Source organism: Dokdonia ponticola, from assembly GCF_042653865.1.
Lineage (GTDB): Bacteria > Bacteroidota > Bacteroidia > Flavobacteriales > Flavobacteriaceae > Dokdonia > Dokdonia ponticola.
Genome location: NZ_JBHSFV010000008.1, coordinates 1 through 57,671, shown reverse-complemented (window position 1 = coordinate 57,671; position 57,671 = coordinate 1). Strand labels below are relative to the sequence as shown.

Genomic DNA, 57,671 nt, shown 5'->3' with positions numbered 1-57,671 from the left:
TTTGCCTTTTTCTGATACGCCACAAATAACTTCTCTTATTAACACTTAACACTTAACACTTAACACTTTCCACTTCCCACTTTACACTTTCATTTCACTTTAAGTATCACTTTCAGTGTACTCATACTTAAAATCTTCTTTGTCTTTAGTGACCTCTTTTTCTTCTAGGATTTCGATGCCTTTTTGCATGATAAGCGATGTAGGGATGGTGACATTTTTACCTTCATCTGTTCGCATAAAAAGGAAAAACCCGCTAATATCTTTGATGATGCCCGTGTAGTCATAATCCTTATCAATGATTCTTATTCTATCACCTATCCGGATAGGGTGATTAAAAAAGAGAATGGCACTAGAGGTCAGGTTAGACAGGATCGACCATTGGGCAAAAAAACCAACACCTAGGACTGCAAGAATGGAAGAAAGTCCCAAAAGAATATCTTTAAAATCAAAGCCCCAAATCACCGCCAACGCCGATCCAGCTAATAAATAAATAAAGAAATAACTCAGGTAATAAATCACCTTTCTTCGGTTGACCTCGATGGCGCGCACAAAACTAAATTTTCGGATAGCTTTCTTTGTTAGAAAAATAATCACAATCACCACTACAATTAAAATGGCAGAATAGATGAGTTGTTGTTTTTGTACCATGGATTTTAGAGTGCTTTTTTACTACATCTAAGATACAATGAAAATTGGGTTTTATTTTTTTAAAACAACAAAAACTAATCCATTAATATAGTTAGATTCTTACATGCATATGTAGACCAAAACAATCTTATTTCCGAAATTCTGAGTTAACCTAACGAATTTGTAACCTTGATAATTCTAAAATCCAGTGGCAAGTGAAGCGAAAGTCGTAAACCTCCTATTTCCATAATAAAAAACCTACAAATCAAGCCACTGTCTAAACAAAGCAGCCTTGTTTTTACCAATGACAATATCCACTTCTGAAACGGGATTCGTTTGAATTTTTAAGGCATTATTTCCAAATTTTGTAATCTTTGAAATCGCCTCAATACTTACAATAATTTGTCTGTTGGCTCTAAAGAAAACCTTGCTGTCTAAAGATGCATAGATTTGATCTAGACTTTCATTTGATGTTGAGCGTCTGCCGTCTTTGCATACCAAATAGGTGATTTTATGCTCTACATAGATGTAGGCAATGTCTTCTATGTTTACAGGTACTAACTCATTACGAACGTAGGTGAGAAGTCGCTGTTTAGAGACCTCCGTAGGTTTTTCTTCGGTGACTGATACAGTGTTTGTTTCATTTTTAAGCTCTAAGAGATTCTTTTGATACTTTTCAAGAGACATATTCAGTTTATTCAGGTTGAGTACACTGTCTTCTATTTTTGTAGATTTAATAGCAATTTGAGCTTCATAATAACTACTTAGCACTCTTGTCGTCATCAATAAAGATAGTAATGACAATAACCCCGTGATGAAAAAAATAGTATACGTTTGACTCTTATAGGCCGTCATAGATGCTTCTAGGTCACTTACATTCAGATGCGCAGCAATAATCATATCAGATTCTGGGATCAGTTCTAAGTGAATGATATTAGATGAGGACAACGCTGTATTTTCTTTTGTAGCGTGTATATACTTGTATAGTTTACTTCCTGTAATAACATTGTCAATAGTAGATGTCAAAGATTCATCCTCATTGATTCGAGTACCTATTAGCGTAGCATCTGGATGGGCTAGAATTTTTCCTGACCAGTCTATTAGAGAATTAAAAACAGTCTGATCATAAGAGTTGACAATGCCTTTCTGGATTCCTGTAATTACTTTTTCTTTATTACCATCATTACTCATAAATTCACCTCCTAACATCCCAAGTTCTTTAGTGTCTTGTTGAGCAGAGCGTATCTGATTGTCAAGGAAATCTATCGTTTGATTTTTAACCACAATAGGGGTGGCAATAAAAGTGATCACTATAAAAAATAGAATAACACTTACAGTAATGTACAGATAGAATCTAAATTTTTTCATTAACTTAATTTTTATTAAAAATAAGATTTTATAGGGCTTTAATAGGATTTATCAGCGTCTCCGATTCCTTTTTAACCCCAGAAATTCCGTTTGAGCAATATATGGCAGTATAAAAAGTGAATAACACATTTGAAATATTATTTTTGTGACTAAGATATAATTATATGGCATAGTTTAAACAGTATGAGTAAAAGCGGAATTTTTAAAATAATACTATTAGGATGCTCAGCACTCTTATTTATATATGCTATATTCAGATATTTAGAAACACCTGAAGATACTCATAATGTCAAAACGCAAGTGAGCCTGAGTTCTAATGAACTTATTTCTTTAATGTCAAACAAGGTAGATAGTAGCTTCTATCAATATGTAGATAAGGCAATAGAAATTGAAAGTGTAATTAAAGAAATAAACAAAAAAGAAGGAGTGTATACCTTATTACTGAGTGGAGACGATAAAGACACGCTTATTATTTGTGAAATGCAAAAAAATCAGAACGTACATATTCAAAAGCTAACTATTGGGGACCCTATTGTCGTAAAAGGAGTATTTAAAGGGTTTCTAAAAGATGCTGTTTTATTAAATTGTATCATTATGCCATAAGTCATTATGAATAAACTACTACTTTTTTTTATTTTCATACAATCCGTTGCTATTTGTCAAAATGGCACCGACAAGCAGATAGCGAGACAAGGGCAAGTCACATTCTTTTCATATACCTCAGCAGAGAATATTGAAGCTGTAAACAATCAGGCATATAGTATTTTAGATACAGAGACCAATGAGATTGCAGTAGATATTCTTATGAAGGCTTTTGTATTTAAAAAGAAACTGATGCGAGAGCATTTTAATGAGAGTTATATAGAATCAGATCTCTATCCAAAGGCCAAGTTTAGGGGAAAAATAGTAGGTTTTGATCCTTCTCAGGAGGGTTCTCAAACACGTATGATAGAAGGGATGTTTACCCTAAAAGACACGACGGTGCCTTTGGCATTTAAGGTTACTATTGAACGAAAGAGTACCTCGTATAAAATCATAGGCGACGCAGAAGTTCTTTTAGAAAATTATGATATTAAAATCCCAAAATTACTTTCGCCTAATATTGCAAAAAACATACAAGTCTCGTTTAATTTTGAATTCAAACCCTATGAGAAATAAGTTCGGTATCGTCGTTTTTATGTGGATGAGTCTGGTGCAATTATCTCAAGCGCAAGACCTTGGAGATCTTCTTGAAAAGGAAGATATGACAACGCAATCAGCATATGTGATGTCTACGTTCAAAGCAACACGTATCTCTATAGGGCACTCTGTAGAAACGCGTAAAAAAGGAGCTCTTGAAATATCTTTTATGAGTAGGTACTGGGATATCCCACAAGAGCGCAGTAATTCCTTTATTGCCGATAGGATGAGTGCAAGATTTGGCGTTGACTATGCGTTTACAGATAGATTTACCGTGGGGATTGGTGGTGCTGCACCTAGCGGTATATTCGATGCTTTTTTTAAATACAGACTTTTTCAACAAGAGACAAATGGCAATGGGAGTCCCTTTGGCGTAACATTCGTACAAATCGGGACCTACAGGAGTAGACAATTTACTGGGGTAGAAGTCAGAAATGATTTTTTTGATAAAACCGCTTTTACTACACAATTGCTCGTGGCTCGCAAGCTAACCGCTAATCTGTCGCTTCAGGTAGCACCTACTTTTATACATCGCAGCTCGACCAGCGATCCTATTGACGATGCTAATCATTTTGCGATTGGCTTTGGAGGTCGCTATAAAGTGACAAATCATGTATCTGTTGTCTCGGAGTACTATTATTTGGCTAATGAACTAGAATCCAGAGATACTTTTGGGGCATTTTCTTTAGGCGCCAATTGGGAGGTAGGAAGTGTCATGCTTCAATTTAAAATGACTAATAACCCTTTCTTTACAGAGGATTCCTTTATCACTCAAACACGTAGTAACTTTAATTTTAGAGATGGGAATTTCTTCTTTGGATTCCAAGGCACCTATTACATTCAGTTATAATAGGCACGATTTGATGGGATGTTTTATACTTTTTGATAACGATACATTTCATTCTTCTTCACTGAGTTTTTAAGGTTTTATATGCTTTCGCGAAAGCGGTGCATGAACCTTTCACATTCTCTTTCCCTTTCTTCTTAAAATAAACGAACCTACATCCCCAATATGGGATCTGTTGTGCCACTTTAATGTGCCCAGAAACACAATCTTCTTAATTAAAAAGTCATCACCTACCATCAAATAAGATTTATACTCCCACGAAAAAGAAGATCAAAACGTATAACGTAAATATGTTTTCATCTGAATCCTGTTTTGATAGTTCTTTCCTAGAAAAAAAGTAGAAATACGTTTTTATAAAGACGTATTTCACACAAGGGGAACTTTTATCTAATAATTTATTGATGGGTGTATGACTGAAATGTCAATTTCCTCTCATTTCTCGATTTCTTCAGGGGCTAAATATTCCTTTTTAGCCTTAAAACATCCCGTTCATGTAGGTTTTTAGGGTGCTAGCGACATGTTTGTCATTCTTTTGTGGTGTACTAAAACAAGAAGGAAAATACCTTTTAAAAGTAATCACCTTCATAAAAATAGATCATTATGAACACTGTAAAAAGAATGCCAATCAAAGAAATCTTGATTTTCCTAGTATGGATAGGAGGTATCATTTTCGCGATTTCTTACGCTTAATCTAATTAATAATTAAAGTTATGGAAACACGTCTAGCACGAATTTTTGTTCAAAATAAATTCTGTACGCATTGTGTCGATCAAGTGAAAACAAAGATGATGGAAGTTCAGAACATAAGTAATGTAATTGTATATCCTCAAGACGCATTGGTTGTATTTAATTTTAAAAGAGCCAACCAAGTATCTGAAGCACTGAATACACTTATTGCTTTAGGATACCCTCCACTAGGAGACACTATGGAAAAAAATAATTGTCAAACTCCCGTATGTGCATGTGCTGCCTAGCACACGTCATATGCAATACTATATGAATACTAAAACTACATGGATGCACAGGAGTTTGCATCTCTGAAAAAAAACAATTTTTGGCAAAAGCCAACAAACAAATTAATCTTTAAAAACAAAACAAAATGAAAAACGTATTTTTTTTACCAATAGCCTTTTTGATGTTATTAAGTTGTAGCGATGATGATTACGGAGGTTCAGATGATGTAACACCCCCACTCGCAGTGAATAATAATGTGAGGATAAACAATAATGCTACTTTTGGGAATGTAATGACCGATGCAGATGGGTTTACCTTGTATTTCTTTGCATTAGATAGCAAGGGAACTTCAAACTGTAATGGTGGTTGTGCAGATGTATGGCCTGCTTTTTTTGCAGATGAACTTACGCTGGATAATACGCTTAATGCAAATGATTTTGGAACGATAACCCGTGAAGACGGATCGCAACAAACCACGTATAGAGGATGGCCTTTGTACACATTTTCTAACGATACTAACGCTGGTGACACTAATGGAGATGGTGCAGGTGATACTTGGTATGTTGGAAAACCTGATTACAGTATTATGATTGCAAAAGCCCAATTAGTAGGAAGAGATGCCTCTGGAAATGAAACGAATCTGACCAGTAATTATACACCAGGAGACGAAGAGACTTTTTATATGACAAGCGGATCTGGGAGAACCATCTACCGCTTTAGTAATGATGAGGCAAATACTAATAATTTTACAGCTTCCGATTTTTCTAATGATGGCGTATGGCCCATTGTAGAGATCAACGTAACCAATGTGCCTAGCATCTTCAATACGGCTGGATTTGGAACTATTGATGTATTTGGGCGTCAGCAAGTCACGTATAAAGGATGGCCACTTTATTACTTTGGTCAAGATCAAGAAAGAGGGGATAACTTTGGAGTTGGCTTCCCAGCAGCAGGCGTATGGCCTATCGTCAATCAAGATACTGAACTTGCACCAGCACCAGAAGAAACAGTGGCAGCAACGTATGATGTCACAAACCAAGGAGCTACAGCCTATATTTTTAATAATGAAAATCTAAATAATGTAGCAAACCCAGATTTTACCTTACAAAGAGGACAGACTTATGAGTTTGTGGTCAATACACCAGGACATCCATTTCTTATAAAATCTGTTCAAGGAACAGGAACAGATAATACCTATGACCAAGGCGTCACTAATAACGGAGCTTCACAGGCAACGATCACCTTTACAGTTCCTGATACCGCCCCAGATACATTGTTTTATAATTGTGAGTTTCACGGTGCTATGACCGGAGTCTTCACAATAATTGATTGAAAAAGAAGAATTAGTTTTTAGTTGATTTGTTAAGGGCCTAGGGTCATGGGGCACCCTAGGTTCTTTTAATCCTCATTATACACGAGAACTCTGTAATGAGGTAACTACGGTCATAAAACGACCTCGAAAACAAGACTACAACTTCTTTTAGAAATCATCAAAGAATAATAAAATGAAATGTTATATGCATTCAGTTGTCCCCCTTAAATCTCATATTAGATCATCTCCATTAGACCACAATGCTTCAATGACAAGAGATTTATTACAACTAAAAAACAACAAATAATTAAAATTCAAAGTCATGAATACACGCTGGAAAAGTAAAAAAACGATAAAAATACTCCTTGGATGTTTTCTCATAGGGATAGTAGCAACTACAACCACAAGTTGCGAAAGCAATGAATTATCCGAACTATTAGAAACCGAAACCATTACAGACGATGGTGACACAGGAGATGGAGATACAGATGGGGGTGATACCGATGGAGATACGACAAACCTTGTTACATATCAAAACACTGCAAAAGCAATTCTTGACAACGCTTGTGTACAGTGTCATAATGCAACCACTGCAAACGGTGGTGTACGATTACACAACTATGCAAATGCTTCTGCTGTCGCAAATAGCGGACGTATGGTTGCTCGTATGACCAATACAGGGAATCCAATGCCTCCTAGCGGCAATTTACCTAATGGGATTATACAAGATATTATCGATTGGATAGACGACGGAACTTTAGAAAACTAAAAAGATAAAAAAAACAAAAACAATGAAAACACTACTCTTACTTATAGGTATACTCTTTTGTACCCAAGGATATGCACAAAAATATTATACAAAAACAGGACAGATTGACTTTGAAGCATCCGTACCTGCTTTTGAACCTGTAAAAGCGAGTCATAAGACCGTAACTGCTTTGCTAGATGCTAACTCAGGAGAGATTGCAATTTTGTCATTAATGAAAGGTTTTCGATTCAGAAATGCGCTTATGGAAGAGCATTTTAATGAAAATTATATGGAAAGTGATACCTATCCCAAAGCTGTTTTTAAAGGAACAGTCATTGACTTTTCAAAAGAAGGCTTGGATAATAACAAATCCTTTACCGTAAAAGGCACGCTCACATTACATGGTAAAACAAAGGATGTAGAAGCAGTGCTAGATGTGAAAATGGTTGCCAATACCTTGGTCCTAAAAACCACCTTTTCGGTAGCACCAGAGGAGTTTGATATTGAAATTCCGGGGGTGGTGAGTGAGAAAATATCGGATAAGATTTTAATTACCGCAGACTTCACGCTTGTAGAAAAATAAAACACCATGAAATCAAAAAAATCACTCATTATTGTATTAGGTGTGGCTGCACTATTAGTTGTTGCGCTTGTGTACAATTATGTATATCAAGACCACAGAGATATCGGATCTGAGGCGCCTGCCTTTACCGTATCTGCTTCAGAACTTTCACAGGCTTTTCAACAGGATGAAACAACCGCCACACAAACCTATTTGAACAAAACTATTCTTGTAAAAGGCACAGTAAGTACGATGGACAAAGAGACGGCCATGATGGAGCCTAGTATTTTTTTCGCTTTAAGCGAAAATCAAAACACATCAGAAATAGCTGGATCACCAACTGTATTTCAAATAAAAGGGCGCTGCATAGGATATGACAGTATTCTGGAAGAAATCAAATTTGATCAAGCGATCATTATCAACTAACTAAAAAATCAAACGTATGAATATTTTTAAACGAGCAGTCTTGCTACTGTTGTTTTTGCCGTGTACATTAATAGCACAAGACAGTTTATTAGACGAATTAGAGAGCGAAACGCCTGTGGCAGACGAAGCTGTAAGTTCTGTTTTTAAAGGGGTGAAGCTAGTCAATTTTGAATCTACAAAACTCATAGGTAAAAATCAGCTCTATTTTGTAATCGCACATCGCTTCGGAAGTTTAAAAGACGGGGTAGATAACTTTTTTGGGTTAGATGATGCTTCGGTACGTATTCAATTTATCTATGCTCCTAATTCATGGCTCAATATAGGCGCTTCGCGATCAGGTTTTAATAAAACCTATGACGTGTCCTTAAAATATCGACTTTTACGCCAAAAAAAGGATGGATTTCCTGTAACTGTGGTAGGCTATAATTTATGGAATGTCAATACAAATTTAGACAAGGATTTATTCCCAGGGCTCACCTTCACAGATCGCCTTGGTTATGCCAATCAATTATTGATCTCTAGAAAATTTAATAATTGGTTATCCTTGGAGTTTGCACCTACCTATTTTCATGACAATGCCGTTTTTGAAGACGGCCAAGACAATGCACAGTTTGTGTTAGGTTTTGGAGGTCGTTTTAAATTTACCAAACGCATGGCATTAATCGCCGATTATGGGTATCACTTAAATAGAGTAGATGGTTCTGTATTTAATAACGCTGCCGCCTTGGGATTAGAAATTGAAACGGGTGGTCACGTATTTCAAATACATGTGTCTAACAGTCAGGCGATGTTTGAAAATGGATTTTTAGGGCAAGCCAGAGGAGATTTTAGTGACGGAAGCGTATTCTTAGGCTTTAATATATCCAGAGCGTTTAGTTTGAAAAAGAAATAAAAAATTGTTAGCTTTTAAAGCTCCAATAATCTAATAAATAGGTTATTGGGGTTTAGCTTTTTATAGTTGGGCGGATTACCTTCGCTGGGTCTTAGTGCTTCGGTTAGAAGGATGTAATCGTATATTCTTTACGTATAGCTATCTTAAAAGGAATAAATTAGTAGTAAGACTGTTGATTTTAGCTTTATGTGCAGTTGTTGAGGTGTTTAACTCAAGAGATGTACTACGAAAAGAGTATGGTTTAGTTTGCTTTCGCGAAAGCGGACGTATCCTCATACTCATCTTCCAAAAATAGCTTACACCTCTTAGTACAGGCTGTTGTGCCAGAAGTGGTAATCAATGTGAAGTTATAGCATACTTAATGTAAGCCTTTGGTATAGTAACATTACATATTAGATCAATGACGTGAATCATAGACTTATCAAGCAAAGAATAAAATAACAAGAGTAATTACAAGGTTACATAAAGATGGGTCTACTTGTGAAAAGTAAACCCAAATAAAAAGTTAATTTTTATTTATTAACATTGCATTCCAACATTTTCAGGGCAGATGTCACCTCCACCTCCACCTCCATTGGGAATACATTCTCCCCAGAGATTACAAGCCATGCCAGATGGACATTCGTATGCAGAGCATCCCTCATCTCCAGGTCTTGTAAAAGTTTCTCCAAAACCTGCGGTAATTTTTTTCAATTCAGCATTGTTTAAACTTCTTCCAATCTTTAATAAATTTTTCATAATTTTTAGTTTTATGATTTAAGTTGTCTTGAGCATTTATAGACATTCAAGGATATGTCTGTCATGCATCGCATAGTGCTTTGTTGTATGACGCTCAAATGTCATTTTTTTTAATGTATGTCACAAGGAAGACTTGTCACGATTCACGGAATTGAATCATAAAAAAACATCACTAATATATTGGTTTTTAGTTATTTGTTTCGCTTTCTTTTTTGAAAATATAAGAGGTCTAAATTGACGTGACTATCCCTGTTTAATACTAGTAATTTGATTATTTTAGAAGTCGAAAATAATACCTCCTAAAATTGAAGACATGTTTGCGTTTACGTAGAAAAACTCATTGTATATTTTGGTTCTTGTTGTGTGTAAGTAACATTACCCACGGGCAAGATGAAGTTTGGAAAATACCAGATACCTTAAAAGGGAAAACATACACGTATCTTTATAATGAATACAAAAAGCATATTTCTGATACAATACATGCAAAACTATATCTCAATACCTTTCTTGCCAAAGCAACTATAGAGGATGATAAAATAAACAAGGCGACAGTATTAAATGAACTTTCTTATTATGCAAATACAAAAAAAGATAAGTTACAGCTTATACGCAGATCATTATTTGAAAGTAACCGTTTAGACTCTTTATTGTCTATTCCTGCTTATAATAATTTGGGGTTATTTTATATGACCCATTATGATTATGAAAATGCGCTTGAACAACATCTTAAAGTTTTAAAACTTGCAAAAAAAGGAAACGATACAATATATGAAGGAATAGCTTTAAATAATATTGCTGAACTTAAAACAGAGATTGGAAATCATGAGGAAGCATTAGTACTCTACAAAAGAGGATTTAATCTTGAAAATAAACAAAATAATATATCTGAAGAAGCTTTTGTAATGTCATCTATAGCATTAGCAGAATCGTATAGGTATAACGAAAAACATGATTCAGCCTCCTATTATTATCATTCGGTAATAGAAGTTGTTGAAAAAGAGTACCCATATGTTTTAAGCATAGCTAAAATTAACGAAGGGATTAATGAATTTTATAAAAATAATTTTAAACAAGCTAAACTATTATTAGAAGAAGGCACACCTCTTATAAACGTAAATTCTTTGTATTATTTGAAGTATTATATTCTCGCCCAATTTTATCTTGGAAAAATAAATGAATCGATAGACAAAGATCTTGCAATATACTATTATCAAAAAACAGACTCTCTACTAACCAAAGTAGATATTGTGATCCCAGAAGTTAGAGAAACGTATGAATATTTAAAGGTTGTATACGAAGAAAACAATAATTACTCAGGACAACTTTATGCCATAAATAAGTTATTGAAATTTGATAGTATTACTTCTGTCAGAAAGATAAATACCTCATACAAATTAAATTCAGAATTTGACACCCCAGAATTACTTAGGAATAAAGAATTGTTAATAGAAAAATTAGAGAGTAAGAATCATATTCTTAATATGAAATTTATTTTTCTATTGATTATAATTAGTATTACGATTGTCGTTATAATAATTCAATTTAGGAGGCATAAAGTATACAAAAAGCGTTTTAAAAATTTATTGTACGAGTTAGATAATAAGTCTGAAGAACCTCTGAAAACAGAGATAGGAAAAACACCTAAAGACTTGAATGTTGATCCAGAAATAGTTACTTCAATTTTAGATAAACTGCGCATATTCGAATCTAAAAAAGGATTCCTAAAAAAAACAATTACAATAACATCGTTAGCCAAGAAGCTATCTACAAATACAAAGTACTTATCTAAAATCATTAATATTTACAAGAAGAAAACATTTATTCAATATATAAATGACTTACGTGTTGGATATATTTTGAGTGAATTAAAGCTAAACCCTAAGTTACTTCAGTATACCATCTTGAGTATTGCTAAAGAAGCTGGATTTAATTCAATAGGTTCATTTACAGCAGCTTTTAAGAAAAAAACAGGTATTACGCCTTCTTATTATATCAAGAGTTTAAAGAATAAACAAAAGGAATAAGTATCGATATACAACCAAATGGATAAGAAATGTAGTTTTTGTATATTGATTTCTGAATACTAAAAATAACGAACCATGAAAAAAAAAGCTTTAAAAAAATTATCATTCAATAAACTACCTATTTCAAGGCTTACATTTTCTAATCATATTATGGGAGGATCTGGTGATGTATTGTGTAGACCTAGCAGAAGTGAACCTCTTAATAATTGTCCGCCACCCCAAACATGTTTACGAACAGTTTGTGATTCTTGTTTGTCAAACCAAGCAAACGGTTGTTAGGATATAAAATAGGGTTTGTCTTTTTAAAACTTGTTAGCAAGATATGAAGACTTACACCGTGGCCCCAATGAATTTTTTTTCCAAAAAAAGGAATTAAAAAGTCCTCCTTTGCTTTGCTAAAAAAAAAGCTACATAGAACTTAAGTTGGATCGACATTCACCGTAGCTCGCCTTACTAAATAAGGTGTTCTTCGTGTTGTATAAAAAAACTCGCCGTCGCTTCAAAAAAACGAAGCTTTGGCGGGCGAAGGTGGAGTCGGGCGGATTACCTTCGGTGGGCCTTGGTCTCCAGTACTGCAAGTATAACTGCCTGTCCTTTCAGTCCAGATGTCTTAAAACAAGAAAACCCAATCAAGTAAACTTGTTGGGTTTTTTATTTTAATCCATAACGCAGTTATGAATGATCGTGGAGTCGGGCGGACTCGAACCGCCGTCCAAACAAGTAACGAAACAGCTTTCTACACGCTTAGTTTCTAATTAGTTTTCGTGCAATCACCGGTCAGAAACTACCAAGGATTACCTTATTCTCAATTAAGTTTCGCGATTGTATCAAGATCCTACAAAAGCTAGGTTTACTTTTACGAAGTCACTATATCGATAGCCGTAAACCAAGGCTCTCGAGTGACTTCCTGCTTGTCTACCTTGTAGACCGAGGCATTATCCTACTATGATTCGGATTATGCAGCTAGGGCGTAGTTATTCTCGCCGTTTAAAAAGTGTGAAATATGAGATTTACGAGCTATATCCCAGCGCTCGACGTGCTTACTATTTGGTTAATCTCGCTGTCAAAACCAAATCGACCCCATTTATGAGATGGTAAATCTCTGATTTACGTAGTTAAATTGGATCCCGCATGTTCTGGGGATAAAATCTTTAACGCTATCTACAATGTACATCATCGAATTGAATCCCGCACTTGTTTCGGGAACCTATCAATATCTCATCTATTTTCAATGAACAAATTTTCAAATCTCAAAAATAAAATTTGAATCTTACTGTTTTTGCTTTCGCGAAAGCGGAAACAAAACAAGTCCGCAAATATAGGACTTAAACCCATATCTTTGTGTTATAATTACGTCAAAAGATGTACCAAAGTACCCACCTGACAAATCAACAGAAATTAAAACAGAAATCAATGAAGTTTGCCATTATAAAAGAACGTAAAAATCCACCAGACCGTAGAGTGGTGTTTTCACCACAAATGCTTGCAGAAGCACGGTCAAAATTCCCAGACGCCTCTTTTGTAGTTGAATCCTCCGATATTCGGATCTTTCCAGATGAAGCCTATCAAAAAGAAGGTTTTGAAGTCACTCAAGATATATCTGATGCCGACGTAATGTTGGGTGTAAAGGAAGTACCTATTGATGCACTCATCCCTAATAAAAAATATTTCTTTTTTAGTCATACCATCAAAAAGCAGCCATATAACAGAAAACTATTGTGCGCCATGCTCGATAAGCACATCGACATGTATGACCATGAGACGATCGTTAAAAAGAATGGTGCGCGATTGATAGGTTTTGGACGCTATGCAGGATTGGTAGGCGCTTACAACGGTTTTCGATTATTAGGTATCCGCGACGGACTTTTTGAGTTGCCTAAAGTGGAGACCTTAAAGGATCTAGACGATGTCAAAAAAGAGTTAGACAAGATCACCCTTCCCAATATAAAAATTACATTGTCGGGCACGGGTAAAGTAGCTAATGGTGCCAAAGAAATTCTAGACCATCTTAAGATTAAGGAGGTGACGGATGAGGCCTACTTATCTCAAGAGTTTGATGAACCTGTCTACTGTCTTATAGACGTAACCGAATACAACAAGCGTACTGATGGAAAACCTATGGATAAATTTGCGTTCTATAAAGACCCTTCAGGTTATGAAAGTGATTTTATGAAATACGCCAAAGTAACAGATTATTTCATTGCTGGCCATTTTTATGGTGATGGCGCTCCGTATTTATTTACGCGAGAAGATGCCAAGCATCCTGATTTTAAAATTAACTTAGTGGCAGATATTTCTTGTGACATAGACGGTCCAGTAGCCAGTACGCTACGTGCTTCTACAATTGCAGACCCTTTTTATGGCTATGATCCTCAAACAGAAACCGAAGTTGAATTTACAGCACCAGGTGCTATAGCAGTCATGGCAGTAGATAATCTTCCCTGTGAATTGCCAAAGGATGCCAGTGAAGGGTTTGGAGAAATGTTTATAAAACATGTGATTCCTTCCTTTTTTAATGGAGATGCTAATGGCATTCTAGAACGTGCGCTGATGACTCATAAAGGACAATTAACGCCTCGTTATGCCTATTTGCAAGACTACGTAGATCAGGATGGTATAGATGGTAGTGAAACTGTTTAAAATACTTGTTTCATAGAAAAATACTAATATTGTTGAGTTTTTTGCTTATAAACCAATATATTTGAAGGTATTTTCAAATCCCTAAATCATGAAAATTAACAAGATTATCTTAGTTATACTCTTGTGTATAAGCGCTACTTCTTATGCTCAAGTAGGTATTAATACCACCGAACCCACTAGTACCTTAGATGTAAACGGCACCATTAGAGTCCGTAGCATGATCGTTAATGAACAAGCAAATCCTAGATTTGTAGTCGGATCAGATGTAAACGGCAATCTTATCAACCTTGAATTAGGTGATAATCTTTACATAGACGGTAATGTAATTAGGCAACGTACGTATCAAACTATCGGAGAGGTAGAAATCATTGACGATTCTGGAAATGCTGATGATGTAAACTTAGTGATTTGGCCAGGAGGTACTAATAGTGATAGATCTGTGATTAAAATATCTCCTAACTCTGGGGGAAATTTAATAATTACGGGTATTGATGTTTCTGGAGCGGGTGGTCCGCTATTAGCTGATGGGAAGACTTTTTATATCATGGCTGTAAGCGGAAATATAAGATTTATGAGCGAAGACCCAAATTCGGCACAAGAGAATCAATTTCTTCTTTCAGGTGGTGCTGCTCTCATTATCGAGCAATATGAAATGGTGCAAGTGATGTATGATGCTTCTCTAGGAGCTGGTACTCCAGGAAGATGGATTATTATGAGTAAAAATTAAGCTTTTAAAATTATAGTAGAAGTAATCAATTATAGCGATACTATTCATTTTAATAGTAATGAATAGTATCGCTTTGTTTTTTTGGATTCAATACACCCTCCTTGTCAATTTTTAAGAAGGAATCTCTATATAGAGCAATTGACTGATTTTAGCTTTAATCTCATAGCTTTTCTAAAAGAGAGTAGATTCTATTAATAAAGAACGCTGATTTTAATTGTGTGTTTTTATTCTAAGTATTTTAACAGCAATGGAATCACTTTATTATGGTCAAATGGCTTTATGATAATATCATTCATTAGCGAAAATGATTCCTGACCAGTTACACTTCCTCTTTCTACTGCAGTTAATGCAATAATTGGAACCAATAGATTATTTTTTCTGATTTTAGAAGCCGTCTCGAACCCATTCATCATTGGCATATTAATATCCATTAAGATTAAATCAAATTTGTCCTCCTTTTCTAGTTCAATAGCATCTATTCCATTGTCAACGGTTGTAGTAGCACCCCCATAGTTTTCAATAAATTTGCTGCTTACCAAGAGGTTTATTTTATTATCATCTACAATAAGTATTTTTTTACCTTCGAAAGGCTTAATGGATGCATAGTCTTGATTTATAATTTTATTATCCTTTTCAGGAATTGAAAAATACATCGAAAAAGATACTGTGGTACCTTTACCCTCCGTACTTTCTAAGATTAACCCTTTTCCTAATCCTGACAGCAACTTTTTTACAATAGGAAGCCCTAATCCAGTTCCCATAAATTCCTCGCCTTCGCCTATCTGTGAGTATTCATCAAAAATAACCTTTTGCTTATCTTCAGAGATTCCTACACCGTTATCAGCGATACTAAAATGTAAATCCAGCGTGGCATCATCTATACGCGAACTATTAATTGTAATTGAGATCTCTCCATTATTCGTAAACTTAGATGAATTTGCTAATAGGTTTATAAGAATTTGAGAAATTTCTATTCGGTTACCTACAATGATTTTAGGAATAGAATTATCAACATGAATACTGTAGTTGTTAGGTTGTTTTTCACTCAGGTATTTTGATAGATTTATAGCATTTTGGACTAATTCCCTGATATCTAGATTTGATTTTTTAGATTGTATCATCAAGGGTGAAGTGCCAGAATCAAATCTATTGAATAGAAGAATATTATTTATTAAAGTTAATAAATACTCTGCAGAAAATTTTAAAGATTTAATATTGGAATGTTGATATTCTTTCTCATTAAGAAGCATATTTGATATTCCTATAATTCCGTACATCGGTGTACGGAGCTCATGTGTAATGTTTGAGAAAAGAATACTCTTGGCTTTAGAAAGTCGTTCACTGTCCTCTTTGGCTTTTAAGTACTGCTTATTTTTTTCAGTCAGATCAATAACTAATTTTTTCCTTTTTAAATAAGAGTAAAGTATGAATATGGAGAATAAAAGTAAGATTCCAGCGGCTATTTTTATCCATAAAAGGGTGATTTCCCTTTTTGCTTCCTGTTCTCTAATTTTACTGACCTCCTGTTGTTGTTCAAACTTTTCATTAATATCAGCCAATTTAAATTTTGCAGTAACAGTTTCTATAGCATTTATTTTGTCATTTTTATATTGAGCTTCCTTTAAACTATCTAATGTAACCATAGTAGAATATGCTGCATTATAGTTATTCAAATTCTTATATATGAGAGATCTATAGTTATAAACATCAATAAGCCCTTCGGTATATTTTAATTCTTTGAAAATATCTTCGCTCTTATCTATGTTTTTTATTGCTTTTAGATAGTTTTTATTGTAATAGTGTAGCTTTGCAGCATTTAATTCACTACTTCCAATAAAGCCTATAAATGTAGAATCTGTTATATATTTTTTGGTTTCATTAGCATATTGGTTTGCTGTTTTGATTTCTTGTAAGTCTATGAGTAGTTCAGTTATGTTCAAATGTAAAATCAAAAGAGAATTAAGGTCATTAGTAGACTCAGCTAATGGGATAGATGATTTGTAGAGCTCTATCGCTTTTCTTTTTGACTTGACATTGTCTTGAAGTGCATAAAAATTCGCGCCATCTATTTGAGATATGATTTTACTTTTCGAATCACCTAATTTATTAGCGACATCTATTGACTTTGTAAAAGTAATTCTCGCCATCATTGTATCTTCTACATTCAAGTAGGCAGAGCCTAAGAAACTGGCTGTAGAAACATATTTCTTGTAGTAGTTTATGTTTTCTGCTATTTCTAACCCTCTTTCCCCATACTCAATAGCTTTATCGTAATTTTTTTCGTAAAATTCTTTTTCCAAAAGTTTTCTTAAAGAATCTACTTCATCTTCAAGTGCCAGATTTTCAGAAATATTTCTTTGAGACGTTTCTTTTTGACTCTGAGCAGATAGAAATACGCTGTTGAAAAAGAAAACAAAAAATAAAAACCTATACATTCAAATACGTTATTTATTGTGCGTAGCTTCATCAATATAAGTAATTATTAAGATAAAAGTTAAATATCTCATAAGGAAATTTCAGGAGAAATCTTTTGACTGTATCTTATGTAAAAAATAGCGTTACATGAAAGTACTTATCACAGGAGCTACTGGGCTTGTTGGCAAAGAAGTAACTCGGTTGTGTCGAGCAAAAGGCATCATAGTAAATTATCTTACTACGTCTAAAAAAAAAATAAGTTCAACGACAGATTACAAAGGATTTTACTGGAACCCATCAACAGGGGAGTTAGATGATGCTTCTCTAGAAGGCGTTGATGCCATCATTCACCTTGCAGGAGCAACCATTGCGCAACGATGGACATCAGAAAATAAACAACTCATTAAAGACAGTCGCATTAAAAGTGCCAATATGCTGTATGATGCTTTGGTCCGCTTTCGCGAACCTGCCTCGCCGGCAGGCAGGAGCGGAAACACCTCTGTAAAACATATTATCTCAGCAAGTGCTATAGGATGTTATCCTTCGTCATCTACCAAGTTATACAATGAAAAATATCCAACCTATGCTACTGGATTTCTAGGAGAAGTAGTGCAAGAGTGGGAAGAGAGTATTGAACAATTTCAAAAATTGGATATTGCTACCAGTCTTGTTCGTACGGGATTAATTTTGGATAAAACCGAAGGAGCACTTCCAAAAATAGTAAAGCCTATTCAGTTTTTTGCAGGCGCTCCTCTAGGAGACGGCAAGCAATGGCAATCATGGATTCATATAGAAGATATGGCGCGCATTTACATGCATATATTGCAGGAGCAACTCACAGGTATTTATAATGGCGTAGCGCCTAATCCTGTAACGAATGAAAAGTTGACAAAAGTAGCGGCGCAAACCATTAAAAAACCTCTTTTTTTGCCGAATGTTCCTAAAGGAGTACTAAAATTAGCACTAGGAGAAATGGCTGCGATTGTGTTGGAAAGTCAATTGGTCTCCGCAGAAAAAATTCAAAAAACGGGCTTTGTGTTCAACTATCCTACGATAGAGCAAGCCTTAGAAAACCTCTTATAAAACAAAAAGCCATTTCGTAAAGAAATGGCTTTAAATATTTTCTGTAAAGAGACTTAGGCTTTTTTCGCTTTAAGCGAAATTGTAATTTCCATATCATCACTTATAAATCCGTCTTTAAGATCGTCAAGGATACTTTTTGACATGAACTCAATGCCCCACTGTGTGCGATCTATTGTGAAGGTTTTACTAGATAATGTCATCATATCACCCTCTATAGCATACGTTACAGGAAACTCTATATTTTTAGTGATTCCTTTAATTGTAAGGTTACCCTGCATCGTTTTTACACCTGCATTCTCAGTAACTCCTGTAACTTCAAAAGAAGCTGTTGGATGCTCGGCTACGTTAAAGAAGTGATCTTCTTTACCTTCAGCGGTTCCTTTTAAATGAGCTTCTAAACTCGCTTTGCTATCACCTTCAAGATCTGTATTGGTAATGCTATTCATATCAATTACAAAAGATCCTGTAATAGCATCTCCCGCTACTTGCACAGCACCCGATTGTAAATTGATAGTTCCCGTGTGCGTTCCTGCAGGTTTTGAACCCTGCCAAGTGATCATAGAAGCGGCTGTGTCTACCGTATACGTAGTGGCTTGTGCTTCTGGTGTAGCTACTTCTTTTGCATTGGTAGCATCTGTTTCATTTTTAGTGTCGTTTTTACAAGCCGCAGTACCTATAAGTAGGGCTGTAATCATACATGTATTCACAAGTAACTTTTTCATAATTTTTAGTTTTGATGTTTAGAAAGCGCGAAGGTACACAATAGGAAAACATCTATATTTTAATTTTTTATTAAAATACAGGTGTAGGCTTTAAAATAAGTTGATAATAATTCAGTGACATTTTGACATTTTTTCAGAATTGGCAGTACTTTTGCCACCTCAATTCAAAATTGATAGTCACCCATTATGGCAAATAAAGAGAATACACAAGACATAGAAGAGACTCATGTAGATGGCAATCCACATGATGATATTGCAACTGAAACAGAAGCTACTTCAGAAGTGAGCGAATTAGATCAATTAAAAAGCGATCTAGAAGCAGAGAAAGATAAGTTTTTAAGACTTTTTGCAGAGTTTGAAAACTACAAACGCCGAACAACAAAAGAACGTTTGGAGTTGTTTAAAACGGCAGGGCAAGAAGTGATTCAATCATTACTCCCTGTAATGGACGACTTTGATCGTGCCATGGCAGAGATAGAAAAGGCAAAAGATAAAGAACTTACAAAAGGGGTAGGTCTGATCAGTAATAAATTCAAAGAGACTTTAAAATCAAAAGGCTTGGAAGAAATGAAGGTAAAAGCAGGTGATACCTTTGATGCAGAGTTACATGAGGCTATTACACAAATCCCAGCACCGACTAAAAAAATGGTAGGTAAGATTGTAGACGTTATAGAAAAAGGATACACATTGGGAGATAAGGTAATTCGTTTTCCTAAAGTAGTTACAGGAAAGTAAGATTTGAAGCTAGTGAAATCATTTCGAAAGATTTTACTTTATTGGATTACGACAAGAGATTATACAAATACACTACTCAGGCAAGCTGAGTATTACTTATGAAAGAAGATTTTTACGACATATTAGGCATTTCAAAAGGTGCTTCTCAAGCAGAAATAAAAAAGGCGTACCGTAAAAAGGCGATTGAGTTTCACCCTGATAAAAATCCAGGGGACGCAACTGCCGAAGAGAATTTCAAAAAAGCTGCTGAGGCTTATGAAGTTTTGAGTGACGAGCAAAAACGTGCACGTTATGATCAGTATGGTCATAAAGCCTTTGAAGGTGGTGGCTTTGGTGGTGCTGGTGGCGGTATGAACATGGATGATATTTTTAGTCAGTTTGGAGATATTTTTGGCGGTGCCTTTGGTGGCGGTGGCGGATTCTCAGGCTTTGGCGGTTTTGGTGGTGGCGGACAACGTCGTGCCAAAGGAAGTAACTTGCGTATTCGTGTGAAGCTTACCCTAGAAGAAATAGCGGCTGGTGTTGAGAAAAAAATCAAAGTAAAACGAAAAAAACAAGCGCCAGGGGTTACGTACAAAACCTGTGAAACCTGTAACGGTTCTGGACAGGTAACTCGTGTGCAGAATACCATATTGGGACGCATGCAAACCTCAGCGCCTTGTTCTACGTGTGGTGGTGCAGGACAGAGTATCGATAAACGCCCTGATGGTGCAGATGCTCAAGGATTAAAAGTAGAAGAAGAAACGGTAAGTATCAAAATACCTGCAGGGGTTGTAGACGGCATGCAGCTTAAAGTGCAAGGAAGAGGTAATGATGCGCCTGGTAATGGAATTTCTGGGGATTTACTAGTTGCTATTGAGGAGTTGCCTCATGAAAAATTACAGCGTGAAGGAGATAACCTTCATTATGATATGTATATCAGCATCAGTGAAGCTGTTTTGGGAAGCTCGAAAGAAATTGATACCGTAACTGGAAAAGTACGTATTAAGATAGAAGAAGGAGTACAAAGCGGAAAAATTTTACGTCTACGAGGAAAAGGAATTCCGTCTATAAATGGATATGGTAAAGGGGATTTATTAGTACACGTAAACGTATGGACACCAAAAACACTGACCAAAGAGCAAAAACAATTCTTTGAGAAAATGGCCAAAGACGAGAATTTTACGCCTAATCCAGAAAAAGAAGACAAATCATTCTTTGAGAAAGTGAAGGATATGTTTTCGTAAATCCTGTTAAAATGTCAATTTTTCTAAAGGTTTTTCCTATAGGTTTATAAAAAAAAGTTATATTTGAATAACGTTAAACACTATTTAACGTTATTTTTCTTTTTCATAGCAATTTTTTTCCCATCCTAGACTTTTGTCAAGGGTGGGTTTTGTTTTTTATAGGTTTTGTTTAATGTTATGAAAAATAATCACTTCGCTATTTAGGCTTTAAAAGTAAGTATTTGTCGGTTATTTTTATTTTGTCTACTAGCCCCTTCTCTCAGCGGAATTGTATTTCGTAAACTTTTATAGGGGTTGTCCTTACGTGAGTAAACGTTTTGTTCTTTTGGATACGTAATTAACCTAACCAATTTTTATGAAAACGATCATTACTTTTTTTTGTGTGCTATGTGTTATCTCATGTGCTACAGATGACTCTATTCCAGAAACTGAAGTTGTAGAAGTAGAAGAAGAAATGGAAGTAGAGGGAGAATATTCTCTTGTTTTTGATGGTGATGTAGAATTAGTAACGCAACAAGAAGTTGAAGAATTTGGAAGTATAGGGTATACCGAAGTTACGGGGAATTTTATTCTTAGTAGACAATCTGAAACCTCAGACCCTATAACCAGCCTGAGTAATTTATCTACACTTGAAGTTATTGGAGGTGATTTAATTTTAAATTACACATATGAGATTACTAGTTTGGATGGCTTGCAAAACCTTACCAGTATCACAGGGGCATTAAAATTATTAGTCAATTTTAATATCACATCGCTAGAGGTTTTTAGTGGTATAAATTCTACAGTCACATCTCTTGAAATTGTAAACTTTAGAGGTCTTGAAACTTTACAAGGTTTAGAAGGTATTTCTATAGCATCTGACGGTGATCTTATTATTGAGGGAAATGATAGTTTAATCAACTTAGATGCTATTCAAGAAGGGCTTCCGACAGTTATGAATGTTATAAAATTTAAAGAATTCGCTTACGAATGCGGACCTTTTTTAAGTTGTGATCAATTTCCTCCAGAATTTCAGCCATTTACATCATTTTCATTTCTAAGTAATGTGACAGAAGTAGAGTGGTTGCGTATTAAAGGCTTTCAGGGAACAAGCCTTGCGGGATTAGAAAATATAACTTCTGTAAATCGCTTGAGTGTGTGGACAGCACCAAATCTCATAAATCTTCAAGAATTTAGCAATATAACCAGCAATCTACTTGCTCTTTTTATAACGGATGCTCTAGCGATAGAATCATTAAATGGATTAGAGAATATTTCAACCATAACAAATAGTCTTAATGTAGTCGGTAATTTAGCTCTTACGGATTTTTGCGCATTGCAGAATAGTGCATCTAGCCTTTCAGAGGATGATGTTTTGATATTGAACAATTCATTTAACCCAACGTTACAAGATATCATAGATGGAAATTGTAGTGAATAAGCACGTTCATAAAATCTCCTAAATAATCGCATCCCTCTGTGCGCTTATTCCTATCTTTAGCACACTAAAGATCAACTATGAATTCATTACTTGTTGCCGATACGGTTTCTAAGCAATTTGGAAACTTTACTGCACTTAACGGAGTGTCTATAGCCGTTCCTGAGAGAAGTATTTTTGGGCTTTTAGGGCCTAATGGTGCGGGTAAAACGACACTTATACGTATCATCAATCAAATCACCATGCCAGATACAGGTACCGTCACACTAGACGGAGCACCTTTACAACAGCATCATATCCGAGATATTGGCTATATGCCAGAAGAGCGTGGTCTGTATAAATCCATGAAAGTAGGAGAGCAGGTCTTGTATCTCGCCCAACTCAAAGGACTCTCAAAAGCAGAGGCTAAAAAAAGAGCCAAACATTGGTTTGATAAACTAGATATCGGGGCTTGGTGGGACAAAAAAATTGAAGAACTTTCTAAAGGTCAGGCGCAAAAAATTCAGTTTGTGGTCACGGTCATGCACAATCCTAAACTATTGATTTTTGATGAGCCTTTTAGTGGTTTTGACCCGATCAACGCCAATTTGATTAAAGACGAGATTCTTCAGTTACGCGATGAGGGGGCTACCGTTATTTTTTCTACCCACCGCATGGAATCTGTAGAAGAACTGTGTGATCATATTGCACTGATTCATAAGTCAAATAAAATTTTGGATGGAGAGATTAATACCATCAAACGCCAGTACAGAAATAATACTTTTGATATAGGAGTAGAGGTTGATAGGTCCGCTTTCGCGAAAGCGAAAACAGCATTAAAAGCCACTTTTGAAGTAACTCCCACACAATTTAAATCCCTCGGAGACGAACTCAAATTACGCATCCAACTCGGAGATAATGGAAGTCCTAATGACTTGTTGCAGCAACTCCAATCTTATGGGCAGGTAACGCATTTTACAGAAGTGATTCCTAGTGTAAACGATATATTTATCCAAACCGTAAATGAAAGTATATGAGTATATTGTCATTAATAATTAAAAGAGAATACAAGGCAAGAGTGCGTAATAAGTCATTTTTAATTATGACTTTTTTGAGTCCGCTTATTTTGGTGGGAATGGTATTTTTAATCACCTACCTCACACAATTAAATAGTGACACCAAACGGGTCATTGCCATTGTAGATGAATCAGGTCTGTTTGAGGCAGAATTTAACAATACAGACCAAACTACCTATATCAATCTTTCTGAACAAGGGCTGGAAACCGCAAAAGAACTTTCTGAAAAAGAAGAATACGATGGGTTAATTTACATTCCCTTAAATAGTGAAGATCTTTCCTCACGTGTGACGTTTTACGGAAAAGAGAATCCTTCTCCAGGATTGGTAGAGAGTATAGAGAAAAAAATAGAAAACAAACTCACCAATCAAGTCTTTGTTGACAAAGGTATCGACCCTAAAACCATTGATAATATCAAGAAAGATATCAATCTTACCATAGAAAACTATTCTGGAGAACAATCTTCAAAGATGAGTAATTGGATCAAAGCAGCCTTTGGAGGTGCTGCTGGATATTTGCTTATGATGTTTATTATCATTTATGGGAATATGGTGATGCGGAGTGTGATCGAAGAAAAAACAAATAGAATCATAGAAGTCATTATCTCTTCAGTAAAACCCTTTCAATTGATGCTAGGTAAAATTCTAGGCACTACTTTGGCGGGAATTACTCAGTTTACGATATGGATTATTTTAGGAGGTGTGTTGATGATTGTCCTTCAAATCGTATTTGATATTGATCCTTCTACTACTTCGGGCGCTGTAAACTCTGAAGCACAGGCCATCGCTAGTGACCCTGATAAGTTGACAGAAATCTTTACAGAAATTAGTAGACTACCTTTACTCCAATTGGCTGTCGGGTTTCTCGTTTATTTTATTGGAGGCTACTTTTTGTATAGCTCCATTTATGCAGCCATTGGTGCTGCGGTAGATAATGAAACTGATACGCAGCAGTTTATGCTACCTATCATCATGCCCTTAATGCTCGCTATTTATGTTGGTTTCTTTGCGGTAATAGACAACCCGCACGGGACGGTAGCAACGGTTTTTTCTATCATCCCACTTACATCCCCTATTGTGATGTTGATGCGTATTCCTTTTGAAGTGCCTGTATGGCAACTCGCATTATCTGTGACATTATTAATTGCTTCTTTTATCTTTACGGTATGGTTTGGTTCAAAGATCTACCGAGTAGGTATCTTAATGTATGGAAAGAAACCTACCTATAAAGAACTCTTTAAATGGTTAAAATACTAATGTATACACAAGAAGAAACAGTAGAAAATGTCGAAGAAGCCGTAGAGGAAACTGTAGACAAAGTAAAAGATGTCATTACAGAAGATGTATGGGGGAGTATTCTAGAGTTTTTGGACTTAGGATTTCATTTTGGTTCTGAAAATAATAGAATTCACATTACCATAGGGATGTTATTACTCCTTATCATTGCTTTTATAGCGGTTGGTCGTTTACTTAAGCTTGCGCGAAAGATAGTATCCCGGAGACTTCCAGAAGACGACCGGAATAAATTTAATAGCATTTTCACTTTCTTTAAATACCTTATTTACATTCTGGTAGTTATTGCTATCTTAAATTCATCAGGAGTAGATGTTACTGTTTTTTTAACAGCATCTGCCGCCCTATTTGTTGGGCTTGGGTTTGCCTTACAAACCTTATTTCAGGATGTGCTTTCAGGTATTTTTATTATTCTAGACAAAACATTACATATAGGAGATATTATAGAATTTGACGATGGAAAAGTAGGTCGCATATTTGATATAAAATTACGAACAACCCGTGCTTTAACAAGAGATGATAAGGTGATCGTGATTCCTAATCATAAGTTTCTGACAGAAAAAGTATATAACTGGACCCAAAATCATAAAACCACTAGAGAAGGCGTTTCCATTGGAGTTGCTTATGGAAGTGATACAAAACTAGTGTCAGAACTCTTATTAAAAAGTTTGGAAGGACAAACCAATGTGCTTAAAAGCCCAAAGCCTTTTGTGTTATTTGAAGATTTTGGAGACTCTGCTTTACTATTTAGCGTCTATTTTTTTACAAGTAATAGTTTTGCAGATCCCCGTATTAAAAGTCAGATACGATTCAAGATAGACGAACTTTTTAGAGAAAATAATATTTCGATCCCTTTCCCACAAAGGGATGTACACATGTACACTAAAAAGGAATAGTATTTGATTATGTTGACGTAAATTAAACAAAAATATATGCCTAAAATACTGATTATAGAAGACGAAGCTGCCATACGCAGAGTACTTACAAAAATTCTCTCAGAAGAAAGTAAGGAATACGAAGTAGAACAAGCCGAAGATGGACTAGAAGGCATTAATAAAATTAAAGATACAGATTATGATTTGGTGCTTTGTGATATCAAAATGCCAAAAATGGATGGGGTCGAAGTATTGGAAGCAGTAAAAAAACTAAAGCCAGAAACGCCAATGGTCATGATCTCTGGGCACGGTGATCTCGACACAGCAGTACATACCATGCGTCTTGGCGCATTTGATTATATCTCAAAGCCACCAGATCTCAATAGACTCCTCAATACAGTTAGAAATGCATTAGACAAGAAACATCTTGTTCAAGAAAATAAGTTACTCAAAAAGAAGGTGAGTAAAAAGTATGAGATGATAGGTAATAGTGATGCAATTTCTCAAATAAAAGAAATGATTGAGAAAGTGGCAGCTACAGATGCTCGTGTGCTAGTAACAGGACCTAATGGAACAGGAAAAGAACTGGTAGCCCATTGGTTGCACGAAAAAAGCGAGCGATCTAATGGACCTTTAATAGAAGTGAATTGTGCTGCCATTCCCGCTGAGTTAATAGAAAGTGAATTATTTGGACACGTAAAAGGCGCTTTTACCTCAGCAAATAAAGATAGAGCAGGAAAATTTGAAGCCGCCAATGGAGGAACTATCTTTCTTGATGAAATAGGAGATATGAGTCTCTCGGCTCAAGCAAAAGTGCTAAGAGCACTTCAAGAAAGTAAGGTGCAACGCGTAGGAAGTGATAGAGATATTAAAGTAGATGTGCGTGTGGTTGCTGCAACCAATAAGGATCTTAAGAAAGAAATCGAAGAAGGAAGGTTTAGAGAAGATTTATATCATAGACTCGCTGTGATTCTTATTCAAGTACCGCCTTTAAACGACCGTAGAGAAGACATACCGTTATTAATCACCCATTTTGCTAAAAAGATTTCAGAGGAGCAAGGAAACGCTGATAAGAAGTTTTCTGAAAAAGCGATAAAATTATTGCAAGAGTATGACTGGACAGGAAATATCAGAGAGTTACGCAATGTGGTAGAACGGCTTATTATTTTAAGTGGTAAAGAAGTTTCTGAAGGAGATGTAAAGTTATTTGCTAGTAAATAGAATAGGCAATCAGCTATAATAGAAAAAGCCCCGTAATCATTTGATTATGGGGCTTTTTTATTGAGTTGTGTAAAACTAAAAACGAATATTTCTTAGTTTTTGATAAATTTAATCGTTGCAACACCTGTCTCATTGGTTACTTGCGCAAAATAAATGCCATTTGCTAGTCTACTTGTTGCAAGGGTATTGTTTCCAATGCCATCCACAGAAGCATTCATTACTTTTTGCCCATTTACATTGATGATATCAATGTTAGTTGCTCCAAAGTTTCTAGCAAAACTGATGTTTAAATCACCATTGGTAGGGTTAGGAAAAACAGAAACGTTGTTTGCTAATGTAGCATCATCCCCTACAGATAAGTTTTCATCTCCAATTAAATCAAGAATAATATGATTGTTTGGGAAATTGATATCTGCAAAGGTAGTTGGAGAAGTCAACGAACAAGCTACTGAAAAAATATAACTAGGAGCACCTTCTCCTAGATCATTTACCGCGATTCTAGCGTCGAATAGTTCTGGATCTACATTGTCGGCAATGTCTATTTCTACCACAATTTCAGTTCCTGCATCAACAGTCACTGGGGCGTCTAACATTACTTCTTGGAATATCCCATCATCAGCAACTGCTACTGTAATTGTAGTTTCTCCTAACAAAGTTAATGTTCCCGTTGGGTAAGCAGCATCTGTTGATGATAATCTAACAATATATTCAGCATCTGCACCACCACTTACATCTGTAAAAACTGGAGCAAAACGTGCACCCATGACAAGGAATTCTCCTGTGAATCCAAAATCAGATGGAATGTAACTTCTAGAAAAAACGTTATCTGCAGTTGTAGCTGGATCTCCACCTGCACAAGCAACACCACCACTATTGATAGTCATATTGTCTGTAGAGTGTGAAAGAATTTGTTGTCCGAAACCAATTGATGAGATCAATAGTCCTAGAACTAATAAAGTAATTTTTTTCATATTTTGTTTTTTATGATTATACATAGCTAATATATTAAATAAAATGAGATGTTTTTTAATATGCATTATGCTTTAACAATACTATATTGCATAAAAAAGAGTTTTTTTGTTAAATAATCACGTTTTATGGAGAAATTAGATCAGTATAAAGTCATTGAGAATATTCGTTTAAAAGATATTGAAGGAGCTAAAATTTCTGAGCTTCCCGATGAAGAACTGGAGAAGAAACTCCGTAAAGTCCGTAAAAAACTAGGGAAGCTTCAGGATACTTTATATGCTCATGATACCTATAGTGTTCTTGTTTGTTTGCAAGGTATGGATACCTCAGGAAAGGACAGTTTGATACGAGAGGTGTTTAAAGATTTTAATGTTAGAGGCGTACAGGTGCATAGCTTTAAAGTGCCTACAGATCTAGAATTAGGACATGATTATTTATGGAGGCATTATATCGCATTACCACCACGCGGAAAATTTGGTGTGTTTAATCGTACGCATTATGAAAATGTATTGGTCACCAGAGTACACCCTGAATATATTCTAGGAGAGAATTTACCAAACATCCATTCGGTAGATGATATAGATGATGCTTTTTGGGATAAACGCTTTGAGCAGATTAAAAGTTTTGAAAAGCATTTATCCGAAAACGGAACTCTTATTTACAAGTTTTTTCTGCATCTTTCCAAAGAAGAACAGAAAAATAGATTATTACGTCGTTTAAATAAAAAAGAAAAAAACTGGAAGTTTTCTGCTGGCGATTTGAAAGAACGCAAACTATGGGACGACTATCAGCGTTATTATGAAGACGCTATTAACCGCACTTCAAAACCACATGCGCCTTGGTATGTGATTCCAGCAGATAATAAACCTGCTGCTAGATTGGCGGTAGCAAGTATTTTACTGGAATCATTAAGTGCGTATGAGGATATTAAAGAGCCAGAACTTGATGACAAAACTAAAGCAAATATTGATTTGTATAAGGCACAATTACATAAAGAATAAATACACGATAATGATAAAAAAGATACTAATACTGGTGTTGGTTTTTGGAGTGTCCGCTTTCGCGAAAGCGCAAAATGACTCCATCCAAATCAGAAAAATATATGACGAAGCCTTAAAAAATGGACATAGTTATGAATGGCTTGATTACCTGTCTACACATATAGGATCACGTCTTAGCGGAAGTCTAGGAGCAGAACAAGCCGTAGATTGGACAAAAGAACAATTAGATAGTATAGGACTCGATAAGGTGTGGTTACAGCCAGTGATGGTGCCAAAGTGGATACGAGGTGTTCCTGAATATGCATTCATTGAAACAGGCATTGGAGAAACCACAAAAGTGCCTATTTGTGCACTTGGCGGGTCCATAGCTACGCCTGGTGGCTATGTAAAAGCACCTGTAATCGAAGTTCAGAGTGTTGAAGAAATTGAGCAATTAGGCGCAGCAAAGGTAGGCGGTAAAATCGTATTTTTTAATCGGCCGATGCAAGCAGATGTCATTGATACTTTTAAGGCATATGGAGGATGTGTAGATCAGCGATACAGTGGTGCCGAAGCGGCAGCCAGGTATGGTGCTGTAGGGGTTATTGTACGATCAGTAACGCATAGTCTTGATGACTATCCTCATACTGGATCAATGTCTTACGGAGATTTAACCCCTGCCCAGCGTATTCCTGCAGCAGCTATTAGTACCAATGGTGCTGAGTTATTAAGTACGCTCCTTAAACTAAACCCAGCGACAAAGTTTTTCTTTTCCATGGGCTGTAAAAATTTACCTGATGTACAATCGTATAATGTGATCGGTGAGATTACAGGAAGTGAGTTTCCAGATAGATATATGGTCGTAGGCGGGCATTTAGACTCTTGGGATTTAGGCGATGGTTCTCACGATGACGGCGCAGGCATTGTACAAAGTATGGAAGTCTTACGGATTATGAAATCCATAAATTATAAGCCAAAACATAGTATTCGTGTGGTGCTATTTATGAATGAAGAAAACGGACTACGAGGAGGACGCGAGTATGCTGAAGTTGCAAGAAATAAAAAAGAGAAACATGTATTTGCTTTAGAGAGTGATGCCGGCGGATTCACCCCTAGAGGTTTTTCTTTTGATAGTGATGATCGTAATTATAATGAGATTTTAAGTTGGAAGCCTTTATTCGAACCTTATTTTATACACTTGTTTACAAGAGGTGGAAGCGGTGCAGATATCGGGCCACTTAAAGGGGATGGTACCGTACTCGCTGGTTTACGACCAGATTCTCAGCGTTACTTTGATCATCATCATGCGGCAAATGATACCTTTGATGCTGTAAATAAAAGAGAATTAGAACTTGGAGCGGCAGCAATGACGAGCTTGATCTATATGATGGATAATTATATACAGAAACCTGGGAAATTAATGACCTTGCCTGTCAAAGAATAGTTGATGGTTTTATCTGAACACAAAAAAGGGAAGCTAATGGCTTCCCTTTTTTGTGTTATTTTAAATGCTTTATTGTCTCCACTTAACCCAAACGATCACAGTGACATCTGTAGCAGTGGTTGCTGCATCCCTTCCTCTTGCAGTAATATAGTCACCCGCGCTGAAATCAAAATTTGCAGCAGTATCTGTATAACGAAGACTTGCTAGTGTAAAAGTTTCATTTATGGAGTTTGTATTCGTTGCATCTCTTGCTCTTACATTAATATCTGTATCATCGCCAGAGGCAGCCATCGCTGTGATCGCTACAATAGTACCGTCAAGGGGCATCAAAGCGCCAGATGTACCACTTACCATATTCCCTCCGTAATGCAAATTGTCTGTGTCTACATCAGCATTACGACCAAATTGGATAGCGGTGCTTTCTAGCGTTAACCATTTTGTACGCGTAGCATCATACATATATAATTTATCACCTATGACTGCAAGTTGTCCATTAGCCAGATTTGTGGTTGGTGTTGCTTGCGGCACAAGTTCTAGTGCTGCAGTTGTTTCTGCGCTAGCATCTATGGTCAATTTTCCGTTAGGTAGTATCGTTCCTATTCCAACTTGTGCATTAGCAAAAATTGGTAGTAGTAAACCTAGAATAAGTAGTTTAAAATGAGCCCCTTTCATCTTCATTTTTTTTATGTGAATATTAAAAGTAAAGACTTTTATGGCAATAATCCTTTTTTTTAAAAACTATTCGATCAACAGTAATTAAACCACGATGAAATCACATAAAGGTGGTATGGTTACTCCGTAATTAATATTTTTTTCTCTTGGTATATTTTAACTCCTGTAGCAATCATCTCGGTAATTTCTTGTTGTAAAGATTCATCTAATTTTTTAATATGAAAGCAACTTTTACCCTTTAAACATTTACGCAAAGCAGGGGCTATATGTTCAAAATTTTGCGCATCTGTATAGATCGGAAAAAAATACAATCGCACATCTTTAGGCTTGGGCATCACACTCGCAAAGTAAAACCCATCTACCTTTTGTTTTCCTTGCATGGTAGGAATGGTACCAGCGGCTTCTAGGACATTTTCTTCGTCTTTGCGTATCTGTAAAGGGCCTATGTGTTTTTTTATAATGTTACGTAATATCTGGTCTATTTCTTTAGGATCGCTTATCATAATTCTTAAAAGATTGTATTTCTATTGCGTTGTCATGCCGTAAGCGTCAAAACAGTATAAATATACCCTAAAAAATAATGATAAGTTCGTTTAACTTGATCCTATAAGTTGCTATACAATTGGTATTTTTGTTGCAAAATAGAGCGTGCTTTTAGGTTGAGAGCGTCAAGCCTAGACAGTAAAAAATAATCATGGATTTTCAAAGATATACCAAAGAGTTTAAGACCAATCTTGTCATAGCATATCCCATTATGTTAGGACAGTTGGGGCATATTTTGGTGGCTCTTGTTGATAATCTGATGGTGGGGCGATTAGGTGCAGCTCAATTAGCCGCAGTAAGTCTCGGAAATAGCTTGGTCTTTATTGCCTTGTCTTTAGGGATTGGTTTCTCTTTTGCCATTACCCCTCTTGTGGCAGAGGCAGATGGCGCTGATGATATAGAAAAAGGCCGATTACATTTTCACCATGGTGTGATTATGTGTGCTGTCAACGGAGTTTTATTATTCCTTGTATTGCTATTGGCAAAGCCTATTTTGTATTACCTCGACCAGCCCGATGAGGTGGTAGCCCTTGCCATCCCGTATATGGAAGTCGTCGCATTTTCTATGATTCCGTTAATGATTTTTCAGGCATTTAAGCAATTTGCAGACGGGCTTTCGCAAACGCGATATGCTATGTATGCTACGCTGGTTGCCAATGTAATTAATGTGATTTTTAATTATTTCTTGATTTATGGTATTTGGGTTTTCCCAAGGCTTGAGGTAGAAGGAGCTGCTTGGGGTACATTGATTTCTCGTTTCTTTATGTTGGGGTTGTTGGTGTTTATGCTTTCGCGAAAGCGTGTATTCAAGCCTTATTTTCAGGTTTCAAATACATCACATATCCAGTGGTCAGAATTTAGAGAGCTCTTTCGTTTGGGATTTCCAACAGCCCTGCAAATGCTTTTTGAAGTAGGGATTTTTACAGCCGCTATTTTCTTGTCAGGAATTCTAGGGACTAATGCGCAAGCAGCCAATCAAATCGCGCTCAATCTCGCATCTATGACGTTTATGATTGCCGTGGGACTTGGCGTCACCGCAACCATACGTGTAGGGAATCAAAAAGGGAAAAAAGACTATCCTAATTTAAGGCGTATTGCGATCTCCATCTTTTTGCTAGTATTTATCATTGAAGCTGTATTTGCCGTAGGATTTATTGTGTTAAAAGATGTACTTCCTGCTTTTTATGTGGAGAATTCAGAAGTTATTTTAATTGCTTCTCAGTTATTGATTGTAGCGGCACTGTTTCAATTGAGTGATGGAATACAGGTCACTATTTTGGGAGCCCTTCGAGGATTACAAGATGTGAATATTCCCACAGGAATCTGTTTTATCGCCTATTGGATGATCGGATTTCCTGTGAGTTGGTTTTTCGGAAAAGAAGATCAAATGGGAGCACAAGGAATTTGGGTTGGATTATTGGCAGGGTTAACAGCCTCGGCGATGATGCTCTATTTTAGATTTAATTACCTTAGCAAAAAATTAATTAGGAGCACGTCATATTCAAGTGTGACAACTCATTAATTGATTAATAACACTTATTACTAATCAATACGATCGTTAGCATGACAATTCCTAAATTCCTCATAGGGGATCATTCTGAGCACGGAGATGCTATTTTTGTGATACATACAGAGTTCCCAAGATTTATCATTGATCTCACCAAAGACGAAATAGAGTGGTTTGAAGAGTTTGATAGTCAGGATCAAGCAGAACTTGCCTCCGAAACAGAAAATGCCATCAAAGAGGCTACTGCCTTTTATGATGCGGAAATTGCAAAATACGAGCAGGAGTAACTCACATGGAAACACTTTTAGGATACGATCAGGAACTTTTTCTTTTTCTAAATAATCTCGGATCTGAGACTTGGGATGGGTTTTGGTTGGTGGTGACCAATAAGTTGTCGTCCATTCCTTTGTATGCCTTATTGTTGTTTTTTATCTATCAGAAATTTGGACTAAAAGGGATGTTGATTACGATGGTGATTGTAGCTGTGATGATTACCTGTACAGATCAGATTTCAGATTTTTTTAAAAATTACCTCCAAAGACCACGTCCTTGTAAAGTGTTTTCTTGGGAAGAAACGATGCGTTTTATAGCCCCTCGATGTGGGCGATACGGTTATTTTTCAGGGCATGCGACCAGTAGCATGGCTACGGCTGTTTTTGCGGGGCTTGCCTTACAATCCAAATACAGAAATCTTATTTTTATATTACTGTTTTGGGCTGTTGCCATAGGCTATAGCCGTATTTATGTAGGTGTTCATTATCCGCTAGATGTCCTTACTGGGATGGTGGCAGGTGCTCTTCTAGGGTTTGGTTTTTATGTCCTACAAAAGAAAGTGATTGCTAAGTATACTGAGATCTAATTATGGGTCTGCACAAACACATGCGGCGCATAGTTGAGCTCCATGACATCATATCTCTTTTTAAAATGTTGTAATCGCACCTTAAAATCATCCCAATTTTTTGATGCTGGGGAAGTCCACAGTACTTCTGATAATGCGGTCATTCTTGGTAAGACCATATATTCAACATGACCCCCATCTAGGATGTATTCTGTCCATACATTTCCTTGAGCTCCTAAAATATATTTTTGTAAATCAGGACTTAGTTCTTCAGGGGTTGGTTGATACGAATATACTTTTTCTACAGAGGTGTAGCCTCCAATCGCCAGCGGTTCTTCAGATTGTGCCTCTTTGTCTACTTGATAATGATCAAAATAACAATGAGATCCAGGGGTCATGATCACATTGTGTTGCATGCGTGCCGCATCTATACCTCCTTGGATGCCTCTCCATGACATGACAGTGGCATTAGGAGCAAGTCCGCCTTCTAAAATTTCATCCCAGCCTATAATATCTCTTCCTTTGCTATTTAAAAATTTTTCAATTCGTTTGATAAAGTAGCTTTGAAGTTCGTGCTCGTCTTTTAACCCTTCTCTTTTAATCAGTTCTTGTGCATAATTACTTTCTTTCCATTCTTTTTTTGGGGCTTCATCGCCCCCGATATGAATCAGTTTGCTGGGAAAAAGCGCGATCACTTCGGTAAGGACATCTTCTAGAAAAGCAAAAGTATCTTCTTTTGGAGCATATATTTGATCGTATACACCCCATCTGGTGCCAACTTCATGAGTTTGTCCGGTGTTACCTAATTCAGGATAGGAAGCGATGGCAGCGAGAGAATGCCCTGGTAATTCGATCTCTGGGATCACTGTAATGTGCCTGCTAGTGGCATAGGCGACAATTTCTTTGACTTCTTCTTGCGTATAAAATCCTCCATATGGTTTTCCGTCGCCGATGTAGGGGTTAAAGTTTTTTTCAAGAATCGTTTCTTTCCGTTGCGATCCTATTTCTGTAAGCTTTGGATATTTCTTTATTTCAATTCGCCATCCTTGATCTTCTGTAAGATGCCAATGAAACGTATTCATTTTATGCATGGCGATGAGATCGATATATTTTTTGATGAAATCAACAGGAAAAAAATGCCTCCCAACGTCTAAGTGCATCCCACGGTACACATAAGTAGGTTGATCTTCGATTAGGACTGCGGGAATGGTAAGGGGTACTTTATTTGTAGACTCAGACTCTACCGTAGCAGGTAGTAACTGTCGTAATGATTGAATCCCATAAAAAATTCCTGCGGGAGTTTTTCCTGAGATAACCACGTTATCAAAAGTCACTTCGAGTTTGTAACTCTCATCAGACGGTAATGATTCGTCGAGTAAGAGAGTGATGCTGTTTTTCTTTTTTTCATTAGCGGAATCATTAGAAGTGCTCACTGTAAATCTGCTGCCCACTTGTAGCATATCAGACACGTAGTTGATCTCATTTGTTAAACTTACATCACCTACAATAATAGTTTTCTCGTCCACAAGGAACCTGCCCTGAGAGGTCTCTAGGCTTAGTGGTTTTGGAATAATCTGATAATCTGAAGCTGCGTTTTGATACTCTTTCCATTCGTTAGAACAGGAAAGGGTGCAAAATGAAAAGAACAGGATTAGTAAGGAATGTAAACTATATTTTTTCATTTGAAATTTTAGATTATTTTGGTTTAGGTGAGTCTAGTACCAAGCGTGAACTAGTAAGACGTGTTGTAATATATAAAAACCATTATAATTTTTCACGAAAGTGGGTGTTTTGTCATTGTATTAACGTTTGCTCATTTCCATTTTAGTTATCTTCGGCACCTAATTTTAAGTGTACTCTATATGAAATTTTTTCGTTTGTTAAGTCTATTTTGCGCTGTTCTGTTTGTGGTTTCGTGCGCTCAGGAAAAAACAGGAACTACGGCAAAAGATTCACAAGAATTTAAAGTCCCTTTTGAAAAATTCACCTTAGATAACGGATTAACCGTTGTTCTTCATAAAGACACCTCAGACCCTGTGGTCGCTGTGGCATTAACCACTCATGTTGGTTCTGCTAGAGAAATTGAAGGGCGTACAGGATTTGCACACCTTTTTGAGCATTTATTGTTTTTAGAATCTGAAAATTTAGGAAAAGGCGGACTTGATAAAATGAGTGCACGTATAGGAGGATCGGGCGCCAACGGATCTACCAGCAGAGACCGAACCAATTATTTTCAAACCGTACCGAAAGATGCCTTAGAAAAAATGATATGGGCAGAGGCAGATAAGTTAGGCTATTTTATCAATACGGTCACAGATCCAGTACTTGCCAAAGAGAAGCAAGTCGTAAAAAACGAAAAAAGACAAGGTGTAGATAATCGTCCATATGGGCACGTACAATATGTCGTAGATAAAAATTTATATCCAGAAAATCATCCGTATAATTGGCAGGTCATAGGATCATTAGAAGATTTGCAAAATGCCACGTTACAAGATGTAAAAGACTTTTATAATCGTTGGTATACACCCAATAACACAGTATTAACCATCGCTGGAGATTTTGATACAGCGCAAACCAAAGCATGGGTGCACAAATATTTCGATGAGATAAAAAAGGGGGAAGAAGTACCTGTACTCGAAACCCCTCCAGTAACAGTTGTAGAAACTAAAAAACTATATTACGAGGATAACTTTGCTCGTACACCTCAACTTACCATGTCATGGCCTACCGTACCCTTATACCACAAAGATTCGTATGCGCTTACGTTACTGGCAAGGTATCTTTCAGATGGAAAAAAAGCTCCTTTTAATGAAGTATTGGTAGATGACAACCAGCTTACTTCCAATGTGACAATGTACAATTATGCATCTGAGTTGGCAGGGCAATACCGTGTTCAAGTTCGCGCTTTTACAGGAAAAGATCTGGATGAGGTTGCGCAAAGTATTGATGACGCTTTCGCGAAATTTGAATCAGAAGGCATCCCGCAGGCTGCTATAGATCGTATTAAAGCAGGACAAGAAACCGATTTTTATAACGGTCTTTCCAGTGTTCTTGGAAAAGGATTTCAGTTAGCACAATACGAAACCTTTGCTGGTGATCCTGGATTTATTGCAAAAGATATAGAGAATATTTTAGCGGTCACCACAGAAGATGTAATGCGTGTATACACTACCTATATTAAGGATAAAAACTTTATTGCCACCAGTTTTGTGCCTAACGGACAAGTAGACTTAGCCTTAGAAAACTCAGTATTAGCTGAAGTCGTTGAAGAAAAAATAGTTGATGGGGCAGAAGATTCCTTTGATGCCAGTATTGTGGCCACCTATGAAAAAACACCTTCTTCCTTTGACCGCTCTGTCGAGCCCCCATATGGGAATGCACCAGAGCTGAATATTCCTGAAGTATGGCAAAAAGACCTTTCTTCTGGAATAAAAGTATCAGGAATTGAAAACTCAGAAGTACCTCTGGTAGAATTCCAACTAAAGTTTGATGGAGGGTTATTATTAGAAAATCCTGAAAAAGTAGGGGTTTCTAATCTAATGGCTCAATTAATGACCAAAGGAACAGCGACCAAGACAACGGCAGAACTGGAGGAAGCTATTGAAAGCTTAGGCGCCTCTATTTATGTCTATGCAGGAGATGAAAGCGTCACTGTTTCTGGAAATACACTCGCTAAAAATTATGAAGCGACCATGGCTTTGGTCGAAGAAATCATTTTACAACCACGATGGGATGAAAAAGAGTTTGAGATCATTAAGCAAAGTGTTACAAATCAAATCGTACAACAACAAGCTAACCCAAACAGTATTGCAGCCAACCAGTACACAAAGCTCATTTATGGAGACAAGCACATCTTATCCCATAACCGATTAGGAACTCCTGATTCTGTAGCTGCTATTACAATAGATGATTTAAAAGCATTTTACAAAAACCTATCCCCAACGGTTGCCAATATGTATGTGGTAGGAGACATAAAAGAAGATAACGTTATTGCGTCATTAGCTGGCATTAATCAAAATATGGAAGCTGCTACAGTGACCATTCCTAGCTATGAAATGCCTGTACGACCAGAACAATCTAAAGTGTATTTTTATGATGTGCCTGGTGCCAAACAATCGGTATTGCGTTTTGGGTACCCTGCCCTTGCTGCAACAAATCCAGATTACTATCCAGCACAAGTAATGAATTACCGACTAGGTGGGGGAGGATTTGCGTCACAGCTTACACAGCAACTACGAGAAGGAAAAGGATATACGTATGGAATCAGATCTAGTTTTAGTGGTACCGCTATTCCTGGCGCATTTACAATCTCCAGTGGTGTCCGTTCTAATGTTACGTATGAAAGTGCTGCGTTGGTAAAACAAATTCTTGAAGAATATGGAGAGAATTTTAATCAAGAAGATCTAGAGGTGTCTAAAAGCTTTTTAATTAAAAGTAATGCCCGTGCTTTTGAAACGGGTAGAGCAAAATTGGGAATGCTCTCTAATATTTCAGAATTAAACCTTCCTGTAGATTATGCAAAACAACGTGAAGCTACGGTGAGAGAAATGACGGTAGAAGAAATCAAGGCACTTTCTGACAAATACTTGGATCCTAATAAAATGATTTATTTAGTGGTCGGAGATGCCAAAACACAGCTAAAAAAAATGGAACAATTAGGGTATGGAACACCCGTGTTGTTAAACCCTAAAGAAGCTATCAAGAAATAGATATATAGAATTGTTTGTTTCTTTAGTACAAAAGAGTGCTTTAATAAATATACTCATGTCTCAGGCTGATAAAAGGTGAATAAGCAGGGTCGCTGTTAAAAAAAAAGAGTTAGAATATCTTAGAAAAGATAGTCTAACTCTTTTGATTAAGATATGAGGCTTAATTATGCGTTGCCACCATTAGCTACACATTGCCAATCCCAACCGTATCCTGGCGTATTTGATGGCCCACAAAAAACTTGCGTACAAACAGAACCATTCGTACAAGGGCTATCACAAGTATCGTTGTTTCTGCACCCTGAAAATGGGCCTCCGCCACCAGGTTTAGGTCCTCCACCTTTAATTGATTTCTGAGCTTTTTTATTTAATTCCTGAGCTCCTTCTAATTTTAAAATGTTTTTTAACATAATTGTAAAATTTATTATAATTAATGTTCTGTGAACATTTATAGACACTCACAGTTTGTGTCTTTTCTTGCAAGGATGTTTTTCTTAGATATATTGAAAAAGTATACTAAATATGTTAATGGGTTGTCCTTTAATAAGATTCTAAGTTTTTAGAGAGAGTGAGTGGTGTGTCGATAAAAAACATGAATGATTTAACTTAGTGAACCTTTTAAGATGTGTATTCCTAGTTTATACTTTATTTCTTACGTTAAATCTAGGTAGATGTGAACTCAAATTTTACAACTAAAGTTTGAGCGTTGGTATTATTGTGACAAACGTCTCTATTTTTTTTGTAAGCGTATGGGGTATGCCTATTATCTTATAACGATAAGACTATGTTTAGTAGGAGTATAGGGAACGTGAAATTTAAAAATGATTATTTTAGCCACAGACGACTATTTTTATAGATTATAATTCCCTATACATGACATTAAAAACACTATTTATTTGGATATTCACTAGTGTAACTTCTCTATCTTTTTCTCAAGAAACTGCTCAAGAAGTTTTTAAGGCAGAAATAACATACACACAAGAAATGATAGACACTATTATTTCGCATCATCTAAGAAATATTAAACCACTAAAAAATGCTTCAGAATTAAAAAAAATGTTAGAGTCCAATGACCAACTTTCTGGATGGGTGCATTATAATTTTTTCAAAGCTGCTGAGTTTACTGTTGAAAAAGAGTATGACTCTGTAGTGAAATATGCTGATCGGGCTATACAATCTTATGAAAATTCAAAAAGCAAAAGAGATTTTGAAGAAGAGAGACTGTTCTATAGTTACTATCTCAAAGGACGTTCCTTAGCATATTTGCAAAAATTTGAACAGGCTATATTGAGTCATCAAATGGCATTGGAGTACACAAAGAAATATCCTTACAAATGGAAAAGCTTTATTGTTTCTGCCATTGCAAATAGTCATTTAGAAATTGGGAATGATAGTATTGCATTAGACTATTATTTGAAGATTTCTAAAGATTCTCTTTACATGTCTATTGATAGATCTTCAGTAACTACATATACAAGAATAGGGACTATTTATTATGATTTTGAGGATTTAGAGTCTTCAAGAAAATATTATCAAAAGGCAATTGATAAATCTGAAAATGGAAAATATAAAAGTAACATGTGGATATTATATAATAATATAGGGGATATCTACAAAAAGAAAAACAATATTGATTCGACACTGTTTTATTACAAAAAAGCAATTAATTATTATGATGATGCTATTCAATCTAGCACAGGTACTAATAATTTGTTTAATTATTTAAAAGGGTATATTGAATTGTATGAAGGTGATATTAATCAATCAATATACTATTTTAATGAAGTAATAGCGTACTTTAAAGAAAAGCCTATAAGTAATAAGGATAGAAAAGATTTATTAGTGCAAGTGTATGCCGCGTTAGGAGATGCCTATGGAAAAACTAATAATACAGAAGGGTTAAAAACTACCTTGGAAAGTTCTAATAAACTTATAGAAAACTTTTATCAACATCAATTAGAGGTAAACCTGAATGATCTTGAATTAAAATATCAGACGAAAGAAAAGGATGACTCTATTAAATTATTAGAAATAACAACTGAAAATCAGGAAGTAATCATAAAGCAACGTAGTATAATTAATTGGGTGTTAGGAGGTTTATTGTTGTCTTTTGTGAGTTTGGGCTTTTTGTTCTATAGGCAAAGGCAATTGCAAAATAGATATAAGGCATCTAATCTAGAGCAGCGGTTATTACGCTCTCAATTAAACCCTCATTTTTTGTTTAACGCTTTGAATTCTGTTAGTGGGCTTGTTTATAAGAAGTCAGATCAGGCAATACCCTATATTTCAAAATTAGGAAACCTATTACGATCTATATTAGAGAACTCCAGAGAAGAGTTTATTTCGCTTAAAGAAGAACTAGAAACGATAAACACTTACCTAGAATTGCAATCTAATTTCTCAAAAAAGTTTGCTTTTAATATTCATGTAGATGAAAACCTTGATCAAGAGGGATTATTGATTCCTCCAATGTTTTTGCAGCCTTTCGTGGAGAATGCTATTGATCATGGCTTTAAAGGAGCAGAAGGAGAGAAAATAATCATTACTATTATTCAAAACCTAAAGGATCAAGTGCTCTATTTTTCAATAGAAGACAATGGTATTGGGTATTCTAAAGCGATTAAAGATAGAGAATACGAATTAGGACATAAATCATTATCCGGTACAATTCTTAAGGAGCGTTTAGATATATATGCAAGAACGTTTAACAAAAAAGCGAGATGTATTATTAAGGATAAAGATACAGGTAGTGGGACAAAAGTAGAGCTTTGGTTGCCATACCTTATGGAAGATTGATTTCTTAGTTATGTATAAACTATAAATGATTAAGAGAAATACGTTGCTTAAAAGAAATGCTAGTTTACAAGTATCTTTTTAAGGGAGGTTTGATTTATGAAAGCCGATGTATTAGCTCAGTTAATTTTCTTTTATTTCGCGCAGAGACATGTACTCTGTCAGCATTGTTTAGGATAATAGTTTCTTTTTTATAGATAGACGCGATGCAATTTATGTTTATAATAGTAGAGCGATGTGCTTTAAAAAAAGAAACCTCTGGAAGTAGAGATTCATAGTACTTCATGACTTTAGAAGCCAATAGCTTTCTGCCATCGTTCAAGAATATAGAAGTGTAATTCCCCTCAGCTTCTAGCTTAGTGATATCTGTAATTTTTATTAGGATATGCTCATTGGTGGTCTGAATAAGGAGCTGGCCATGTTTGTTCTGGGTAAGGTTTTTAAATAACTCAAATTTCTCTATCGTGAATAACCGCTGTTTTAATTTCACATAATGATTTATGGTGGCAAGTAGCTTAGGGATGTCTATAGGTTTTGTGATATAATTTAGTGCAAAATGATCAAGTGATTTTTGAATAAAATTCTCAAAAGCGGTAATAAAAATAACTTCAAAGTCGGGTTCTTTAACTGTGTCAAAAATTTCAAAAGATAAGCCGTCAGTTAACTCTATATCCATGAAAACCAACTCAGGATCATAACGATCTATCAATTTTATAGATTCTTGAACAGAGGTAGCATATCCTAAAATATGAATTGTAGGGAAATGCTTTTGTAAGATTTGCGAAAGATACGCTTGGGCCTCTTCATTATCTTCGATGATTATAACAGAAATCATATTTTTAGATTCATTTAATCATTTAGGTAAAAGAAGTCTAATATATCTAAAATTATTAGAACTATTATTTTTATTATTAATACTAATTACCCCCTCCGTTTAATCCATACATTCAAGAGCATTCCTAAAACGACGAGTGTCATTCCAAAAATGGGCCAGAACGAGTAGCTTTCGCCAAACAAGAAAAAGCCAAAAAGTAAGGCATATACAAGCTCCATATATTTGATGGGCGCCACCGTACTTGTGTCAGCTAGTTGAAAAGATCGGGTTAAGAAAACTTGACCTATAAGCCCTAAAACGCCAATGCCACAAACCCACCACCATTCATTACCTACAGGCATACGCCAGTATTGAATAAAAAACAAACTCCCTACAATAGAAAAGACCATAAAGTAGTTGATAATTGTTAAGTAATGCTCGCGCGATCCTAGATACCGTACAATGGCAAATACACCTCCTACCAAGAGCGATGAAAACATGATAAGAACAAAACTCAGCGTGTCTATCCGAAAATCAACTCCTTTCATAATAAAAGCACCCACTAGTGATAGAACAAGGCAAATCCATTGCCAGAACTTTACTTTTTCCTTCAAAAAAAAATAGGCAAGAATCACACTAAAAATAGGAGCTGTATACCGTAAAGCAACCGCAGAACCTAAGGGGATGTCTTGTACCACCTTAAAGAATAAAGCAAGCGAAACAAAACTCAAAACCCCTCTTAGACTGAGCCAAAATACATTTGTGCCAATTACGGGTACTTTTTTGTAAAGCATGTAAGGAAAAATAAAAACAAACGTTCCTGTGGCTCTAAAGAAAACCACCTGAAGCGGGTGAAAGTCTTGTAGGTATTTTGCCAGAAGGTTCATCCACGCAAAGGTGAATGCGGCAATAAGCATGTAGACAATTCCTCTAATCACAGAGATGATTTTGTTTGCGGTACTAAGGTACGATAAATGAAATTGTCTTGATAAAAAAAGCGAGTCTGTGTAGACTCGCTTTGGGGATTGTATGTTCTATACTTTACCGCTTTGCTCTTCCTAGGATCGTGAATCTCACAAGTCCGCTTTCGCGAAAGCGTAAAAAGATGTATGAAAACTTGCTTATTCCTTAATTAAACTTCTGGAAATCACAATCTTCTGAATCTCTGAAGTTCCTTCATAAATTTGAGTGATTTTTGCATCACGCATTAAACGCTCTACGTGGTACTCCTTTACAAAACCATTCCCTCCATGTATCTGTACGGCTTCTACCGTGTGCTCCATGGCTACTTTTGAAGCATATAATTTTGCCATCGCACTAGAGCGATCATAATTATTGCCTTGGTCTTTATCCCAAGCAGCTTTCATAACTAAATGACGAGCAGCATCAATTTCGGTATACATATCGGCAAGTTTGAAGGCAATCGCTTGGTGATTACATATTTCTGTGCCAAACGCTTTGCGTTCTTTAGAGTATTTAAGCGCTAATTCATAAGCTCCAGAGGCAATTCCTAGGGCCTGAGCAGCGATTCCGATACGACCTCCAGAAAGTGTTTTCATAGCAAATTTGAACCCAAATCCATCTTCTCCGATTCGGTTTTCTTTAGGTACTTTTACATCATTAAACTGTAAGGTATGGGTGTCACTACCTCTAATACCTAATTTATCTTCTTTAGGACCTATTTCAAAACCAGGCATTCCTTTTTCTACAATAAATGCATTGATTCCGCGGTGTCCTTTGGATCTATCCGTTTGTGCGATTACGAGGTATACATCAGAACGTCCTCCGTTGGTAATCCAGTTTTTGGTACCATTTAATACGTAATGATCTCCATTGTCTATCGCGGTAGTTGCTTGTGATGTAGCATCAGATCCAGCTTCTGGCTCACTTAAACAAAAAGCCCCTACAAACTCACCTGTAGCTAGTTTGGTAAGATATTTTTGTTTTTGCTCCTCATTTCCATACGCTTCAAGTCCATAACAAACCAAAGAATTATTTACAGAGACAATCACAGAAGCAGAAGCATCTATCTTAGACAACTCTTCCATAACTAATACATATGAAATAGCATCCATACCACTTCCTCCATATTTTGGATCTACCATGATTCCTAAAAAGCCGAGATCCCCCATTTTTTTAACAAGTTCGGCAGGAAAGTGTTGTTTTTCATCACGTTCTATAACGCCAGGGAGTAATTCTGTTCTAGCAAAATCACGTGCTGCGTCACGTATCATTATATGTTCTTCAGTTAAACTAAAATCCATTTGGATGTATTTTTTAAGAATTATGTAAAAATTGTATGCAAAGATACTAGAATCTTACATTTTTCTCAATAATTTTAACGTGATGAAAAGAAAATACTATAACGTTATCGGAGTGATGAGTGGTACGAGCCTAGATGGGATAGATCTCGCCTACATAAAGATGACCATAAACCCACACTATAAAGCGGAGGTGATTGTGGCAGAAACGTACGCCTATCCTGAAATCTGGATAGAAAAACTTCAAAAAGCAGTTCATTATAACAAACACAAACTTCAGGAATTAAACGAAAGTTATACAGAGTATCTCGGAGAGGAGATTAATCAATTTATGGAGAAAAATACGATATCTCGCGAGCAAGTAGATGCCATATGCGCTCACGGACACACTATTTTACATCAACCCGATCAAGGATATACGTTGCAAATAGGAAATTTACCAGAAATCGCAACCATTACCCAATGTAGGGTAGTTTGTGATTTTAGAGTACAAGATGTGGCATTGGGCGGTCAAGGCGCTCCTTTGGTGCCTATTGGCGATACCTTGCTATTCTCGTCGTATGAGTATTGCCTCAATTTAGGAGGATTTGCTAATGTTTCTCTTCAAAAAGGGGGTACTCGCATTGCGTATGATATTTGTGCGGTCAACACGGTGCTTAATGAATATGCGCAAAAATTAGGAGCTGCGTATGATGATGGGGGCGCTTTCGCGAAAGCGGGAACAACCCATATCCCATTATTAGAGCAACTCAATGCGTTGCCATTTTTTAAAAAATCACCACCCAAATCCCTTGGAATAGAATGGGTGCACAGGCATATTTTTCCTTTGATAGAAAAGTTTGATCTAGAACCTAAAGACGTTTTAGCCACCTTTACAGCGCATATCGCACAACAACTTGCCAATCAATTTGAAGAAGGAAGCACGGTTTTAATTACTGGAGGCGGTGCTTATAATACGTTTTTAATGACACAACTGAAGCAACTCAAGGATGTGAATATTGTCCTTCCAGACCCAATGCTGATCGAATATAAAGAGGCGATTGTTTTTGGATTATTGGGGGTGTTAAAGTTAGAAGGAAAAAATAATTGCTTGGCAAGCGTTACAGGAGCAAGCAAAGACCATAGCGCTGGGATGATTTGGTTACCTTCTGTTTAATTGCCTAGTTAAAAGACGCATAGTAGTTTTTATGCAGGTGCAATTGTATGGTATCCGCGGGATTAGCTTTTTCTACCCATAATTATAAGTTCTTTTACTAGATAAGTACATTGTACTTTTTATATTTGTAACACACTATAATGTGTTTATACAACCTATGAGACACCTCCTTTCAAAGTACGAAGAAAAATCTCCAGAAATTGTTTTTCATTGGAATGACCCAGAAACCGAAGCAGAAGGCTGGGTAGTTATTAATTCATTACGTGGTGGTGCTGCTGGTGGTGGTACACGTATGCGTAAAGGGCTTAATATGAATGAAGTCCTTTCATTGGCAAAGACTATGGAAGTAAAAATCACCGTATCTGGACCTGCTATTGGAGGCGCCAAGTCAGGCATCAACTTCGATCCTAAAGACCCTCGTAAAAAAGGAGTATTGGAACGCTGGTATAAAGTGGTTTCTCCTTTATTAAAAAGCTATTATGGTACGGGAGGAGATCTAAATGTAGATGAAATCCATGAAGTGATTCCAATTACAGAAGAAAGTGGTGTGTGGCATCCCCAAGAAGGGGTGTTTACGGGGCATTTTCAACCTACAGAAGCCGATAAAATTAATCGCATCGGACAATTACGTCAGGGAGTAATTAAGGTGATAGAAAATCCAAAATTCTCTCCAGACGTTACACGTAAGTATACGGTAGCAGATATGATTACAGGATATGGTGTGGCTGAAGCCATACACCATTATTACGATATTTATGGAGGTGACATCAAAGGAAAACGTGCCGTTGTACAAGGCTTTGGGAATGTAGGAGCAGCAGCAGCCTATTACCTCGCTCAAATGGGCGCTAAGATTGTGGGGATTATAGATATTGTAGGAGGTCTTATCAAAGAGGATGGATTTTCTTTTGAAGAAGTACAAGCTATGTACCTTGCTAAAGCTGGAAATACACTAGGCGGTGATGATTTGATTCCTTTTGAAGAAATGAATGAGCGTATTTGGAATCTTGAAACAGAAATTTTTGCACCTTGTGCAGCTTCCCGATTAATCACACAAGACCAAATAGACCGAATGATCGATACAGGATTGGAAGTGATTTCTTGTGGAGCGAATGTTCCTTTTGCAGATAAAGAAATATTTTTTGGTCCTATCATGGAGCATACAGATGCTAAGGTGAGTCTCATTCCAGATTTTATTTCTAATTGTGGGATGGCGCGTGTATTTGCTTATTTTATGGAACGTAAAGTACAAATGACAGACGACGCTATCTTTAATGATACGTCTATGACCATTCGAAATGCGATCCAACAGACCTATGATCAAAACCCAGATAGAAAAAATATTAGCAATACCGCTTTTGAAATTGCATTAAAACAACTACTTTAAAAGCTTCTTAAAAACCAACTTTTATGGAATCAGTTATTATTCTAATTTTTGTTATTGGCTACTTGTCAATTACCCTTGAGCATCCTTTAAAACTTGATAAAACCGTCCCCGCACTTATTATGGCCTCATTGATGTGGGCATTTTTAGCTGTTGGATTTAGTCAAGGTTGGTTTAATGTAGTAGATTCTCACGAAGAAGTTTTTAATTTCTTAACCGGAGGCGATGATGCCCTCCATGGTTTTGAAAATACCTTATTACATCATTTAGGGAAAACAGCAGAGATTCTCGTATTCCTTATTGGAGCGATGACCATTGTAGAAATTATAGATCTGCATCGTGGTTTTGAAGTTCTTAAAACAGCCGTACGCACCAGAAGCAAGAGAAAATTATTATGGATTATCGGAATCTTAGCGTTTATCTTGTCTGCAATTATTGATAACCTTACTGCAACAATTGTTTTAATTACGCTATTGCGAAAGTTAATAAGCAACAAAAACGAAAGGCTTTGGTTTGCAGGTCTTGTGGTGATTGCTGCAAATGCAGGAGGGGCTTGGTCTCCTATTGGAGATGTAACAACCACAATGTTATGGATTGCAAATAAAGTATCTGTTGGCGGACTTGTAACGACATTGGTAATACCATCTATTCTTTGTTTTGCAATTCCTTTTTTCATTGCAATGTACTTGCCTGCCTTTAAAGGAGACATAGAAGTCGAAGAACTAGAAGATGATGAAGAAGCAGGGCGTTTACTAAGTAGTAAAACCATGTTATTTTTAGGACTCGGAATGATTGTCTCTGTGCCCGTATTCAAAACGCTAACACATTTACCTCCTTACATGGGAATGATGCTAGCACTAGGAGTTGTATGGCTCGTCTCAGAATACATTCACCCAGAAGAAGATTTTTCTAAAGAACGTCGTCATTTATACTCTGCTCACAAAGCATTATCTCGTATAGAAATCAGTAGTATTTTATTTTTCTTAGGGATCTTAATGGCAGTTGGTGCTTTAGAAACCTTGGTCTATGGAACTATAGGAGGCGAACAAGTAGGGACATTACGCTATCTAGCCGAAGCCTTACAAGCTGCAATTCCTAATCAAGACGTAGTGGTCGCATTATTAGGAGTATTCTCAGCGATTATTGATAATGTGCCTTTAGTAGCAGCCTCGATAGGAATGTATGGTAGTACACCTCTTGATGCCGATTTATGGCACGCCATCGCATTTGCGGCAGGAACTGGAGGAAGTATGTTGATTATTGGTTCGGCAGCTGGAGTTGCTGCGATGGGAATGGAGAAGATCGATTTTATATGGTATCTTAAAAAAATCTCTTGGCTTGCGGCTGTAGGATTTTTGGTAGGCTACATATACCTTGTCATCATGTTCTCATTATAACACATACTTATTCCTCATATAATGCGTTATGAACTTAACTAATCCTGAATTATGATTAATATGTTACTGCAAGATGGCGCTCAAGATGCCGCCGATGCACTTACTACAGAAGAGCCTGTAGAAAAAACACTATCTATTATAGACCTTTTGGTTACTGGAGGCGTCTCTGGTATGGTCATTATAGGTGTTTTATTTGTCTTACTTTTTGTGGCTATATACATCTATTTTGAACGTTTATTTGCGATCAAAGCAGCCTCAAAAATAGATAGCAACTTCATGAATCAAATACGTGACAATGTCTCCAATGGAAATATTGAAGCTGCAAAAATTCTATGTGCTCAAACCAATTCGCCTGTGGCGAGACTTACCGCAAAAGGAATCTCCAGAATAGGAAACCCTCTTGAAGATATCAATACAGCTATAGAAAATAGTGGTCGTTTGGAAGTATATAAACTTGAAAAAAATGTAAGTGTACTTGCAACCATTGCAGGAGCCGCTCCTATGATAGGATTCTTAGGAACTGTTATTGGAATGGTCATGGCCTTCCATACGCTAGCGACTAGTAGTGGGCAAGCAGAAATGGGAACCTTAGCCGAAGGTATCTATACCGCAATGACTACCACGGTTGCAGGACTTATTGTAGGTATTGTTGCGTATATGGGATATAATCATCTCGTTGTACGTACAGATAAAGTAGTGCACTCGATGGAAGCCAATGCGGTAGATTTCTTAGACCTTCTTAACGAACCTATCTAGTATGAACTTACGAGGAAGAAATAAAGTAAGCCCAGAGTTCAGTATGAGTTCTATGACAGATATTGTATTTCTGTTGTTGGTCTTTTTTCTATTGACCTCTCCAGCGATTACACCCGATGCCTTAGACCTTATATTGCCCAAAGCAAAAGGGAAGACCAGTAATAAGCAAAACCTTTCGGTTAGTATTACAAAAGACCTTGATTTTTATGTAAATAAAGAACGTGTGAGCGAACAGGGGATAGAAGCATTTATTACCAGTGAATTAAGCGGGGTTGAAGAGCCAACGATTATTTTACGAGCAGAAGAGGGGGTTCCTATCGAGAATGCTGTAAAAATCATGGATATCGCCAACCGTAATAAATATAAGATTGTATTAGCGGTACGACCTAATTAAAAAGAGAATGGGTACGCTCCTGCCTGCCGGCGAGGCAGGTTCGCGAAATGGCATGCTGAGCTTGTCGAAGTAGCGTATAAACGAATCCCTGAATTAATATATACTATAAAGTGCCATACCTAGATACGCCACATAAGAAGAAATCCTTTACCATAAGTAGCATTATTATGGCAATCATCTTATTGTTAATGTTTTGGGTAGGAATGGACTATATGGATCCACCGATAGAAGGAGGGATTGCCGTTAATTTTGGCACCTCTAGTGTAGGATCAGGAAATGTACAGCCGACACAACCCGTAGCATCGGCTCCTAAAAACACAGCACCAGAACCTGTACCAACTCCACCTCAACCTGAAATTACGGAAGAAGTGGTGACACAAGACATAGAAGATGCTCCTGTGATAGAGGAAAAACCGAAAGAAACACCGAAGCCTAAGGTAAATAAACCTAAAGAAAAGCCTGTTGAAAAACCTGTAGAAGAAGCAAAGCCAGATCCTACGCCAGATAAGAGCACCACCAATGCATTAGATGCCCTAATTAATGGCCCAAAAAAAGATGGTGTGGCTCAAGGAGGCGAAGGTGACGATAATCAGGCAGGTGATAAAGGGGATCCTAATGGCGATCCTAATGCATCCAGCTATTACGGAACAGGAAAAGGACTGGATGGTGATGGGAATTACCAACTAGGAGGGCGTAAGGCTTTAGGAAAACCCAAACGCATTCAAGAATGTAATGAGGCTGGAATTGTTGTGGTGAGTATAGAAGTAGATCGTACAGGGAAAGTAATCAAAGCTGTACCTGGTGTACGTGGTACAACCAATAATACAAAATGTTTATTAGACCCTGCAAAAGCTGCGGCGCTCGCTACAAAGTTTAATGCAGATTCCAATGCACCTTCCAAACAAATCGGTAAAATCGTATACCGTTTCAGCCTTTCTGATTAAAAAACCTCTCATTTTAGTAAAATTGACACGTTCTATGTCTTTATTGACATCATAACGTATGTAAGTGATTTTGTGTTTGTCGACTTAATAGGCAGATAAAAAATAACATAAATCAACGATACAAAATGGAAAATCAAATCGAGAGTGCCTTGTTAGATCTTAAGGGATTACTAGGAAAAGGCCAATTTCTAGAAGCTATGGATACATACTTAGCAGATGATGTTATCTTACAAGAAGCGAATAACGAGCCTAAGGTAGGAAAGCAAACGGCTATTCAAGCAGAAAAGGAATTATTGGCTACTGTAACTCATTTTGGAGGATATGAAATGAAAAATATTGCTATAAAAGGGAATATATCTTATTATGAGGCCGTAATGGAGTTTACAACCAATGATGGTGTCTCGCATAGATTTGAACAAGTCAACCGCACGATTTGGAAAGATGGAAAGATCATCAACGAACGCTATTTTCACGCATAGTTGAAAAATAATCAGTACTATAAAGGGGAAAGATGTTCACATCTTTCCTCCTTTTTTATGAATAAGAAATCGTATTCGGTAGCGTTTCCTTTTATAGATCAATTATGTATCTTTAATATTTAAACGGAATCGGTATAAGAATCTACTTTTTTACAGACAAAAGGGAAGTCAAGAGGTATTTTTGAGTGCGCATATTAAAAATTAAAAATATATAACCATCACCTATCAAGAAACAATCGCGTGGCTCTTTAGCCAGCTTCCCATGTACCAACGTCAGGGGGCTGTAGCGTTCAAAAAAGACCTTAGTAATACGTTATTGCTAGCAACGCATCTAGGAAATCCGCATGCAAAATTCAAATCGGTACATGTAGCCGGTACAAATGGTAAAGGCTCTACGAGTCATATGCTTGCGTCTGTATTGCAGGAAGCGGGGTATAAAGTAGGGTTATATACTTCCCCACATCTTAAAGACTTCCGAGAACGTATTCGCGTCAATGGGCTACCAGTGAGTGAAGATTATGTGGTCAATTTCGTCACCGAAAACAAATCTTTTTTGGAAGCCAATACTTTATCATTTTTTGAAATGACTGTGGGAATGGCATTTGCCTATTTTGCAGATGAGCAAGTGGATATTGCGATTATAGAAGTAGGAATGGGCGGACGATTAGATAGTACCAATATTATTACGCCTGAAGTGTCCGTGATTACCAATATTGGATTAGATCATATGCAATATTTAGGGGATACCCATGCTGAGATAGCCGCAGAAAAAGGCGGTATTATTAAAGAGGGAATTCCTGTGGTCATTGGGGAGTATCATCCTGAAACGGAAAAGGTGTTTGGTATGCTTTCGCGAAAGCGGAATGCGCCCCTTTTTAAAGCATATTCCTTTGATGCGATCCCTATGAAATCTGACTTGAAGGGAGCTTATCAGCAACATAACATCAGAACCGTACAAGTAACCGTAGCACAATTGCAACAAAAAGGATATGGCGTAGGGATACAACATATCGCCAAAGGATTATTGAATGTTGTAAAGAATACAGGATTACAGGGTCGTTGGCAATTAGTAAGTGAATATCCAACCATTATTTGCGATACGGGACATAATAAAGAAGGACTTTCCTATGTGCTACCTCAGCTACAAACGATCAAATACCATCACTTACATATTGTCTTAGGGGTAGTGTCCGATAAGGATTTGGATGAGATTTTGCCTCTATTCCCAACTCATGCTACGTACTATTTTTGCAAGCCTGATGTGCCAAGAGGGATGGATGTTGCTATTTTAAAAGCGGCTGCTTCTCGGTATAATTTAAAGGGAGTAGCCTATGGTTCTGTAGGGGAAGCGCTGGATGCAGCAAAGGAAAAAGCAACCGCTCGTGATTTTATATTTATAGGTGGTAGTACGTTTGTAGTCGCAGAAATACTTTAAATTGGTATCAGAATAACAATGTCATGACAGAGATTATTAATCAGGTTTTTTCGATACAGGAAAAAACGACAAAAGCTGAGATTACACCTTTACAACGTAACTTGGATAGGATTTTATATGAGTTTGAGCAGATGGGGTATCAAGTGATAAATCCGCAGGGAACGGTTTATAAAAATGAAATGACCGATGTAGAGGCCAAGATTGCTGGTGATTTGAGGAAAGACTCAAAAATCACAAAGGTGTTAAAGCCTATTATTTATAAAAAAAATGACACTGGAGCGTTACAATTAGTTCAAAAAGGAATTGTCATTGTTGATTAGCGTATGAGAACGATAAATTTTGCCATAGATTTAGGAACGACTAATAGTTTGATTGCTAAAGCGAGCGAAGATGGTGTAAAATTATATAACAATCCGATCGGATTGAAACAAACCTTACCTTCTTGTATTGCCTTTAGGGGCGGTAGAACGGTGGTAGGTGATAAAGCGCTCGATTACTTAGAAAAAGATGCAGAAAATGTATGTATGCTTTTTAAGCGAAAAATGGGTTCTCAAGAAACGTATACCATTCCTTCATTACAGAAAGAAAAATCACCTATTGATCTGTCTGCGATTATTCTCACGGAATTAAAGAATTTTGTGGGAGAGGCAATCATAGATTCTGTAGTGATTACCATACCGGCTTCATTTGATACGATTCAGTCGAATGCTACAAAAAAGGCAGGCTATTTGGCAGGTTTTAAAGAGGTAGTGCTTCTGCAAGAACCTATTGCGGCATGCCTTGCTTTTGCAAACACCATTGGATTTGAAGGTACTGAAGAGAAAAAATGGATTGTCTATGATCTAGGGGGTGGTACGTTTGATGTAGCGCTCGTTAGCGTTACCGATCGGGAGATTAAGGTACTCGATAATGTAGGGGATAACTTTTTGGGAGGCGCCGACTTTGATAGTTTGATTGTTGAAAAAATAATGATTCCTTTTATAGAAGAAAAAATAGGCGTTCAAGGACTTTGGTCGCGTATCAAGCAAAAAGGAACCAATAAAGGGGTTTATTTTGAATTGTTAGGTAAGGCAGAAGAAGCTAAAAAAGAACTCTCTTTGCACGAAAGTACCGAGGTCGAAATCGATATGGAAATTGAGGGCGTATTGGTGACGGAGTATCTAGAAATTACCCGAGGTAGTTTTGAAACGAATATTACTCCAAAAACTGATCGAACGATTCAATTTATCAAAGATGTTATTTCTAATAATCAATTATTGAAAACAGATATTGATCGATTAGTTCTTATAGGAGGGAGTACGTATGTACCTCTCATTAAAAACAAAATAAAGCAAGAGATTGGTGTTCTGGTAGATGCTAGTATTAACCCTACAGCTGCTGTGGTTGAGGGAGCTGCGTATTATGCAGGTTCCAAGCCTTCAAAGCTTGAGATGGAGGATGTAGAAGAGGATTTACAGGAGAGGATTAAAGATGATATTCATTGTGCTTTCTTTTATGAGCAGAATACGCGGGATTTGGAAGAGCTTATTTCTTGTAAAATAGAGATAGGTCACGCACCAAAATATAGATTGCTCCGGTTGGATGGCGGATATGACTCGGGGATTAAATCAATCAATACAGATGGGTTTGCAGAGTTTGTGCCGTTATTACCAAAGGCGACTAATCGTTTTAAAATGCAATTATTAGATGCTTCTAATCAAGTCCTAAAGTCCTACGATACGATAACGATCAATCAAGGGAATTATAATGTCCAAGGGCAACCTTTGCCAAATGATATTTGTATGGAAGTAGATGATCTTGATGCTTCTAGTACTCGATTGGAAGAGATTTTTAAAAAGGGGAGTGTACTACCTTTAAAAAAGAAATTATACAAAACGGCTTCAAAAACTATTTTAAGGCAATCTAAAACAAGCCTTGTGATCAATATCATTGAAGGTAAATCAAATGGATTGCCAAGTTCTGGCTTGAGCATTGGGTTTATAGAAATATCGGGAGAGCACCTAGAAGAAGACCTTATAAAAGGGACAGACATAGAAATAGATGTCGAAATTTCTGAATCTAGGGATGTGAAGATTAGTGTCTATTTACAAGCTTGTGATCAAGAATTTGAAAATGTTTTTAGCGAATCTGAAAGAGCGATTAGCATTAAAAAAATAAACACAGAAGTAAATACCATCCTTAATGATTTGGAAACTTTAATCAAAGAGGCTAACCAAAGTGAGCATTTTGAATTTTCAGGTCAATTAGAAAAAATACGCATCGGACTTCTGGAAATTCAGATTGAATCTATGCTTATTGAGGAAGGAGATGTTTCTGATAAAAAGTATCAATTGGATGATGCAAAACGACATCTGATTTACGAATTTGATGCCTTAACCAGAAATAAAGCGATTGCGAAAGAAATTGAAGATTATCAAGATGTTAAAGAATCGGTTGCGTACCAATTAGAACAAAACAATCAAGAGAATTTACGTAAGAAATACGACCGCATTGTGGAAAATGAAAAAGCGGTTATTAATTCAGGAAACAAATTTTTGATACATGCTAAAATCAAGGAATTTAATGAATTATATAATTTGATTATCCATACAAATGATGAGAATTTCATTCCTTATTTTATGTCTCTTAAATACGCATCTGGATATACAGATACTAAAAAAGCCGATAGACTTATTAAAGACGGAGAAAAAGCCCTTGATAAGCAAGATTACAAATCGCTTCGATATATTGTGTATGGGTTGTCTGCGTTATTACCAGATGAAGATCGTGATAAGAGACAGCAATTCAATGATGATTCTAAGACAGGGTTAAAGTAATGGTGTTAGATTATTTGTAGTACTTGTTGTAAAAATCTCTATACAAGGTCTCAATTGCTTCTAACTCTTCCATTTCTGTATTATAGAGTTTTAAGGATTCTATACGTTTGTATCTTAAATTCCTAGTCTCGTTATTATTTTCTTTAAACGGCATGACATCTATTCTGGATGAAGTATTGAGCGATGTAATTTTATAAAGATGAGAGAGATCTTGTCTTTTTGAGAAATTAGAGAATTTTGATATCTCAAAATCATTACCTGCATAAAAAGCGATAGAGTCTCCTTCTTTAAAATCTAAAATGGCATTGTCGTTTTTAGGAATTATTATCGCTTGATCCACCCCGTCTTTGAGTCTAAAAATAATAAGTTCTTTTTGAGTGTCATTATTAATGACCAATTTTTCTTTTCCACTAGAACTTTCTATTTCTATAGGATTAAAACTTTTGGGGTAGGGGTTTGTAAAAGGGGTTATTTTCACAATATCCTCTGGCTCTTTGTTGTCTCCTCTTGATACTTTTCTTTTTAGACTATATAAAAATCGAATGTGACTGTCTTGCGAATACCCTTTAGGACGATTAGGTAGTGTTGTGTATTCCGTCGTGAATGTTTGCTCCATCTCACCCACAGTGATTGCATTTTCTTCTTGGGTGACCTCCTGTGTATCCTCTTCCACATATGCTTCTGTGCTCTCTATGATAGTTTCTGCAATTTCTTCTTCTATAGGTTGTAAGCTATCGGAGTCGGTGCTGTATTTATTTTGATTTCGCTCATTTGCGGTTATAATTCTTTGGAAATCTATGGTGTCATTATAATAATCGTTATAAGTGGGACCGTCATCAGAAAAACTTACAATGGCTCTAATCACAATAAAAAGAATGACAATGATTCTCACTACCATAAATACGTTATTGCCACCATCACTCGTATATGAGCCTTTTTCATCTGTCTCTGAGAAATCAATCCTTGACATACTTGATTTTGCAGTTTCAGCATTTTTCTCATATACCTCTTGTTGGTAGGGATTAGGAGGTTTTAATCTACCAAAAGCAACCATTGCAGAGGCGGCAAACTCCCATTCTTGATTTATGGTTTTTAAGTGACTGTTGTACACTTCTATAATAGTACTATTTACTTCGGTCACTTCATCCATGATGGAGTCGATATAGATATTAAGGCTATCTATAAACTCTGAATTTCTTAAGAAATATACAGGCTGAGAGGATTCTTTTAATTTACCTTCTGCTATATAGCTATATAGCTATTTGCATAATTAAGACGTGTGGTAAAAAAGTTGATGATTAGTTGTCGCACCTCTTCAGTAAAAAAGCGCTCCTGAGATGCTATCCGTACTAATAAGTGGTATTTACCTTTAGAAAGGATATAGGTAAGCGTAGGCTTGAGCGTTTGTATTAAAAAAGGGCTTATAAATACTTTTGAAAAAGCAGCGACAGGGCGAGGGTTGTAGGTAGATTCAAATGATTTTTGAGTCAACTCCTCTGGCTTCCCTAACAGAATATTTTTTAACCATAGATGGCTTTCAATAAAAAGATGCGCTTCTTTGATTTCTTGATTTTCGAGCTGGCTTACAAGTTCAGAAAGTTCCCCTAGGTTGCTTTTGTTTTCTAGAACAGCTTTTGCTTTAAGCTGTTTTTGGATACGAATAATATGCGCAGCATCTATCTGAGCAATGTCATTTAATGTAATCCCAAGTTCATCTATTAAAGAAATATATTTCAAGAAATCTTTTTGAGCTAAGATATTAAAATTAATAGTTAGTCTTTATCTCTTTGTTTTAAGGGTTTAGAATTCTTTTGAGAACTTTTTTCATGAAGAGGCTATTTTTTTCACTAAAACGTTTTACACTCACAAACTTTAGCTTATATTTGCACCCGCATTGAAAGAAAGGGCGCTTAGCTCAGTTGGTTCAGAGCACTTGGTTTACACCCAAGGGGTCAGGGGTTCGAATCCCTTAGCGCCCACCACTTTTTCTCAATGCAACAAGAGCCCATCTTGTAAAAATAGGGCGCTTAGCTCAGTTGGTTCAGAGCACTTGGTTTACACCCAAGGGGTCAGGGGTTCGAATCCCTTAGCGCCCACAAAAAAAGTCTCAATGAAATGAATTTCATTGAGACTTTTTCATTTTATGTTAGTACGCTCCTGCCTGCCGGCTAGGTATGGATCAAGTCCAAAACTTGTGGGATTTTAGGATTATGCAAAAATAGTAGATAATCTAAAAAGGAAGAATTCTACATTTCTAACACCTCTGAATTGTGCTCTAAACGCTTTTATCTTGGCATTAAA

Annotated in this window: 52 protein-coding genes, 2 tRNA genes and 1 other RNA gene; 39 read left to right on the top strand and 16 right to left on the bottom strand. The window is 36.4% G+C overall.

Translation table 11 applies throughout. The features are described 5' to 3' along the window. Positions 1–99: 99 nt before the first annotated feature. On the bottom strand, positions 100–648 hold the full coding sequence (locus ACFO3O_RS13390) for a mechanosensitive ion channel domain-containing protein (protein ID WP_379979629.1): 549 nt from the start codon (positions 646–648) through the stop codon (positions 100–102). A 237-nt stretch (positions 649–885) separates the two neighbouring features. Then, positions 886–1,995, bottom strand: a complete 1,110-nt coding sequence (locus tag ACFO3O_RS13385) for a LytR/AlgR family response regulator transcription factor (RefSeq protein ID WP_379979627.1) — start codon at positions 1,993–1,995, stop codon at positions 886–888. Positions 1,996–2,178: 183 nt separating this feature from the next. Here ACFO3O_RS13385 and ACFO3O_RS13380 point away from each other — a divergent pair, with 183 nt between their 5' ends. From ACFO3O_RS13380 to ACFO3O_RS13340, 9 genes are all read left to right on the top strand, one after another. Continuing rightward, the gene (locus ACFO3O_RS13380; protein ID WP_379979625.1) at positions 2,179–2,598 is read left to right on the top strand and encodes an OB-fold protein; all 420 of its coding nucleotides are present in this window, start codon (positions 2,179–2,181) and stop codon (positions 2,596–2,598) included. 6 nt (positions 2,599–2,604) lie between these two features. Next, a complete protein-coding gene (locus ACFO3O_RS13375) occupies positions 2,605–3,153 on the top strand; it encodes a YceI family protein (RefSeq protein WP_379979623.1) in 549 nt (182 codons plus the stop codon). Beyond that, a complete protein-coding gene (locus ACFO3O_RS13370) occupies positions 3,143–4,024 on the top strand; it encodes a DUF5777 family beta-barrel protein (RefSeq protein WP_379979621.1) in 882 nt (293 codons plus the stop codon). The genes ACFO3O_RS13375 and ACFO3O_RS13370 overlap by 11 nt, the downstream gene beginning before the upstream one ends. A gap of 707 nt (positions 4,025–4,731) precedes the next feature. Continuing rightward, entirely contained in the window at positions 4,732–4,995 is a 264-nt protein-coding gene (locus ACFO3O_RS13365) for a hypothetical protein (protein ID WP_379979619.1), read from the top strand. A 125-nt stretch (positions 4,996–5,120) separates the two neighbouring features. Further along, positions 5,121–6,308: a hypothetical protein gene (locus tag ACFO3O_RS13360; protein ID WP_379979617.1), complete on the top strand. Its 1,188-nt coding sequence runs from the start codon at positions 5,121–5,123 to the stop codon at positions 6,306–6,308. Between the two features lie 301 nt (positions 6,309–6,609). Further along, complete coding sequence (locus tag ACFO3O_RS13355; protein WP_379979615.1) at positions 6,610–7,056, top strand: hypothetical protein; 447 nt, start codon at positions 6,610–6,612, stop codon at positions 7,054–7,056. 22 nt (positions 7,057–7,078) lie between these two features. Continuing rightward, entirely contained in the window at positions 7,079–7,618 is a 540-nt protein-coding gene (locus ACFO3O_RS13350) for a YceI family protein (protein WP_379979613.1), read from the top strand. 6 nt (positions 7,619–7,624) lie between these two features. Next, positions 7,625–8,023, top strand: coding sequence for an OB-fold protein (locus ACFO3O_RS13345; RefSeq protein ID WP_379979611.1), 399 nt, complete (start codon positions 7,625–7,627; stop codon positions 8,021–8,023). A gap of 16 nt (positions 8,024–8,039) precedes the next feature. After that, the gene (locus ACFO3O_RS13340; RefSeq protein WP_379979609.1) at positions 8,040–8,915 is read left to right on the top strand and encodes a DUF5777 family beta-barrel protein; all 876 of its coding nucleotides are present in this window, start codon (positions 8,040–8,042) and stop codon (positions 8,913–8,915) included. 519 nt (positions 8,916–9,434) lie between these two features. On the opposite strand, the gene ACFO3O_RS13335 is transcribed toward ACFO3O_RS13340, so the two are convergent. Then, entirely contained in the window at positions 9,435–9,653 is a 219-nt protein-coding gene (locus ACFO3O_RS13335) for a hypothetical protein (RefSeq protein ID WP_379979607.1), read from the bottom strand. Between the two features lie 317 nt (positions 9,654–9,970). On the opposite strand from ACFO3O_RS13335, the gene ACFO3O_RS13330 reads away from it, so the two are divergent. After that, positions 9,971–11,677, top strand: a complete 1,707-nt coding sequence (locus ACFO3O_RS13330) for a tetratricopeptide repeat protein (protein WP_379979605.1) — start codon at positions 9,971–9,973, stop codon at positions 11,675–11,677. 682 nt (positions 11,678–12,359) lie between these two features. On the opposite strand, the gene ssrA is transcribed toward ACFO3O_RS13330, so the two are convergent. After that, positions 12,360–12,759, bottom strand: a transfer-messenger RNA (tmRNA) gene (gene ssrA / locus ACFO3O_RS13325). 331 nt (positions 12,760–13,090) lie between these two features. Here ssrA and ACFO3O_RS13320 point away from each other — a divergent pair. Together ACFO3O_RS13320 and ACFO3O_RS13315 are read left to right on the top strand one after the other, a co-directional pair. Next, on the top strand, positions 13,091–14,317 hold the full coding sequence (locus ACFO3O_RS13320; protein ID WP_379979603.1) for an NAD(P)-dependent oxidoreductase: 1,227 nt from the start codon (positions 13,091–13,093) through the stop codon (positions 14,315–14,317). 88 nt (positions 14,318–14,405) lie between these two features. After that, the gene (locus tag ACFO3O_RS13315) at positions 14,406–15,044 is read left to right on the top strand and encodes a hypothetical protein (protein WP_379979601.1); all 639 of its coding nucleotides are present in this window, start codon (positions 14,406–14,408) and stop codon (positions 15,042–15,044) included. 224 nt (positions 15,045–15,268) lie between these two features. Here ACFO3O_RS13315 and ACFO3O_RS13310 read toward each other — a convergent pair whose 3' ends face one another. Continuing rightward, a complete protein-coding gene (locus ACFO3O_RS13310; protein ID WP_379979599.1) occupies positions 15,269–17,479 on the bottom strand; it encodes a response regulator in 2,211 nt (736 codons plus the stop codon). Between the two features lie 127 nt (positions 17,480–17,606). Here ACFO3O_RS13310 and ACFO3O_RS13305 point away from each other — a divergent pair, with 127 nt between their 5' ends. Next, on the top strand, positions 17,607–18,542 hold the full coding sequence (locus ACFO3O_RS13305) for a TIGR01777 family oxidoreductase (RefSeq protein WP_379979597.1): 936 nt from the start codon (positions 17,607–17,609) through the stop codon (positions 18,540–18,542). Positions 18,543–18,595: 53 nt separating this feature from the next. On the opposite strand, the gene ACFO3O_RS13300 is transcribed toward ACFO3O_RS13305, so the two are convergent. Continuing rightward, the gene (locus ACFO3O_RS13300) at positions 18,596–19,264 is read right to left on the bottom strand and encodes a YceI family protein (RefSeq protein WP_379979595.1); all 669 of its coding nucleotides are present in this window, start codon (positions 19,262–19,264) and stop codon (positions 18,596–18,598) included. 186 nt (positions 19,265–19,450) lie between these two features. Between ACFO3O_RS13300 and ACFO3O_RS13295 the strand changes: the two genes are divergently transcribed. The 7 genes from ACFO3O_RS13295 (at position 19,451) to ACFO3O_RS13265 (ending at position 27,085) form a co-directional block, all read left to right on the top strand. Next, on the top strand, positions 19,451–19,999 hold the full coding sequence (locus ACFO3O_RS13295; RefSeq protein ID WP_379979593.1) for a nucleotide exchange factor GrpE: 549 nt from the start codon (positions 19,451–19,453) through the stop codon (positions 19,997–19,999). 98 nt (positions 20,000–20,097) lie between these two features. Beyond that, positions 20,098–21,225: a molecular chaperone DnaJ gene (dnaJ, locus tag ACFO3O_RS13290; protein ID WP_379979591.1), complete on the top strand. Its 1,128-nt coding sequence runs from the start codon at positions 20,098–20,100 to the stop codon at positions 21,223–21,225. A 355-nt stretch (positions 21,226–21,580) separates the two neighbouring features. After that, positions 21,581–22,645: a hypothetical protein gene (locus ACFO3O_RS13285; protein ID WP_379979589.1), complete on the top strand. Its 1,065-nt coding sequence runs from the start codon at positions 21,581–21,583 to the stop codon at positions 22,643–22,645. A 77-nt stretch (positions 22,646–22,722) separates the two neighbouring features. Then, positions 22,723–23,658 carry an ABC transporter ATP-binding protein gene (locus ACFO3O_RS13280; RefSeq protein ID WP_379979587.1) on the top strand — a complete coding sequence of 312 codons (936 nt, stop codon included), beginning with the start codon at positions 22,723–22,725 and terminating at the stop codon, positions 23,656–23,658. Then, positions 23,655–24,953: an ABC transporter permease gene (locus tag ACFO3O_RS13275; RefSeq protein ID WP_379979585.1), complete on the top strand. Its 1,299-nt coding sequence runs from the start codon at positions 23,655–23,657 to the stop codon at positions 24,951–24,953. Before ACFO3O_RS13280 ends, ACFO3O_RS13275 begins: the two co-directional genes overlap by 4 nt. Beyond that, entirely contained in the window at positions 24,938–25,885 is a 948-nt protein-coding gene (locus ACFO3O_RS13270) for a mechanosensitive ion channel family protein (RefSeq protein WP_379979583.1), read from the top strand. The genes ACFO3O_RS13275 and ACFO3O_RS13270 overlap by 16 nt, the downstream gene beginning before the upstream one ends. 36 nt (positions 25,886–25,921) lie before the next feature. Beyond that, on the top strand, positions 25,922–27,085 hold the full coding sequence (locus tag ACFO3O_RS13265) for a sigma-54-dependent transcriptional regulator (RefSeq protein WP_379979581.1): 1,164 nt from the start codon (positions 25,922–25,924) through the stop codon (positions 27,083–27,085). Between the two features lie 92 nt (positions 27,086–27,177). On the opposite strand, the gene ACFO3O_RS13260 is transcribed toward ACFO3O_RS13265, so the two are convergent. Beyond that, the gene (locus ACFO3O_RS13260) at positions 27,178–28,056 is read right to left on the bottom strand and encodes a T9SS type A sorting domain-containing protein (RefSeq protein WP_379979579.1); all 879 of its coding nucleotides are present in this window, start codon (positions 28,054–28,056) and stop codon (positions 27,178–27,180) included. A gap of 126 nt (positions 28,057–28,182) precedes the next feature. Between ACFO3O_RS13260 and ACFO3O_RS13255 the strand changes: the two genes are divergently transcribed. Together ACFO3O_RS13255 and ACFO3O_RS13250 are read left to right on the top strand one after the other, a co-directional pair. Next, on the top strand, positions 28,183–29,055 hold the full coding sequence (locus ACFO3O_RS13255) for a PPK2 family polyphosphate kinase (RefSeq protein ID WP_379979577.1): 873 nt from the start codon (positions 28,183–28,185) through the stop codon (positions 29,053–29,055). 10 nt (positions 29,056–29,065) lie between these two features. Beyond that, positions 29,066–30,478 (top strand): M20/M25/M40 family metallo-hydrolase, encoded by a 1,413-nt coding sequence (locus ACFO3O_RS13250; protein WP_379979575.1) that lies wholly within the window; start codon positions 29,066–29,068, stop codon positions 30,476–30,478. Positions 30,479–30,547: 69 nt separating this feature from the next. Here ACFO3O_RS13250 and ACFO3O_RS13245 read toward each other — a convergent pair whose 3' ends face one another. After that, positions 30,548–31,156, bottom strand: coding sequence for a hypothetical protein (locus ACFO3O_RS13245; RefSeq protein ID WP_379979573.1), 609 nt, complete (start codon positions 31,154–31,156; stop codon positions 30,548–30,550). 113 nt (positions 31,157–31,269) lie between these two features. Further along, a complete protein-coding gene (locus ACFO3O_RS13240) occupies positions 31,270–31,653 on the bottom strand; it encodes a hypothetical protein (protein ID WP_379979571.1) in 384 nt (127 codons plus the stop codon). Positions 31,654–31,844: 191 nt separating this feature from the next. On the opposite strand from ACFO3O_RS13240, the gene ACFO3O_RS13235 reads away from it, so the two are divergent. The 3 genes from ACFO3O_RS13235 to ACFO3O_RS13225 are packed head-to-tail and all read left to right on the top strand — an operon-like array spanning position 31,845 to position 34,059. After that, positions 31,845–33,215, top strand: a complete 1,371-nt coding sequence (locus tag ACFO3O_RS13235) for an MATE family efflux transporter (protein ID WP_379979569.1) — start codon at positions 31,845–31,847, stop codon at positions 33,213–33,215. A gap of 41 nt (positions 33,216–33,256) precedes the next feature. After that, positions 33,257–33,487 (top strand): hypothetical protein, encoded by a 231-nt coding sequence (locus ACFO3O_RS13230; protein WP_379979567.1) that lies wholly within the window; start codon positions 33,257–33,259, stop codon positions 33,485–33,487. A 5-nt stretch (positions 33,488–33,492) separates the two neighbouring features. Beyond that, entirely contained in the window at positions 33,493–34,059 is a 567-nt protein-coding gene (locus tag ACFO3O_RS13225; protein ID WP_379979565.1) for a phosphatase PAP2 family protein, read from the top strand. Here ACFO3O_RS13225 and ACFO3O_RS13220 read toward each other — a convergent pair. Continuing rightward, the gene (locus tag ACFO3O_RS13220; protein WP_379979563.1) at positions 34,056–35,720 is read right to left on the bottom strand and encodes a beta-N-acetylhexosaminidase; all 1,665 of its coding nucleotides are present in this window, start codon (positions 35,718–35,720) and stop codon (positions 34,056–34,058) included. The two genes, ACFO3O_RS13225 and ACFO3O_RS13220, sit on opposite strands and share 4 nt — an antisense overlap. Positions 35,721–35,900: 180 nt before the next feature. Between ACFO3O_RS13220 and ACFO3O_RS13215 the strand changes: the two genes are divergently transcribed. Further along, positions 35,901–38,747: a M16 family metallopeptidase gene (locus ACFO3O_RS13215; protein ID WP_379979561.1), complete on the top strand. Its 2,847-nt coding sequence runs from the start codon at positions 35,901–35,903 to the stop codon at positions 38,745–38,747. A 164-nt stretch (positions 38,748–38,911) separates the two neighbouring features. Here the strand turns inward: ACFO3O_RS13215 and ACFO3O_RS13210 are convergent, their stop codons facing one another. Then, positions 38,912–39,154: a hypothetical protein gene (locus ACFO3O_RS13210; RefSeq protein ID WP_379979559.1), complete on the bottom strand. Its 243-nt coding sequence runs from the start codon at positions 39,152–39,154 to the stop codon at positions 38,912–38,914. Between the two features lie 463 nt (positions 39,155–39,617). On the opposite strand from ACFO3O_RS13210, the gene ACFO3O_RS13205 reads away from it, so the two are divergent. Next, complete coding sequence (locus ACFO3O_RS13205) at positions 39,618–41,540, top strand: tetratricopeptide repeat-containing sensor histidine kinase (protein WP_379979557.1); 1,923 nt, start codon at positions 39,618–39,620, stop codon at positions 41,538–41,540. Positions 41,541–41,634: 94 nt separating this feature from the next. On the opposite strand, the gene ACFO3O_RS13200 is transcribed toward ACFO3O_RS13205, so the two are convergent. The 3 genes from ACFO3O_RS13200 to ACFO3O_RS13190 form a co-directional block, all read right to left on the bottom strand. Next, complete coding sequence (locus tag ACFO3O_RS13200; protein ID WP_379979555.1) at positions 41,635–42,372, bottom strand: LytR/AlgR family response regulator transcription factor; 738 nt, start codon at positions 42,370–42,372, stop codon at positions 41,635–41,637. A gap of 86 nt (positions 42,373–42,458) precedes the next feature. Then, positions 42,459–43,289 (bottom strand): DMT family transporter, encoded by an 831-nt coding sequence (locus ACFO3O_RS13195; RefSeq protein WP_379979553.1) that lies wholly within the window; start codon positions 43,287–43,289, stop codon positions 42,459–42,461. A 183-nt stretch (positions 43,290–43,472) separates the two neighbouring features. After that, positions 43,473–44,615, bottom strand: a complete 1,143-nt coding sequence (locus tag ACFO3O_RS13190; RefSeq protein ID WP_379979551.1) for an acyl-CoA dehydrogenase — start codon at positions 44,613–44,615, stop codon at positions 43,473–43,475. Between the two features lie 82 nt (positions 44,616–44,697). On the opposite strand from ACFO3O_RS13190, the gene ACFO3O_RS13185 reads away from it, so the two are divergent. From ACFO3O_RS13185 to ACFO3O_RS13140, 10 genes are all read left to right on the top strand, one after another. Next, entirely contained in the window at positions 44,698–45,768 is a 1,071-nt protein-coding gene (locus ACFO3O_RS13185; protein WP_379979549.1) for an anhydro-N-acetylmuramic acid kinase, read from the top strand. Positions 45,769–45,925: 157 nt separating this feature from the next. Further along, positions 45,926–47,152, top strand: a complete 1,227-nt coding sequence (locus ACFO3O_RS13180) for a Glu/Leu/Phe/Val dehydrogenase dimerization domain-containing protein (RefSeq protein ID WP_379979547.1) — start codon at positions 45,926–45,928, stop codon at positions 47,150–47,152. A gap of 23 nt (positions 47,153–47,175) precedes the next feature. Further along, a complete protein-coding gene (nhaD, locus tag ACFO3O_RS13175; protein WP_379979545.1) occupies positions 47,176–48,546 on the top strand; it encodes a sodium:proton antiporter NhaD in 1,371 nt (456 codons plus the stop codon). 51 nt (positions 48,547–48,597) lie between these two features. Next, positions 48,598–49,302 (top strand): MotA/TolQ/ExbB proton channel family protein, encoded by a 705-nt coding sequence (locus tag ACFO3O_RS13170; protein ID WP_379979543.1) that lies wholly within the window; start codon positions 48,598–48,600, stop codon positions 49,300–49,302. Between the two features lies 1 nt (position 49,303). After that, positions 49,304–49,696, top strand: coding sequence for an ExbD/TolR family protein (locus tag ACFO3O_RS13165; protein WP_379979541.1), 393 nt, complete (start codon positions 49,304–49,306; stop codon positions 49,694–49,696). Between the two features lie 110 nt (positions 49,697–49,806). Continuing rightward, positions 49,807–50,640 (top strand): energy transducer TonB, encoded by an 834-nt coding sequence (locus tag ACFO3O_RS13160; protein ID WP_379979539.1) that lies wholly within the window; start codon positions 49,807–49,809, stop codon positions 50,638–50,640. A gap of 125 nt (positions 50,641–50,765) precedes the next feature. Continuing rightward, a complete protein-coding gene (locus ACFO3O_RS13155; RefSeq protein ID WP_379979537.1) occupies positions 50,766–51,119 on the top strand; it encodes a hypothetical protein in 354 nt (117 codons plus the stop codon). A 217-nt stretch (positions 51,120–51,336) separates the two neighbouring features. Next, on the top strand, positions 51,337–52,554 hold the full coding sequence (locus ACFO3O_RS13150; RefSeq protein WP_379979877.1) for a bifunctional folylpolyglutamate synthase/dihydrofolate synthase: 1,218 nt from the start codon (positions 51,337–51,339) through the stop codon (positions 52,552–52,554). Positions 52,555–52,577: 23 nt separating this feature from the next. Continuing rightward, the gene (locus ACFO3O_RS13145) at positions 52,578–52,874 is read left to right on the top strand and encodes a hypothetical protein (RefSeq protein ID WP_379979535.1); all 297 of its coding nucleotides are present in this window, start codon (positions 52,578–52,580) and stop codon (positions 52,872–52,874) included. Between the two features lie 3 nt (positions 52,875–52,877). Beyond that, positions 52,878–55,370, top strand: coding sequence for an Hsp70 family protein (locus ACFO3O_RS13140; RefSeq protein ID WP_379979533.1), 2,493 nt, complete (start codon positions 52,878–52,880; stop codon positions 55,368–55,370). Between the two features lie 10 nt (positions 55,371–55,380). Here ACFO3O_RS13140 and ACFO3O_RS13135 read toward each other — a convergent pair whose 3' ends face one another. Both ACFO3O_RS13135 and ACFO3O_RS13130 read right to left on the bottom strand, forming a co-directional pair. Then, the gene (locus ACFO3O_RS13135) at positions 55,381–56,520 is read right to left on the bottom strand and encodes a hypothetical protein (protein WP_379979531.1); all 1,140 of its coding nucleotides are present in this window, start codon (positions 56,518–56,520) and stop codon (positions 55,381–55,383) included. Positions 56,521–56,612: 92 nt separating this feature from the next. Beyond that, entirely contained in the window at positions 56,613–57,107 is a 495-nt protein-coding gene (locus ACFO3O_RS13130; protein WP_379979529.1) for a hypothetical protein, read from the bottom strand. Between the two features lie 167 nt (positions 57,108–57,274). Here ACFO3O_RS13130 and ACFO3O_RS13125 point away from each other — a divergent pair. Next, a tRNA-Val gene (locus ACFO3O_RS13125) sits at positions 57,275–57,352 on the top strand. Between the two features lie 39 nt (positions 57,353–57,391). Continuing rightward, positions 57,392–57,466, top strand: a tRNA-Val gene (locus tag ACFO3O_RS13120). The last annotated feature ends 205 nt before the right edge of the window (positions 57,467–57,671 follow it).

Coding starts and splice junctions, on each gene's coding strand:
- ACFO3O_RS13390 (WP_379979629.1), bottom strand. CDS start 648: ATGGTACAAAAACAACAACTCATCTATTCTGCCATTTTAATTGTAGTG.
- ACFO3O_RS13385 (WP_379979627.1), bottom strand. CDS start 1,995: ATGAAAAAATTTAGATTCTATCTGTACATTACTGTAAGTGTTATTCTA.
- ACFO3O_RS13380 (WP_379979625.1), top strand. CDS start 2,179: ATGAGTAAAAGCGGAATTTTTAAAATAATACTATTAGGATGCTCAGCA.
- ACFO3O_RS13375 (WP_379979623.1), top strand. CDS start 2,605: ATGAATAAACTACTACTTTTTTTTATTTTCATACAATCCGTTGCTATT.
- ACFO3O_RS13370 (WP_379979621.1), top strand. CDS start 3,143: ATGAGAAATAAGTTCGGTATCGTCGTTTTTATGTGGATGAGTCTGGTG.
- ACFO3O_RS13365 (WP_379979619.1), top strand. CDS start 4,732: ATGGAAACACGTCTAGCACGAATTTTTGTTCAAAATAAATTCTGTACG.
- ACFO3O_RS13360 (WP_379979617.1), top strand. CDS start 5,121: ATGAAAAACGTATTTTTTTTACCAATAGCCTTTTTGATGTTATTAAGT.
- ACFO3O_RS13355 (WP_379979615.1), top strand. CDS start 6,610: ATGAATACACGCTGGAAAAGTAAAAAAACGATAAAAATACTCCTTGGA.
- ACFO3O_RS13350 (WP_379979613.1), top strand. CDS start 7,079: ATGAAAACACTACTCTTACTTATAGGTATACTCTTTTGTACCCAAGGA.
- ACFO3O_RS13345 (WP_379979611.1), top strand. CDS start 7,625: ATGAAATCAAAAAAATCACTCATTATTGTATTAGGTGTGGCTGCACTA.
- ACFO3O_RS13340 (WP_379979609.1), top strand. CDS start 8,040: ATGAATATTTTTAAACGAGCAGTCTTGCTACTGTTGTTTTTGCCGTGT.
- ACFO3O_RS13335 (WP_379979607.1), bottom strand. CDS start 9,653: ATGAAAAATTTATTAAAGATTGGAAGAAGTTTAAACAATGCTGAATTG.
- ACFO3O_RS13320 (WP_379979603.1), top strand. CDS start 13,091: ATGAAGTTTGCCATTATAAAAGAACGTAAAAATCCACCAGACCGTAGA.
- ACFO3O_RS13315 (WP_379979601.1), top strand. CDS start 14,406: ATGAAAATTAACAAGATTATCTTAGTTATACTCTTGTGTATAAGCGCT.
- ACFO3O_RS13310 (WP_379979599.1), bottom strand. CDS start 17,479: ATGTATAGGTTTTTATTTTTTGTTTTCTTTTTCAACAGCGTATTTCTA.
- ACFO3O_RS13305 (WP_379979597.1), top strand. CDS start 17,607: ATGAAAGTACTTATCACAGGAGCTACTGGGCTTGTTGGCAAAGAAGTA.
- ACFO3O_RS13300 (WP_379979595.1), bottom strand. CDS start 19,264: ATGAAAAAGTTACTTGTGAATACATGTATGATTACAGCCCTACTTATA.
- ACFO3O_RS13295 (WP_379979593.1), top strand. CDS start 19,451: ATGGCAAATAAAGAGAATACACAAGACATAGAAGAGACTCATGTAGAT.
- dnaJ (WP_379979591.1), top strand. CDS start 20,098: ATGAAAGAAGATTTTTACGACATATTAGGCATTTCAAAAGGTGCTTCT.
- ACFO3O_RS13285 (WP_379979589.1), top strand. CDS start 21,581: ATGAAAACGATCATTACTTTTTTTTGTGTGCTATGTGTTATCTCATGT.
- ACFO3O_RS13280 (WP_379979587.1), top strand. CDS start 22,723: ATGAATTCATTACTTGTTGCCGATACGGTTTCTAAGCAATTTGGAAAC.
- ACFO3O_RS13275 (WP_379979585.1), top strand. CDS start 23,655: ATGAGTATATTGTCATTAATAATTAAAAGAGAATACAAGGCAAGAGTG.
- ACFO3O_RS13270 (WP_379979583.1), top strand. CDS start 24,938: ATGGTTAAAATACTAATGTATACACAAGAAGAAACAGTAGAAAATGTC.
- ACFO3O_RS13265 (WP_379979581.1), top strand. CDS start 25,922: ATGCCTAAAATACTGATTATAGAAGACGAAGCTGCCATACGCAGAGTA.
- ACFO3O_RS13260 (WP_379979579.1), bottom strand. CDS start 28,056: ATGAAAAAAATTACTTTATTAGTTCTAGGACTATTGATCTCATCAATT.
- ACFO3O_RS13255 (WP_379979577.1), top strand. CDS start 28,183: ATGGAGAAATTAGATCAGTATAAAGTCATTGAGAATATTCGTTTAAAA.
- ACFO3O_RS13250 (WP_379979575.1), top strand. CDS start 29,066: ATGATAAAAAAGATACTAATACTGGTGTTGGTTTTTGGAGTGTCCGCT.
- ACFO3O_RS13245 (WP_379979573.1), bottom strand. CDS start 31,156: ATGAAGATGAAAGGGGCTCATTTTAAACTACTTATTCTAGGTTTACTA.
- ACFO3O_RS13240 (WP_379979571.1), bottom strand. CDS start 31,653: ATGATAAGCGATCCTAAAGAAATAGACCAGATATTACGTAACATTATA.
- ACFO3O_RS13235 (WP_379979569.1), top strand. CDS start 31,845: ATGGATTTTCAAAGATATACCAAAGAGTTTAAGACCAATCTTGTCATA.
- ACFO3O_RS13230 (WP_379979567.1), top strand. CDS start 33,257: ATGACAATTCCTAAATTCCTCATAGGGGATCATTCTGAGCACGGAGAT.
- ACFO3O_RS13225 (WP_379979565.1), top strand. CDS start 33,493: ATGGAAACACTTTTAGGATACGATCAGGAACTTTTTCTTTTTCTAAAT.
- ACFO3O_RS13220 (WP_379979563.1), bottom strand. CDS start 35,720: ATGAAAAAATATAGTTTACATTCCTTACTAATCCTGTTCTTTTCATTT.
- ACFO3O_RS13215 (WP_379979561.1), top strand. CDS start 35,901: ATGAAATTTTTTCGTTTGTTAAGTCTATTTTGCGCTGTTCTGTTTGTG.
- ACFO3O_RS13210 (WP_379979559.1), bottom strand. CDS start 39,154: ATGTTAAAAAACATTTTAAAATTAGAAGGAGCTCAGGAATTAAATAAA.
- ACFO3O_RS13205 (WP_379979557.1), top strand. CDS start 39,618: ATGACATTAAAAACACTATTTATTTGGATATTCACTAGTGTAACTTCT.
- ACFO3O_RS13200 (WP_379979555.1), bottom strand. CDS start 42,372: ATGATTTCTGTTATAATCATCGAAGATAATGAAGAGGCCCAAGCGTAT.
- ACFO3O_RS13190 (WP_379979551.1), bottom strand. CDS start 44,615: ATGGATTTTAGTTTAACTGAAGAACATATAATGATACGTGACGCAGCA.
- ACFO3O_RS13185 (WP_379979549.1), top strand. CDS start 44,698: ATGAAAAGAAAATACTATAACGTTATCGGAGTGATGAGTGGTACGAGC.
- ACFO3O_RS13180 (WP_379979547.1), top strand. CDS start 45,926: ATGAGACACCTCCTTTCAAAGTACGAAGAAAAATCTCCAGAAATTGTT.
- nhaD (WP_379979545.1), top strand. CDS start 47,176: ATGGAATCAGTTATTATTCTAATTTTTGTTATTGGCTACTTGTCAATT.
- ACFO3O_RS13170 (WP_379979543.1), top strand. CDS start 48,598: ATGATTAATATGTTACTGCAAGATGGCGCTCAAGATGCCGCCGATGCA.
- ACFO3O_RS13165 (WP_379979541.1), top strand. CDS start 49,304: ATGAACTTACGAGGAAGAAATAAAGTAAGCCCAGAGTTCAGTATGAGT.
- ACFO3O_RS13155 (WP_379979537.1), top strand. CDS start 50,766: ATGGAAAATCAAATCGAGAGTGCCTTGTTAGATCTTAAGGGATTACTA.
- ACFO3O_RS13145 (WP_379979535.1), top strand. CDS start 52,578: ATGACAGAGATTATTAATCAGGTTTTTTCGATACAGGAAAAAACGACA.
- ACFO3O_RS13140 (WP_379979533.1), top strand. CDS start 52,878: ATGAGAACGATAAATTTTGCCATAGATTTAGGAACGACTAATAGTTTG.
- ACFO3O_RS13135 (WP_379979531.1), bottom strand. CDS start 56,520: ATGGATGAAGTGACCGAAGTAAATAGTACTATTATAGAAGTGTACAAC.